Raw genomic sequence first — 57,346 nt, 5'->3', positions numbered from 1 at the left:
TGACCGCCGGGGCCGGAGTGAACTGGGACGATCTGGTCGCCGAGAGCATCGAGCGGGGCTTCGGTGGTCTCGAATGCCTGTCCGGGATCCCGGGCGCCGCAGGCGCGACCCCCGTGCAGAACGTCGGGGCGTACGGCGTGGAGGTCGGGGCCCTGTTGAGGTCGGTGCAGATCTTCGATCGCCGTTCGGGGGGCCTGAACTGGGTGGACGTCGGCGACTTGGAACTCGGCTACCGCACGAGCCGGCTCAAGCGCCGCAACGACGAACTGGTGGTCCAGGTGTCGTTTCGACTGCATGAGGATGGTCTGAGCGAACCGATCAGGTACCGAGAGCTCGCGGGAGCGTTGAACGTGGCCGAGGGGGAGCGGGCGCCGGCGGCGGATGTGCGGGCGGCGGTACTGGCGCTACGTGCAGGTAAAGGCATGGTGCTCGACCCCGAGGACCATGACACCTGGAGCGTCGGCTCGTTCTTCACCAATCCGATCGTTCCCCAGGAGCACCTCCCGACCGTGCTGACCAGGATCGTCGAGGAGCTCGGAGCAGAGGCGACAGTTCCCCAGTTCCCTGCCGATCTGGGTGTCAAACTGTCGGCCGGCTGGCTGATCGAGCGTGCTGGTTTCGCCAGGGGATTCCCGGATCCGGATGCGCCGGCGCGGCTGTCGACCAAACACTCACTGGCCATCACCAACAGGGGCGACGCTCGCGCGGAGGACATCGTGGAGTTGGCCAAGCGGGTTCGTGACGGAGTTCACGAACGGTTCGGGCTGTGGCTCGAACCCGAGCCTGTGCTGGTCGGATGCACCCTGTGACGCTGCGGCGCTGGTAGCGGCCCCGGCGTCAACCTTCGGCGGCGGCTTGAGATCGTACCTACAGGTAATGTTTCGTGCATGAGTGATTTCCGTGACCGCCTCATGCTGTCCAGGCGCTCGGCCCTCACGGTTCTTGCCGTGGGCGCGGCCGGAGTGACCGCAGCAGCATGTAGCAGCGACAACAAGTCCGGTGACTCGGCCCAGGGCAGCAAGGCGCCGTCGGATCCCGATGCCACCGTGTCCTACAGCCCGCCGCTCGACACCCCTGATGCCTCCCCGATCGTCGAGGTGTCGGTCAAGGTTGCCGACGGCGTGCTCAACCCCGATGTGCAGCTGACCAACGCCAACGGCCGCGTCGTGACCGGCGTGATGTCGGAGGACCGCACGAGCTTCACCGTCACCGAGCCCCTCGGCTACGGCGGCCAGTACACCTGGTCGGGTTCGGCGACAGGCAATGACCGTCGCCCGGTACCGGTCGCGGGCACCTTCAGCACGGTGACCCCGGAGAACCAGATCGGACTCGTGGTCAACCTCGCCGACGGCCAGGAAGTCGGTGTCGCGACACCGCTCATCCTGACGTTCGACGAGGTCGTCACCGACAAGAAAGCTGTCGAGCAGGCTCTGAAGGTCACCACCACGCCCGAGACCGAGGGCAGCTGGGCCTGGCTCGGCGAGGACGGCGGGTCACGCGTGCACTGGCGGACCAAGGACTATTACCAACCGGGCACCAAGGTCTCGATGGTCGCGAAGCTCTACGGCCTCGACCACGGCGACGGCTACTACGGCGAAGCCGACGTCACCAGCGACTTCGTCATCGGCCGCAACCAGGTGGTCATCGCGGACGCCGATTCCCATCAGATCGTGGTCCAGAACGACGGCAACACGCTGATGACCCTGCCGTGCAGCTACGGCGAGGGCGATCTCGACCGCAACGTCACGCGGTCGGGCATCCACGTCGTCAGCGAGAAGCACGAAGACTTCTACATGAGCAACCCCGCTGCCGGGTATTTCAACGTCCGCGAGCGCTTCGCCGTGCGTATCTCCAACAACGGTGAGTTCATCCATGCGAACCCGGATACCGTTGGCGTGCAGGGCTCGTCGAACGTCACCAACGGCTGCATCAACCTGTCCCTGGAGAACGCCGAGCAGTACTTCGCCACCGCCATGTACGGAGATCCGGTAGAGGTCACCAACACCCGGATCCCGTTGTCGGAGGAAGACGGCGACATCTACGACTGGATCTACGACTGGGAGACCTGGAAGTCGATGTCTGCGCTTGCGGGCGAGCCGGACGTGAAGTCTGCGCCGGCGACGCCGAAGGACGCACCGGATGTCTCCGGCATCCCGACGACGCCGCAGAACTCCGGATCGCGACAGACCCCGGTCGGCTGACCGACACTCTTCACCACATTCGGCCCCATATCGAGTGATCGAGGGACATCTGCCCTCGCACACCCGATATGGGGCCGAATTCGGTGCTGCCTCGCCGCGATCGGCGCCGGCCTCAGACGATCAAGGAACCGCAGGCGCCGACGTGTCGGACGTGGGAGCAGTTGTCTCCGTTGTCGTCTCAGGGGCTGTTGTCGCGGTCTCGGCCGGCGCCGTCTCTGTGGCAGGAGCCGGGGCGGGAGCGGGCGCTTGCACCGTCGGCGTCGGGATGAGGGTCCACACCGCGGACAGCACGCTCACCTTGTCGACGCCGGTGCTGCTGGTCAGCGGAACAGCCCAGACACCCACCGCATCGGTCTCGGAGGTGACCGACGATGTCTGCAGGTAACTGCTCGACACCGTGCGGGCGATACCGTCGGTGCAGATGAGATCGGCCGTCGGCGCGGTCATGTCGGACACCGAACAACTCACCTGCGTTCCATCCACGGTGAACGTCAGAGTCGAGACGATGTCTCCGGTGCCAGTGAACACGGTCGGTGTCGGTGCGGCGCTGGTCGGAGCTGCAGGAGCAGCCGGGGCCGGCGGTGCCTGCGCAGCGCTGCTTCCTCCCGGCGCAGCGGGGACGCTCGGGTCGACCGGGGCTTGAGCGCTCGCGTCGACACTCGGCGAACCCTCCTGCGGGGCAGCGGATTCAGCTGCCGCCACGGACGACGATTCGGAGTCCGTCGCTTCAGCGGCCTGGCGCAGGACATTCTCGGCAGGCTGCCCGTCGGCCTGGACACCGTTCGCGGTCTGCACCTCGGGGTCCGGACTGACGAAGGGGGTGTTCAGCGACGCGGGTGTCGGCAAGGGGCCCTGCAGTGGCGGTAGCCCGGCCAGGTTCAGGATCCCGCCGACAGTGCGGAGCAGGGGTTGCAGCGTGTTCAGGTCGAGAAGGGTCAGCGAGGCGGGCGCTGGAGCCGGATTCGGCGCGGCCACAACGGTTGTCGTGTTGTTGATGATCGTCGTGTGCTCATTGTGGTAGTTCACGTAGACGACCTGGCGAGGTGCGTAGTAGTCCCACGGGGATCCCACGGTGCGGTAACCGGACAACGGGGTGCCCGCGGGTGGTGACAGCGGGTTTCCGCAGGCGCACCGCACCCGTGGGATGCCGTAGCTGTCGACGAGTACGGCGGATCCGGCCTGTAGCACCGACTGGAACGGCGTCGCGACGCCGTTCTCGTAGCTGTAGTTGGTGACCCAGGTGTCATGGGTGAGCACGACGGGTGTCAGCGTGTCGAGGTAGTAGGGAATCTGGTCGACGCCGATTCCGAACACGCTCGCCCACGCCGCGGCCTTGCCCGGGTTGTTCGCCAGGAAGTTGGCCAACGCGGCGGTGTCGCAACTGGCTTCGCCGGTGCCGCCGTAGAGGCCGGCGGTCGTGCCTTCGACCGCCTGGACGCCGCGTGGGGTGACCGGGCCCTGTGGCGCCAGGTTGCGGGCGTTGGCGTCGAGGGGGCGATTGCTGACCGCAACCGAGGGCGCGAACGGGTCGAGACCGTTGCTGTCGACGGCTTCGAGGAGGAGTTCGGGCGCCGGCGATGCCTTCACCTTGGCCGAGCCGGAATACAGATACACCGCACCGATGCCGAGGAAGGTCAGCAGCAGGGCCGCGACCACCGCAAGCACGATGACGATCTGCTTACGATCGTTGGGTGGGCTTGCGACGGGACCAGTGGGCGCGCCATAGGGGTGATTCACTCGACATCTCCAAGTCCGGTGCGGGCGCTGGCCCGCATGCTGGCGAACCGGACTTCCCGATGTTGGATTATGTCTGATACTCGGATCGAGTGGGTGAGTCGTTACAGCTGGTCGTGAGGTTCATCTGATCGTACGAGCGGGTTGTACGAGGGGGAGTTGATCGATGCCCGGGGCCGGGCCGTCGCGGATCGGTCAGCCGGTTTTGATGTTCCGGCGGGCCGAGGCCTGGTCGCGGGGCATCAGCAAGATGGTGTCGAGGTTGACGTGCGGAGGCCTGCTCGCGACGAACCCGATGACCTCGGCGACGTCGTCGGCGGACAGCGGGGTCAGCCCCTCGTAGACCTTGTCGGCCTTCTCGGCGTCGCCCTCGAACCGTACGAGCGAGAACTCGGTCTCGACCATCCCGGGCTGGATCTCCGTCAGTCGCACGGGCTTGCCGAGCAGTTCGGGGCGCAGTGTCCGGTGCAGGACGGCTTGGGCGTGCTTGGCGGTCGTGTACCCGGCGCCGTTGTCGTAGGCCTCGATCGCGGCGATCGAACTGATGGTGACGATGAGTCCGTCGCCGGAGTCGATGAGCTTCGGTAGCAGCGCCTTGGTGATGCGTAAGGTGCCGAGAACGTTGGTCTCCCACATCCAGCGCCAGTCGTCGAGGTCGGCTTCGGCGACGGTCGCCAACCCTTTCGCACCGCCCGCGTTGTTCACCAGCACGTCGACCGCGGGGATCTGCTCGACGAATGCGGCCACCGATTGCTCGTCGGTGACGTCGAGGACGATGGCCGTACCGTCGATCTCGGCGGCCAGCTCGTCGATCCGGTCGACCCGGCGTGCGCCGATGACGACGTGATATCCCTGCGCTGCAAGCACCTTCGCGGTGGCGGCGCCGATCCCGGAGCTCGCGCCCGTTACTACGGCGACCTTGCGATCACCAGAGTTGGACGCGTCGGTGGTTGCAACTGTCATGGGGTCCATCCTAGAGCCGCCCCGAACGGTAGGTTTTGACCCCATGGGGACGCGTGCGGTGGCCGGACGGACAGGGCAGACCCCACCCGCGGTCTCTGCGCAGCCGGTCAGGACCGTCTCTTTCGAGCGTGGTGACGGCGCGGCTGCTGCCGTCCTGCGCGCGGTTCGGACCCAGGGGCCGGTGACGCGCGATCTGTTGCCGCAGGCCACAGGGCTGTCGGCGGCGACGGTGAATCGTCAGCTCCAGGCGCTCGATCGGCTGGGTCTGGTGCGTGAACGTCCCGACCTCATCGCTCCCGGGGCCATCGGTCGACCCAAGGTCCCGCTGATGCTGGATCGGGATCGATTCTGTGTGATCGCAATTCACATCGGCGCCAGGTCCACGCTGCTGATGGTCGCCGATCTCGGCGGCAGGCCGCTGCAGACCGCGGCCATGTCCACCCCGTCCGGACCCGCCGGACCCGCCCTCGCGCTCATCGCCCGCCGCGCGGCTGTGGTCGCCGATTCGTTCACCCAGCGCACTGCGCTGTGGGCGGGGGCCGCGGTGGGCGGTCAGGTGCACTCGGACGGCAGCGTCGACCACGTGCAGCTCGGCTGGTGTCGCGCACCGGTCGGCCAGGCACTCGAGGATGAGCTCGGGTTGCCGGTGTCGGTGAGTCCGCACGTGCAGGCGATGGCGGCGGCGGAGTTGCTGCTCGCGGGCGAAGGCAACACCTCCGGCGTCGACGTGTTGTTCTACGTGCGCGAGACGGTCGGTTTGGCGACCACCATCGATGGCCGGGTGCGCGACCGCCCCGGGAACATCGGTCATCTGCCCGTCTCGGCGCCGTTGCTGACGGGCGCACCGCAGTCGACGCTGCAGGATGTCGTCGGCAGGAAGGTGTTCGACGACGCGGTGGCCGCGGGGGCGGACGCCGGGAAGCTGCTCGACGAGAGGGCGCGGGTGCTCGGTGAGATGGTGGCGATGGTGCGCGACCTGATCAACCCCGATCGGGTGGTTCTCGCGGGTCAGGTGTTCGCCGAACATCCCCATGGTCTGGCACCGGTGCAGTCGGCGTTCGACGGTGCGACCTCGTTGCCGACCATCGAACTGTCGCCGCCGCGATTCGGTGCCCGCGTGCAGGAGGGCGCTGCGGTGGTGGTATCACTCGGTGCGCTCTACGCTGATCCCATCGGTGCTCTGCAGAACCACACCGCCTGACTCACCCAGCTCATCTCGGAAAGGTTCGGTCGCCCAACAATGTCGGTGGAGTTCGCTCAGAGTGCCCAGCGTGATGTGTCGGTCTATCTCGATGTGGCGGTCAACGCGGCCACGGAGATCGAACTGCAGATCGCGGTGGCCAAGCTCCCTGGCATCGATATGTACGAAGATTTGTCGATCACGTTGAACGGCAACACGATTGTCCCCGAGGAGATCGTCACCGCCAGCGGTAGCCGCATCCACTGGCTGCACGCCGAGCCCGGAAACCTGTACGTCACGTACAACGCCAACGTGTACACCCCGGCCGACCCGGTCGAGGTGGTGCAGTTCGATCGCTCGCTCTACCTGCGGCCGAGCCGTTACGCCGAGGCCGACAAATTCTTTGGGTTCGCAGCGGGCGAGTTCGACACGAACGCGAGCCCCGGCGATCAGCTCATTGCGGTCACCGACTTTGTGCGTCAACGACTTTCCTACATCTTCGGCGCCAGCGACCCGATCGACGGGGCGGCTGACACCCTGTTGTCGGGGGCCGGGGTGTGCCGGGACTTCGCCCACCTTGTCGTCGCGCTGCTGCGGGGACTGGGGATCCCGGCCCGGCTGGTGGCCGTATACGCGCCGGGGCTGTTCCCGATGGACTTCCACGCCGTTGCCGAGGCGATGATCGACGATCGCTGGGTGGTCGTCGATGCCACCGGACTCGCACCCCGCCAGTCCTTGTTGCGCATCGCCACCGGTCGCGACGCCGCCGACACCGCATTTCTCGACAATCACGGCGGCGACGTCATCCTGAACAGCTACCAGGTCAGTGCTGTGGTTGCGGGATACCTGCCCATCGACGACCCGAGTCAGCAGGTCCAGCTCCGATGACGGCTCAGAGCGTGCCGAACGCCACCCCGCGGTAGGTCCGACCTGCGACGGCTTGCGCTCATCAGGAGCGGCGCGGTGAGGCGATCGATCGCAAGGATGGATTCATACACCTCACCGGGAGACCTGGTGGAGGTGTTTTGCGGGGGGCGTCCGGTGCCGGTGAAGACGTCGAACATCCTGATGGGTATCTCCGTGCGTGGCGGGGTGGGTGACTCATGAGATCACTCTGCCGCGCGGTGCTTGGAGGCCGCTTGGAGAGTGCTTGGCCCGCGCACAAACCCAGCCGCATCAGGAAAAACCAGGTGTTGCGGCGGCTGGTTTTACCTGGAGCGACTGGGTTTGTAGGGTCAGCTGTTCAGCAGCCGCGCACAGCGGAGCAGTCCGATGTGGCTGTAGGCCTGCGGGTGGTTCCCCAGGGCACGCTCGGCGACCGGATCGTATTCCTCTGACAGCAACCCCGTCGGTCCGGTGGCCTTCACCATCTGGTCGAACAGGGCCTCGGCGTCGCCGCGACGATCGATCAGCAGGTACGACTCGATGAGCCACGCCGCGCAGAGATGGAAGCCGCCCTCGCCGCCCGGCAGGCCGTCGTCGTGGTGATAGCGGTACACCGTTGAGCCACTCCGCAATTCGGCCTCGGTGGCGTTGACCGTGGCAGTGAACCGTGGATCGGACGGATCGATGAGTCCGGCGAGACCGATGTGCAGGGTCGCGGCGTCGAGATCGACGCCCTCATACGCTGCGGTGTACGAGTTGGCCTTGTCGTTCCAGCCCTGCTTGAGCACCTGCCGAGCGATCGTGTCGCGCAGCACCGACCAACCCAGCTCGGTCTCGCGGTCGAACTCGGCACCGAGCTTGAGTGCGCGGTCGACCGTCATCCAGCACATCACCTTCGAATACACGTGGTGTCGCGGATTGCCGCGGATCTCCCAGATGCCGTGATCCGGTTCGGTCCAACGACGTTCGACGGCGTAGACCATGTCGCGCACCAGGTCCCAGTCCGCGTCCGACAGTGGCGTCGGATCGCCTGCCGCCTTGCGGGCGTGCGAGAGCGTGGAGATGAGATCGACGATCGGCCCGAACACGTCGAGCTGGACCTGTTGATTGGCGGCGTTACCGACGCGCACCGGACGGGACCCCGCGTATCCGGGCAGTGAGTCGATCACCGCTTCGGGTGGCAGGCCGGTACCGGCGAGAGTGTAGAGCGGGTGGAGCCATTCGGGGCCGCTGAGGGTGCCCAGCACCTGATGGAGCCAGTTGAGATAGCCCTCTGCCTCGCTGTAGGAGCCGACGGAGACGAGTGCCGAGGCGGTCAACGCCGCATCGCGCAACCAGCAGTAGCGGTAGTCCCAGTTGCGGACGCCGCCGATCTCTTCGGGCAGCGACGTCGTCGCGGCGGCCATGATCGACCCGGTGTCGGCGTGCACGAGTCCCCGCAGGGTCAGCGCCGATCGCTTCATCAGGTCACGTTTGATGCCGGGCAGGTCCAGGGTCTTGGCCCAGTCGCTCCAGTAGGCCTCGGCCTCGGCGCGACGGTCGTGCTCGGGCGGCTGATGGATGTCGAGATCCTCGGTGCCGCAACGTAGCTCGAGGATCACCTCGCCGGCTGACGGGTCGACGATCGCGGTGGCGGTCTGATGGTGCCGGTCGCTCTCGATCTCCCACGTGATGCCGGGGGCACGCAACACCAGCGGCTCGTTGGAGCCGTAGATCCGCAGTCCCTCGTCGAAGGTCTCGATGCGGACGGCGGCCTGCCCGAACTCCGGGCGGGGCGCGAACCGGATCTTCGCCGCGACCTCGCCGCGGATGACGCGGGTCAGATCGGTGCGTCCCACCGGCACATCGTGCGGAAGGTAGTCGGTGACCTCGAGCCCGGCCCAGCGGGTGCGGACGGTCATCGTGCTGTCGATGTATCGCTGGCTCAGCGGCAGCGGCGTGGCCTTGCCCTCCTCGACCAGCGGGCCGATCGCGAACTCGCCGGCTTCGTCGGTGCCGAGGAGGCTGCCGAACAGTGCGGCGGAGTCGGGTTCGGGATGGCACATCCAGCAGATCTTGGCGTCGGGGGTGACCAACGCGACGGTGCGCGGGGAGGCCAGCATCGTCAGGCGCTCGATGGGGACAGCAGCGCCGCCTCGTAGCCAGTTGCGTCGTTCCTCGACCAGGAACGCCAGTGCGGTGGCGACCTGCTCGGTGTCGTCGACCCGGTAGGTCGCCAGGGTGTCGCCCTCGCCGACCTTGACGCCGAAATCGGGCCCGTGCAGACGGCGGAACGCCTTCTCGTCGGTGACGTCGTCACCGAAGAAGATCGCCGCGCTCGCGCCGGCCTCGTGACGCAGGATGTCGAGTGCCTGCCCCTTGTCGGTGATGATGACGGCCAGTTCGATCACCGACTTGCCTTCGGTGACCTGCACACCTTCCCAGGTGGCCGGGCCGATCCTGACACGGTGCAGCGCGGCGTCGCCGTCGGTGGTCGAGGCATTCCGGAAATGGAGCACGGTGCTCGCGGGCTTCGTCTCCACGGTCACGTTCTCGTAGTCGGCGGCGATCGCCCGCAGCTCGACGATCAGCGTCTCGAGGAGCTCGGTCGCCGCCGGAGTGATTTCGTGGACGAACCCGACGTCGAACTCACTGCCGTGGCTGCCCACCAGATGCACTTCGGCGGGCAGCCGGGACAAGGTGGCGAGGTCGCGTAACGCACGGCCGGAGATGACGGCCGCGGTGGTGGAGTCGAGTTCGGCGAGAGCGCGCATCGCCCGCACAGAATCGACGTTGGGCCGGGCGTCTTCTGGGCGGGACACGATGGGCGCCATGCAGCCGTCGTAGTCCGAGGCGACCAACAGCCTGGGCATACGTGCGATTGCTTTGAGGGCGCGCCGCAGTTCCGGGACGAGGTCTTGTGCACTCACTACGCGAGTCTAAGACCGTCCACCCCAGCGGCGTCCAATCCGTGGTGCCGGAGGCGCCGAATTGATGTGTTCGTCACAGTTGTCCGCCGTCGAACGGCTTGCGCCGGGTTGCCCGATCAGACGACGTCGAGGCTGCGGTTGCCGCCGGGCATCGTGTCGGTGTCGGCCCCGAGCGCCCCGAGGAAGCTCTTCGCCCACCGCTGCACGTCGTGGGTCAGCACCTGACGCCGCAACGCGCGCATCCGCCGCTTGCCCTCTTCCGGGTCTTGTTCGAGGGCGGCGAGGATGGCTTCCTTCACCCCGTCGGTGTCATAGGGGTTGGCTTGGAACGCCTGACGCAATTCGGCTGCAGCCCCGGTGAACTCGCTCAAGACCAGGGCCCCGCCCAGATCGCTGCGGCACGCGACGTACTCCTTGGCGACCAGGTTCATCCCGTCGCGTAGCGGCGTGACCAACATGACGTCGGCCGCTACGTAGAACGAGACGAGTTCGTCGCGGGGCACACCGTGGTGCAGGTACTGGACCACCGGATGGCCGACGCGGCCGAAGTTGCCGTTGATGTTGCCCACGAGTTGCTCGATGTCGCCCCGCATCTTGATGTAGCTGTCGACGCGCTCACGGCTGGGGGTCGCGAGCTGGATCATCGTGATCTCGTCAGGGTTGACCCGACCCTCTTCGAGCAATTCGGACAGCGCATTGAGGCGGACGTCGATGCCCTTGGTGTAGTCCAGGCGGTCGACGCCGAGCAGGATCTTCTTCGGGTTGCCGAGTTCCGCTCGCATGTCCGTCGCACGTTTCCGGATCTCCCGGGACTTGGCGCGGTTGTCGAGTTCGCCGGAGTCGATGGAGATGGGGAATGCGCCGACGCGGACGGTGCGGAACCCGACCTGGACGACACCGAACTTCGCTCGCACCCCGACCTGGCCCTTGGACGTCGCCTGACCGGCGAGGCGTCGCGCGAGGTAGAGGAAGTTCTGTGCGCCACCCGGGAGATGGAATCCGATGAGATCAGCCCCGAGAAGGCCTTCGATGATCTCCGTGCGCCAGGGCATCTGCATGAACAGCTCGACCGGCGGGAACGGTATGTGCAGGAAGAAGCCGATCTTCAGATCTGGCCGCAGCATCCGGAGCATCTTGGGGACGAGTTGGAGCTGGTAGTCCTGAATCCACACCACGGCGCCTTCTGCGGCGGCCTCCGATGCGGCTTCGGCGAAGCGGCGGTTGATCGCAACGTAACTGTTCCACCAGGACCGGTTGTATTCGGGTTTGACGATGACGTCGTGGTAGAGCGGCCACAGCGTCGCGTTGGAGAAGCCCTCGTAGTAGTCCGCGATCTCCTGGGTGGACAGCGACACCGCAAAGAGCTTGATGCCGTCGACCTCTGGATGCTCGGCAGCGTCCGGGACACCCGACCAACCGACCCAGGCTCCCGTCTGCGAGCGCAAGACCGGCTCGAGAGCGGTGACCAGACCGCCGGGACTCTGCTTCCAGCGAACGGTGCCGTCGGCGAGGGTTTCCTTGTCGACGGGAAGTCGATTGGCGACGACGACGAAGTCGGCGCGCGTGTCGGGCTTGTCCTTCGTTCGCGAGGGAGCCACGTATCAGGCTTCGTCCGGCGCGATACCCAGCATCGAGAACAACATGCGGCATTCGTCGGCGTCGACGGCGTACGCGGCGACCACACGACGAGCCGAGTTGGCGGTCTCGTCAGCCACGGGTTCCAGGTCTTCTTCGTCGGTGATTTCAGTTTTGTCGCTGGTCTTGGCAGGCATGGCGAACATGATACCTGCCGGAAATCACCCCTCCGAAAGGCCGGGGCGCAGGTCCATTTCACGGAACGGCTCGGTGATCGCGTCCGGATCGGCGTCGGTATCGGTGGTCATCCGGCCGGGCCTGATGGCTGAGCGGGCGGTGAACAATGCCCTGGTCGGACGGGTGGAGATGCGGGGCCGCCGCAAGGTTCGGGCGATGAACTCGCCGAGGGTGACACCGGCGGCGAGCGAGCAGCCGACACCGATCGCCGAGCCGATCGCGGTGAGGCCTTCGATGGTCTGATTGCTCAGCAGCCCGTAGAGGCCGCGGTAGATGGCCAGGCCGGGCAGCAGGGGTGTGATCCCAGCGACCGCGACGACGAGCGGTGGGGTGAGCGCGCGGCGGGCGAGTAGACCGCCGACCAAGCCGACCATCGCAGCGGCGATGCCCGCCGAGATGACGGACCCGATGCCGAAATGGTTCGCCGCCGCCACGATCGCCGCGCCCATCGCACCGCCGAAGAACGCGGTGGGGAGCGCGCGGGTCTCGGCGTAACTCGCCAGTGCGAATGCGGCCGCGGCCAGACCGCCGGCGAGCACACGGGCCGGCGTGGCCGCGAGGTCGAACGACGTCGTCGAGGTGATGGTGGGTAGATAGATGCCGGTGGACTCCATCAACGTGATGGCGATACCGACGCCACTGATGATGCCGCCGGTCATGATCAGGAGCTCGAAGAAGCGCGCGCACCCGGTGATGGGAGCCCCGGTGATGGCGTCCTGCACCGAGCCGACCAGGGAGAGTCCGGACAGCAGCACCACGACTCCCGCCGCGATGACCTGGGACGGCATCAGATTGAGCCCGAGGGCTTCCTGATTCTGATACACCACTGCGGCCGGGATGACGGCGATGAACCCGCCCGTCATCTGCTGGAAGAACAGCGGGGTGCCGATCTTGTTGAGCAGACGGTTCGTGCGGTCGATCACCGCGGTCGTGAAAAAGGCGACGACAGCGACGAGCCAGCCACCTCCCAGCAGCACGGACAGGGCGGCGGCCATCGATGACCACGCCAGCGTCGCGACCCAGCGACGGTACGGGTGCGGTGCGGCGATGATGGCGTCGATCACCTGGTGACCCTCACCGGGGTCGATCGCCAGGTTGCGGATCTTGCGGACCAGGCGATCCACGGCGGCGAGCCGGGTGAAGTCGAGTGAGCGGTAGTGGACGGACTTCATCGCTGTGACGGGCGGCATCGCGGCGCCTCGGGTGGCACTGACCCAGATGGTGTTGTAGGTGACATCCACCTCACAGTTCTCGACGCCGTAGACGCTCGCCACGAAGCGGACCTGCGTCTGCGTGTCGATGGCGCCGGTTCCGGAGTCGAGCAAAACCGCCCCGACCTTGATCGCGAGGTCCAAGACCTCGGTGACTGCCGCGTCGTTGGTGAGGTCGACGGGCTGCCTCGGCGATACCGCCGGCTCGAACGGTTCGATCGTGTCGATCGTCGCTCGACGACTGCCGGCGAGGCGCCTACCGAGACTCGCGATATACTCGCGCACGCAGTTCGCCTCCTTAGCTCAGTGGTAGAGCACTCGCCTTGTAAGCGAGCGGTCGTCAGTTCAATCCTGACAGGGGGCTCCACGATTCCGGACCGTCCGGCGGTGCACCCACGTGCAGCGTAGGAGTCATCGTTGGGGGTTTCAACGTGCCTCCCGACACCGTTGTAGTTCACCACCGATTGCTAGGTTTACGGGTGCGGTGACCAGTCGGCACCACAGCCCGCTTCTCGGAGGTCTTCGCGGTGAAATCGCCGGTTCCTGATTACCTGCAGGAGGTCCTCGACGGCCTCGTCGACGACCGCAGCGGAGCAGTCGCCGACTACATACCGGACCTCGCGAACGCGAACCCGGACGTCTTCGGTGTCGCGGTGACGACCGTGGACGGACGTACCCACTCGGCGGGCGACGACGAGGTGGAGTTCTCCATCCAGTCCATCTCCAAACCGTTCGCCTACGCCGCAGCACTCACCGACCGGGGTTTCGACGCCGTGCTCGGCACCGTCGGCGTCGAGCCGTCGGGAGAGGCGTTCAACGAGTTGTCGCTCGAGGGTGACTCCCGTCGACCGAAGAATCCGATGATCAACGCGGGCGCCATCGCAACGCACTATTTGCTGTCGAGGTCCGGCGCGAGTGTGACGGAGCGGGTCGATCGCGCCTTGGAGTTCTTCTCGGAGTTGGCCGATCGCACGCTGTCGATCGACGAGTCGGTGTGCCGTTCCGAACTGGAGACGGCCGACCGCAACCTGTCGATCGCGCACATGCTCCGCAACTACGGGGTCATCGATTCCCCGGCCCATGACGTGGTCGAGGGCTACACCAGGCAGTGCTCCATCAAGGTGACCGTCCGCGACCTCGCGGTGATGGGCGCCACCCTGGCCAACGCCGGTGTCCACCCGGTGACCGGGCGTCGGGTGGTGGCCACCGAGGTGGCCCGGCAGACGCTGGCGGTGATGACGGGCTGCGGGATGTACGACGCCGCCGGCCACTGGCTCACCACGGTGGGCATCCCCGCGAAAAGTGGTGTCGCGGGCGGTCTCCTCGGGTCGCTGCCCGGCCAGTTGGGAATCGGGGTGGTCTCGCCGCGGCTCGACGTCCACGGCAACAGCGTGCGGGGCGTACGGATGTTCCAGCGGATGTCCGCGGACATGGGAATGCACCTGATGGATGCCGAACCCTATGGTTCCACCGTCCTGCGCAGTGTCCGCGCGGACGGTGGTGAACTGATCCTCGAATTGCAGGGCGTCGTCCAGTTCACCGGCGCCGAGTCGGTACTCGACTCGTTGGAGTTCGACGAATCAGGTTCGGGAACGGTGGTTTTCGACCTGAATCGGGTGGACCGCCTCAGCGATGTGGGTCGGCGGATGGTGCTCGAAGGTATGCGCCGAGTGCGCCTCGACGGACGCGAGGTGGTGCTCGTCGACCGCGACGGTGTACTGCCCGACCCCGATCTGGGTGACGGGACGTATCCCAAGGCCCGGTGAGCGCGGCGAACTTCGTCCCCCACGGTGACCTCCGAGGGGAATGCGCCCTCGGACTCCCCTGGCGGGGACGCAAATGACCGATGAGTCGTTCAGGACGCGGTCGGAAACACCCGCTGCGACATGACCGGGGCGAACCAGAGTCGCGCCATGTCCATCGCGTCGGTCCGTCTGGAGTCTGTCGGCAGGAGCCCGTGGTCGACACTGCCGGGCGACCAGTGGTCGTGCAGGTCTTCTGCGGCGAAAATGAACGGCAGCCAGTCGGTCATCTCCTCTGCCCGGCTGAATCCGCCTGCGATCGCCCACTCGACGTCGTCTGTGCTGTAGGTGAAGAAGTGGTCGCCGTAGCTGGGGCTGACACCGTCACCGATCAACGCGGTCAGCACGAACCATTCGGTTGCCTCGAGCACTTCGGGGGTGGCCAGGTGCTGGGCCAGGGCGTAGTGGCTGTCGATGGAGGCGACGGCGAGGTTTTCGTCGTAGTAGACCTCGGAGTGGCTGATCTCGGGGCCTGTTCCCACGCGGGCGTGGTCGGGCATGCCGAGAACGAAGTACGCGCTGCGGGGTGTCACTGCGGATCCCATGGACGCATTGTGCACCCGAAGCGGCCTGCGCGTCGGTGGGCCGCGCGGGTCGTCGGGAAGGGACCGCCGAAACGATACGATGACGCCATGTCATCTGTGCAGATCAATGGAGATCAGGGCGGCCACACGCGGAGCGCGACGGTGCCGCCGGGAACGCTCGTCTTCACCGCCGGAGCCGCCCCGATCGACGCCGACGGGCAGACCGTGCACCCGGGTGACGTCAGCAAACAGGCCGCGCAGTGCATGGTCAACCTGTCCGCGGCCGTCGAGGAGGCCGGAGCATCGCTCGACGATGTCGTGAAGGTGACGGTGTTCGTCGCAGAGAACCTCCAGGCGGATCTGAGTGTCGCGTGGGATGTGGTGACCGAGGCGTTCGGTGACCACAAACCGGCAGGCTCGCTGCTCGGTGTGACGGTGCTGGCCTACGACGATCAGCTCGTGGAAATCGAGGCCGTGGCGGTCGTTCCGGCCTGATGAGCCGCCCGGCGATCAGTAACGAACAGCGCCGAGCGAGACTGCTGCGGCGCCATGGCCTGGTCCCCGAGGCCCACGCCGAGACGGTCGAGGGTGTCGCCGATGCGGTCGTCGGTTTGCACGCCACCACCGCGTCGACGGTGTACCTGTCGACCTGGGCGCGGATGGCGTCGTTCGACGTCCCCGATCTCGATCGCGCCCTCTACGTCGACCGCACACTGGTTAAACAACTCGCGATGCGGCGCACGCTCTTCGTCTTCGGCAGGCCGGCCCTGGCCGACGCCGTCAGCGCGGTGGGCACCCGGGTGGCCGCGAGCGAACGGACCAACATGCTGCGTGATCTGCGGCGCAGTGACGACTTCGCCGACCCGGAGGGCTGGATCGAAACTGCGCGCGAGGCGGTCGCAGGGGCGCTGACCGGAGGCAGGACCGCATCGTCGACCGAGCTGCGCAAACAGTTACCCGCGCTCGAGGGCGCGATCCGGCACGGTGAGGGCAAGTCCTGGTCGGGCATCTCGCACATGGGTCCACGCGTCCTCAGCCACATGTGTGCGGGCGGGACGATCGTGCGCGGACCCAACGACGGGAATTGGCTCCGGTCCCGGCCCCGGTGGTCGTCGATGACCGATTGGCTCGGTGAGCCGCTACGGATCGACGATCCCGAAACCGGTCACCGGAACCTGATACGGCGGTATCTGCAGCGGTTCGGCCCCGCCACCGAGACAGACGTGGTGTGGTGGCTCGGTTCTACGAAAACCGCTGTGCGCAAGGCTCTCTCGCAGCTCGACGCGGTCGAGGTGGATCTCGAGGGCGGTCTCGTCGGATACGTGCTGCCCGATGATCTCGATCCGGTCGACGCGGTGGAACCTGCGCCCTTGGTGCTACCGGAGCTCGATCCGACGCTGATGGGCTGGAAGCAGCGCGACTGGTATCTGGGTCCACACGCGGCGCATCTGTTCGATTCGAACGGCAACGGTGGGCAGACGGTGTGGTGGGACGGCCGCATCGTCGGTGGCTGGTATCAGCGGGCCGACGGTTCCATCGGGACGCACCTGTTGGAGAAGATGAACCGGGCGGCCGCCAAGGCCGTGCAGGGCAGGTCGGATCAGTTGGCGCAGTGGTTGGGGGATCATCGGCCGAAGCCGGGGTACCCGGCGCCGTTCCTCAAGGAATACCCCTGAGCAAGCAGTTCACAGGAACTTCGCAGCTTGTCGGCAGGATGTGGGTATGAAGGTCGGGCAAGGTGGGTGTCATGAGTGATCAGGGTGCCCGCGTGCTGGTTGTCGACGATGAACCGAACATCCGTGAGTTGCTGTCGGTGTCGCTGAAGTTCCAGGGCTTCGAGATCCAAACCGCTGCTGACGGGCCCGCAGCGATCGATCGCGCGCGAACCTTCCGGCCCGACGCCCTCATTCTCGACGTGATGATGCCCGGTATGGACGGCTTCGGGCTGCTGCGCAGGTTGCGAGCGGACGGGGTCGAGGCGCCGGCGCTGTTCCTCACCGCCCGAGACTCGCTGGAAGACAAGGTGACCGGCCTGACCATCGGCGGCGATGATTACGTCACCAAGCCGTTCAGTCTGGAAGAGGTGGTCGCACGATTGCGGGTGTTGTTGCGGCGCGGCGGTTTCGGTGACAGGCCGGAGCAGAACCCGCGGATCACGTTCGCCGACATCGAGCTCGACGACGACACACACGAGGTCTGGAAGGACGGTGAACTGGTGTCGCTGTCTCCGACCGAGTTCACTCTGCTGCGCTACTTCATGATCAACGCAGGCACGGTGCTGTCCAAGCCCCGAATCCTCGACCACGTCTGGAACTACGACTTCGGCGGCGAGGTCAACGTGGTCGAGTCATATGTTTCCTACCTGCGACGCAAGGTCGACACCGGCGACAAACGCCTCATCCACACCCTGCGCGGTGTCGGATACGTGATGCGCGAGCCCCGGTGACCCAGCCCGCGGCACCGGCCCCCGAATCGCCGCGTCGTGGCGTGCCGCTACGGGTGTCGCTGGTGGCGCTGACGCTGGTGCTGGTGATGCTGGGGCTGCTGGTCTCCGGCGTCGCGGTCACCTCGGCGATGAAGAACAATCTCATGGACCGCACCGACAGGTCGCTGCGGGAGGCGTCGCAGAGCTTTGCCAGGCCCAAAGAGCTGCCCCAGGGCGACATGGGCCCGCCCGGGGCCTCGAACGGCAGGCCACCGTCGCCATTCTTCGTGCAGATCCAACGCGCGGACGGAACGGTCATGACGATCAACGACGTGAGTGGCGCGCCCGACCTCGAAGGCATCAGCGGATCGGGGAGTGACCCGGTGACCGTCGACTCGGTCGGTGGTGGCGATCCCCGATGGCGGGTCATCACGAGCACCTCGTCGTTCGGCACGTCGGTGGTCGCCATCAAACTCACCGACGTCGATGACACGGTCACCCGCCTGATCTGGCTGCAGGTCGGGATCGGCGCCGGGGTGATCCTGTTGATCGGAGCTCTGGGATATCTGTTGGTGCGCACCAGTTTGCGGCCACTACAGCGGGTCGAGAACACCGCTCGAAAGATCGCGGAAGGAGATCTCGACCAGAGAGTCCCACCCGCGGCCGCCAATACCGAGGTCGGCCATCTCGCGGCGTCACTCAACACGATGCTGCACCAGATCCAAGGGGCGTTCGCCGCCAACGCCGCGTCGGAAGAGCAGGCCCGGCGCTCCGAGGACAACATGCGTCGCTTCGTCGCCGACGCCAGTCACGAACTCCGGACGCCTCTGACGTCGATCAAGGGGTTCTCGGAGCTCTACCGCCAAGGAGCGATGACCGACGCGAACCAGGTGATGTCGCGAATCGAAACCGAAGCCGGACGGATGGGACTCCTCGTCGAGGACCTCTTGATGCTCGCCCGCCTCGACGCCCATCGGCCCCTTGAACGTGCACCCGTCGATCTGCTCGTGCTCGCGTCAGAAGTGGTGCACGGGGCCACGGCAGCAGAGCCCGACCGGACCATGACGATCGACGTCGTCGACGGCCCGGGAATCCCCGAAGTGATGGGCGACGCCGGCCGGCTCACGCAGGTGCTGAGCAACCTGATCGGCAACGCCATCCGGCACACCCCCGACGACGCCACCATCACGGTCCGGATCGGTACAGACGACACGGACGCGCTGATGTCGGTGACCGACACCGGCCCGGGGCTCAGTGAACAGGACAAGGCCCGGGTGTTCGAACGGTTCTACCGCGCAGACGCCTCGCGGCAGCGCACCGAGAGTTCGGCGGGGAGTGGACTCGGCTTGTCGATCGTCGCGGCACTCGTCGCGGCCCACGGCGGAACGGTCGGTGTCGACTCGGAACCGGGTCAGGGTGCGACCTTCTGGGTGCGGCTACCGCGGGACCCCGGACCGCAGGACGCAATCAGTCGCTGACGTGCTGCCCGTGACCCTGCTCGCGTAGCCTCGCGCGAATCTTGTCGGCGACAGCGTCGAGAGCAGCCGGATCGGGATCCTTGTCCGCGGTCGCGAGGTCGAAGGTCTCGATCTGCCACGCCGGGAACACATGGACATGCAGGTGGGGAACTTCCAGCCCGGCGATCAGCAAACCGATCCGCGGGGCGTCGAACGCACTTCTCACAGCCTGGCCGACCGTCTGCGCGACCGTGTTGATCTTCCCGAACAACGCCGGTTCGATGCTCTCCCAATGATCGACCTCCTGACGCGGCACCACGAGCAGGTGCCCATCGGTGACGGGGTTGATCGTCAGGAACGAGACGACATCGTCGTCTTTCCACACAAACCGGCCGGGGATGTCTCCGTTGATGATCATTGAGAAAACAGATGCCATGGAGGTCACTGTATCGGTGATGACTGGCTCGCCTCGGCGGTCAGGGTTGGGTTTTGAGGTGGCTGGGTCAGATGCTCGGGTGACAGCCCTGTGGCCGGGTTTTGCAGTTCGGGTCACCAGCTGTGTCTTTGGCTCGCTTCGCTCGCGGGCCGGGGGCCCCCAGCGCGTGCTCTTCCTACGTCGACTCAGTCGCTGCGCTCCCTCGCTCCTCCGTCCAGAGCACGCGGGGCCGCCGGCGGGCGGGTCGAGTTCGCCCTGCTCACCAACCACGCTGAGCTGGCCGGTCACAGGTAACTGACAGCCGAGGCCGAGTTCTGTGGCAGGTTCCGGTCCGAAGGTGAGTGCCATGACAGCAGACACTCTCGATGACGCCCCGGCCATCATCATCGACGACACCCCCACCGCGCCGGTGCTCGACATCGTCGTCCCGGTATTCAACGAAGAAGTCGACCTCGCGCGGTGCGTGCGTCAACTCGCCGATTTCCTCGACACCTCGATGCCCTATTCGGCGCGGGTCACCATCGCCGACAACGCCAGTACCGACTCCACGCTGCAGCTCGCCTGCAATCTCGCGGCGTCCATCGGGGAGGGTGCCCGGGTCCGGGTTGCGCACCTCGATGCCAAAGGACGGGGCCGGGCACTCAAGGCCACCTGGCAGCACAGCGACGCCCAGGTGGTCGCCTATATGGATGTCGACCTGTCGACCGACCTGAACGCTTTGCTGCCGCTCGTGGCGCCACTGGTGTCCGGACACTCCGATCTCGCCATCGGGACCCGACTGACGCGATCATCGCGGGTGGTGCGCGGCCCCAAGCGCGAATTCATCTCCCGCAGTTACAACTTGATGCTGCGCACCGCGATGGGAGCGAGTTTTTCCGACGCCCAATGCGGTTTCAAGGCGATACGCGCCGACGTCGCACGAGGTTTGTTGCCGATGGTGGGCGACACCGGCTGGTTCTTCGACACCGAGATGCTCGTCATCGCGCAGCGGGCCGGCCTACGGATCGCGGAGATCCCCGTGGACTGGACCGATGATCCGGCCAGCAAGGTCGACATCGTCAAGACCGCCACCGAAGACATCAAGGGGTGCTGGCGGGTCGGCCGGGCTCTGGCAAGCGGGCGACTGCCCGTGGCAGATCTGCGAAACAGTCTTGGCCGCGGTGACACCGGGCCGCAGGTCACCGGTGTTCCGCGGGGCCTGGCGGGGCAGCTCGTCCGTTTCTGCATTGTCGGGGTCGCCTCGACGATCGCTTACGCGGTTCTGTACCTGGCGTTGCACTCCGTTGCCGGGGCGCAGGCCGCCAATTTTCTGGCCCTGTTGATCACCGCCGTGTTCAACACCGCGGCCAACCGGGCGTTCACGTTCCGGGTCCGCGGTCGCGACGATGTCGCGAAACACCAGTTGCAGGGCTTTGTGATCTTCGTCTTCGGATGGGCACTGACCGCAGGGCTGCTGTTGTTGTTGCACATGTGGGCCCCCGACGCCTCCAAGCACATCGAACTCCTGGTGCTGGTGGTGGCGAACTTGGTGGCCACGGTGTTGCGCTTCGTTGGCTTCCGCTGGGTGTTCCGCACCGCGCGACGCAACCCTACGGAGATGGTCGCATGAGTCTCCTCGTCGAGGGCGCCCCGGCGAATCCGGCACCCGGACAACCGGTCACCGCTCCACAGCCCGACGTTCGGCCGCGATGGGAGCTGCCGTCCTTTGCCGCGCTCATTCTGGCCACCGGCGTGTTGTATCTGTGGAACCTGAGTGCGAACGGCTGGGCGAACTCGTTCTATTCCGCAGCGATCCAGGCGGGTTCTCAGTCGTGGGAGGCGTGGTTCTTCGGATCCTCCGACGCCGCGAACTCCATCACCGTGGACAAACCGCCGATGTCGCTGTGGATACCGGGTATCGCGGTCCGCATCTTCGGCCTGAACTCGTGGTCGATCATCGTGCCGCAGGCGCTGATGGGTATCGCGTCGGTGGCGCTGCTCTACTGGATCGTCCGCAAGCGTTTCGGGCCGGCGGCCGGCCTCATCTCCGGTGCTGCCCTTGCGCTGACCCCGGTGGCGGCGCTGATGTTCCGCTTCAACAACCCTGACGCACTACTGGTCCTGCTGATGATCGCGTCGGTCTGGGCAACTCTGAAGGCCGTCGACGACGGCCGTATCCGGTGGATGATCCTGACCGGCGTGTTCGTCGGATTCGGTTTCCTCACCAAACAAATGCAGGTGTTTCTCGTCATCCCGCCGCTGGCGCTGACCTACCTCGCGTTCGGGCAGAGGACCCCGATGAGGCGGCTCGGACACCTGTTCGCCGCCCTCGGCGCGATGATCGTCTCGGCCGGTTGGTGGGTACTGGCAGTCGAGTTGTGGCCGAAGGATTCGCGCCCGTACATCGGTGGTTCGCAGAACAACTCGATTCTCGAATTGACGCTCGGATACAACGGGTTCGGACGGCTGAGCGGCAACGAGACGGGCAGCGTGACGCCCGGTGGTGGCGGCAATGCGATTGTCGAGCAACTCGGTGCCACGGGAGGCGTGGCCGGCGGATTCGCGGGCGGGCCCGGCGTGGCGGGAGGTGGACCTGGCGGTGGCGGCGGTATGTGGGGACAGACCGGCTGGACTCGGATGTTCGAGTCCGCACAAGGTGGTCAGATCGCCTGGTTGATCCCGGCTGCATTCATTCTCGGGATCGCGGCAATCGTGTTGTGTGGCAAAGCAGCGCGGACCGACAGTCGGCGGGCACTGCTCGTGGTGTGGGGTCTGTGGCTGGTCACGACGATGGCCGTGTTCAGCTTCATGGCGGGTATCTTCCACGCGTACTACACCGTCGCACTCGCCCCCGCGATCGCCGGTCTCGTGGGGGCAGGGGCGGTGATGTGTTGGCGGCACCGGGCCCTGGTGTGGGTGCGGATCGTACTGGCGGCAGCAGCGCCGGCCACAGGGGTCATGTCCTACGTCCTGCTCGAGCGTTCCGCGGACTTCCTCCCGTTGCTGCGGTATGTGGTGCTGATCGGCTCGGTCATCGTCGGTGTCGCACTGGTGTTCTCGAACGTGAACAAGGCTTCTGTACAGCGGGGAGCGCTGATCGCCGCACTTGTGGCTCTGGCACTCGGACTCGCAGGGCCGGCGGCGTACGCCATCGACACCGCGACGTCGAGTTCGTCCGGGTCCATCCCCAGCGCGGGTCCTGCCGGCGCCGGCGGATTCGGACCCGGAGGCGGCATGAGGATGGATGGCCGGGGAACGACACCTCCCGGGATGACCGGCCGGCAGGGAACTCCAGCCGGTATGACCGGGCAGCAGGGTGTGCCGAATCAGGCCGGTCCGCAGGCTAATCCAATGCAGAGGGAAACCGGCCGCGGCATGGGTGGCGGGGGACTGCTGGAGGGGTCGAAGCCCACCGATGAACTGGTGGCGATCCTGGACCAGAACGCCGATGACTTCACCTGGGTGGCCGCAGCCATCGGCTCCAACACCGCGTCGGGGTACCAGTTGGCCACCGAGCACTCGGTGATGCCGATCGGCGGCTTCAACGGCAGTGACCCCTCGCCGACCCTGGCGCAGTTTCAGCAGTACGTCGCCGACGGCGAGATCCACTACTTCATCGCCGGTGGCGGTGGGATGATGGGCGGCGGCACCGGCACGGCGTCGGAGATCACCGCGTGGGTCGAGGCGAACTTCACCAGCACCACGGTCGGTTCGGTGACGCTCTACGACCTCACAGACCCGGACTGAGTGTGCGGTCGGGTCCGTTCAGGATCGCATCTCGGACCGCGGAAGCCGTGTGCGGCAACCATAGTGCCTGAACCGGGGCGAGTGGTGGAGCGTCGAAATCCACGACCGCCACTCGCCCTGACAGTCCTGGGCCCGCCGGATCGGTGACGAATGCGCACCGCAGTGAACCGATCACCGCGGTCATCGGCGGAGTGCCCTGAATGGGGTTCACCACGAGCCTGGGCTCGAATCCTGATCTCCGGCAGAGGGATACGAGGAAGTCCGTGTAGTAGGAATGGTGCGGCGGGGACCACACGACGATTTCGAAATCAGCAAGGTCGGCGATGGACACCTCACTGCGGTCGGCCAGGGGATGATCGGCAGCCACTGCGATTCTGACCCGGTGATAGTCGATCACTGCGGCGGCCAGATCGGACGGCGTCTGGACCCCGCGTCGAACCCCGAGGTCGATGGTTCCGTCGAACAACTGGGTCCGCATGTCACCGGGGAACATCTGCCGGGCCGTGATGGACGCGCCCGGGTGTTCACTGTGGGTACGCGTGATGAGGTCGAACACCTCCTCCCCGGAGATCGCCGGTGAATGGCCGACGACGAAGGCGTGCTCTGAGCCGATGGCGGTGGCGCGGACCTGCTCGGCAAGCTGCTCGGCACCGGCGAGGAGCGGCCGCGCCCCTTGGTAGAGCTCGTCGCCGGCCGCGGTCAGGCGCATACGGCGCCCGGAACGATCGAACAAAGCAACGTCGAGATCGGTCTCCAGCTGCCTCATCGCCGTGGACAGGGCCTGTTGGGACACAAAAAGGGTTGCTGCCGCAGAAGCGAGACTCGAGGCCTCGGTGACGGCGACAAATTGCCGGAGGCGGCGCAGATCAAGTGGGGTCTCGGGAGGCACGCGGCCAGTGTTTCACAATTGTTGGTTGTGCATTGACCCGTTTTATCTGCTTTTCAGTTGTGCAAACCGCGCCTACCGTCGGGTCGTGACATCAACGAACACCAAGGAGCGGAACGTGAGCATTCTCGAAGGCAAGACAGCGGTCGTGGCGGCGGGTGCAAAAAATCTGGGTGGCCTGATCAGCGTGCAGTTGGCGGAACTGGGCGCCGACGTGGCCGTGCACTACAACAGTGACAGCTCCGAGTCGGATGCCGATCGCACCGTCGCCGCCGTCGAGGCGGCCGGCTCGAAAGCGTTCAAGATCCAGGGCGATCTGACCGTTCCGGCCAATGTGAAGACGCTGTTCGATGAGACTGTACGAGCATTCGGTGGGGTCGACATCGCGATCAACACGGTCGGGAAGGTGTTGCGCAAACCGATCGTGGACACCTCTGAGTCCGAGTACGACTCGATGTTCGACATCAATTCGAAGGCAGCATTCTTCTTCATCCGCGAGGCGGGCAAACAGCTGAACGACGGCGGCAAGATCGTCAGTATCGTCACATCGCTGCTGGCCGCCTACACCGACGGTTATGCGACCTACGCCGGCGGGAAGAGTCCTGTCGAGCACTTCACCAGGGCGGCGTCGAAGGAGTTTGCCGATCGCACGATATCTGTGAACAATATCGGACCGGGGCCGATGGACACTCCCTTCTTCTATCCTCAGGAGACGCCGGAGCGAGTGGAGTTCCACAAGTCGCAGGCGATGGGGGACCGCTTGACGAAGATCGAGGACATCGCTCCGATCGTCAAGTTCCTGGTGACCGACGGGAGTTGGATCACCGGCCAAACCATCTTCGCGAACGGCGGCTACACCACTCGGTGACCGATACCCCGGTTCGTCGAGCAACCACACCCGAAAGGCAGCAGCAAATGTCTGACGTCGTCCCCTCACCCGTACAGCGCCTGATCGACGCAACGAATGCCGGCGACACAGCCGCGTTTCTCGCCGTCTTCACCGAGGACGGCGCAGTCGACGACTGGGGCCGGACCTTCCGTGGCGTCGACGCGATCACAGGCTGGTCAGACGCCGAGTTCATCGGCAAACAGGTCACCCTCGACATCACCACCGCTGACGTGTCGGGACAGGTGACGACGATCGTCGCGCAGGTCGGCGGCAACGGGTTCAACGGCCCGAGCACGTTCGGCTTCACCACCGCGGGTGATCGCGTCTCGCTGATGACCATCACAGGATGAGCCAAACGGAAGTCAGCGGGGGGCGTATGGGTGGCGGCCTCGGTGTCAAACACCGGCTGACGCGCATGACCGGTCGCGATCCGCACGAGGACGGGCGCGCGGCGACGAATCTGGAACTCTTCTTCGACCTCACCTTCGTCGTCGCGTTCTCTTTCGCCGGAGTCGAGGTCGCGCACTTCATCGCCGAAGGGCATTTCAAGACCGCGGTCTTCGGATTCATCTTCTGCACATTCGCCGCGATCTGGGCGTGGATCAACTTTTCGTGGTTCGCCTCCGCCTTCGACACCGACGACTGGGTCTATCGCCTGACGACGATGGTGCAGATGGTGGGCGTACTGATCTTGGCCCTGGGTATCGCGCCACTGTTCGAATCGCTCGACCACCAGGGTGGTGTCGTCGACAACCGGGTGCTGGTCCTCGGGTATGTGGTGATGCGGCTGGCGATGGTCGTCCAGTGGGTCCGCGCCGCGTTGAGTGGAACCGACTATCGGCGCACCTGCCTGATCTACGCCGGCGGTATCACCATCGTGCAGATCGCCTGGGTCGCAGTCATTTTCCTCGACACCACGCTGTATCAAACGTTGATTGTCATCGGACTGCTCGTGCTGGCGGAGATGGCGGTTCCCCCGATTGCCGAGACGTTGGGCAGGGAGGGGACGACGCCCTGGCATGCGCACCACATCGCCGAACGCTACGGGCTCCTCGCCATCATCACCCTCGGCGAGGGCATCGTCGGCACGGCCGCGGCGCTGCAGGCGGTGGTGCACTCGCAGGGATGGACGGTGGAGACCGCAGTCCTCGGTCTGGCCGGCGTGGGCATCACCTTCGGAATGTGGTGGATCTACTTCATCGTGCCCTCCGGACAGGCATTGCACCTTCGCCGGGGCCGCGCGTTCACCTTCGGCTATTTCCACATCATCATCTTCATGGCGATCGCGATGATGGGTGCCGGACTACACGTCGCCGCCTTGTACCTCGAACACGAGGCGACGATCGGCGCGACCGCCGCGGTCGCGGCCGTGGTCATTCCGGTCGGTATCTATCTGGCCTGCATCTTCTTGTTGTACGGATTCCTGCTGGGCTTTCATCGGGTGCATGTGGCCGAGGTGATCGGGATGGCCGCGATCCTGGCGATCGCGATGGTGTGTGCCTCGGCCGGTGTCTCGGTGGTGATCTGCCTGCTCGTGGTGGCGCTGGCACCTGCTCTCGGTGTTGTCGTCGACGAGCTCGCCGGCGCTTCCCGTCGCGCGCAGGCGCTCGACGCGCTGGAGGCATCGGTTCGCGGCGGTGCAGCCGGGCGGTAGGGTCAGGCACGTGCGAGTACTCGTCATCGGATCGGGCGGCCGCGAACACGCCCTAGTTCTGGGCCTGCAGCGCGACCCGTCGGTCACCGACCTACATGTGGCGCCCGGTAATCCGGGCACCGCCGCGTTGGCCACCAACCACGACGTCGACATCGTCTCGTCCGACGCGGTGGTCGCTCTCGCGACGTCCGTCGCCGCCGATCTGGTGGTCATCGGACCCGAGGTGCCGCTGGTACTCGGTGTCGCCGATGCCCTGCGAGCCGCCGGATTCGCCACGTTCGGCCCCGGCGCCGAAGCGGCAAAGATCGAGGGATCCAAAGCTTTTGCCAAGGACGTGATGGCCGCTGCCGGTGTTCGCACCGCGCACAGCGAGATCGTCGACAATCCGGCCCGCCTCGACGCCGCGCTCGATCGCTTCGGGCCGACCTGGGTGGTCAAGGACGACGGCCTGGCCGCAGGCAAGGGAGTGGTGGTCACCGCAGACCGCGACGCCGCGCGCATCCACGCCGCCGACCTGCTCGAAAGTGGTCATCCGGTACTGCTCGAGTCGTTCCTCGACGGCCCGGAGGTCTCGCTGTTCTGTCTCGTCGACGGTGCGACAGTTGTTCCGCTCCTGCCGGCACAGGACCACAAACGCGTCGGAGACGGTGACGCCGGGCCGAACACCGGAGGCATGGGCGCCTACACCCCCCTGCCCTGGCTGCCCGAGGAGATGTCGCAGCGGATCGTCGACGAGGTCGTCGCCCCGGTCGCGGCAGAACTCGTGGCCCGCGGGACCCCGTTCTCGGGTCTGCTGTACGCGGGTCTGGCCATCGGTGCCGATGGTCCGGCTGTGGTCGAATTCAACTGCCGCTTCGGTGATCCCGAGACCCAAGCCGTACTCGCATTGCTGAAGTCGCCGCTCGGTGTGGCGCTCAACGCAACCGCGTCGGGTGCGCTCGACCAGCTGCCTCCCCTGGAATGGGAAGAGGGCGCAGCCGTGACCGTGGTGATCGCCGCGGAGAACTACCCCGGCAGGCCGCGCACCGGTGATGCCATCACCGGCTCCGACGCCGAAGGCGTGCTGCACGCAGGGACCGCCGTTGTCGACGGCGCTGTGGTCTCCAGCGGCGGTCGAGTGCTCAGCGTCGTCGGGATGGGAGCTGACCTCGCTGCCGCGCGGGCGCAGGCCTACGAACGTCTGTCCGGGGTTAAACTGCCCGGTTCGCATTTCCGCAGCGACATCGGGCTCGCGGCCCAAGAAGGCCGTATCAGCATCTGATCTGAGTCACTTCTCCACGCGCTCGGGCTGCCGCTGAAACCGGAGGAGATGACACCTCCTCCGATTGTGGCTACCTCCTCCGGTTGGAGTCGGAGGGTCTCGCGAGAATCGGAGGAAGTCTGCGTTCCTTCGACTTCAGCCCGCGAGGTTGCGTCCGAGGAAGGTGATCTGACCGGGGAGCACCCCGCGCCAGTACCGGTTGGTGTGTCCGCCCGGGGATGTCCCGAACGCCGGCGGTGGCCGCAGCCCCGCCATCCACTGGCGGGTGTAGGTGAAGAACTGGTCGCTCGAACCGCATTCGATCAGCAGCGGAATCTTGGAGAACGAATCCTGTTGTCCGAAAAGCGAGTTCGCCTGGTAGTCGGCCGCGTTGTCGAATGCCCTCGCCGGAAAGGTGGCGGGATCGGCCCACAGGGCGGGGGAGCTGACGGCGATCGCAGCGACCCGAGGGGCTCCCAGCATCGCTCCGAGGCGTAACGCGCCGTAACCACCCATCGACCATCCGAAGAATCCGACTCGGTCGGTGCGCAGTCCGAGTTCTGGGGTGCCCTCGAGTAGCGGCAGGAATTCCTCGAGAACCATCGCTCCACCATCGGTGCCGTCTGTGCGGGGGTGGTAGTAACTGCGGGCGGCGTCCACCGATGCCAGCGCGAACGGGGCGTTGCCCTCGGTGGCCCACTGCTGCATGAGGTTCTGCATCTCCAAACCGCCCTGAAAAGCCGCGCGCTGGTCGGTGTTGAGTGCATGGAGCACCACGACGACAGGCAGGTCACCGGTCACGCCTGCGGGCCTGGCGACGGTCCAGTTGGTCTGCCGACCAAGCATTCTCGCCGACACAAAACTCCCGGTGAACATCTCCGCGGCACCGGCGGCGGCGGGCGCGGCAGGTGCGGTCGGCGTCGAAGGGTCGTTGGCGCGTGCCGGCTGTGGCGCGACCCGCTCCGGTTCGTCCTTGCCGCAGGCCGCCAGCACACCGAGCGCTCCCAGGCCCAACCCTGCGCCCAGCACGGCACGGCGGCCGATGACGCCGCACGGTGTCGGAGATTCGCCGCTGCTTCCGAGGCCGCGGGCGCGGCTGCCTGAAGTACTCATTGCGGAATACACGGTACCTGCGGGCCACCCGGCGACAGTAGATGCGTGCCGGTGACACCCCTGACGTCCTCCGATCGAGGCGGCTAACTTCTACAGTCATGCGGTCGCAATCGAGAAGATCCGAAGTACAGATGTTCCACGTGATGGATGTGTTGGCCGCCATTGCGCAACGCAGGGCGCGGGGTCTGGACGTCATCTCGCTGGCCGCGGGGCAGCCCTCGACCTCCGCTCCCGCTCCTGTCCTGGCCGCCACGAAGCTGGCGCTCGACGCCTCCCCGCTGGGGTACACCGAATCACTCGGCATCATGCCGTTGCGTGAGGTCATCGCGCAGCACTACACCGACACCTACGGAGTCCCCACCGAGGCCGCGGACGTGGTCATCACCACCGGTTCGTCAGGAGCATTCACACTCATCTTCCTCGCGGCCTTCGATGCCGGCGACACCGTCGCCATGGCCCGGCCCGGTTATCCCGCCTACCGCAACAGCCTGGCCGCCCTCGGATGCGAGGTGGTGGAACTCGACTGTGGCCCCGAGACCCGGTTTCAACCGACCACCGCCATGCTCGATGAGCTCGATCGTCCGCCGGCGGGACTGATCGTCGCGAGTCCCGCGAACCCGACGGGGACCATCCTGGACCCGGCCGAGCTGGCGGATCTCGCTCGCTGGTGCGATGCCCACGGCACCCTGCTGATCTCCGATGAGATCTACCACGGGATCAGCTACGGCAGGTCGACGTCCTGCGCCTGGGAGACCTCGCGCCAATCGGTGGTGATGGGGTCGGTGTCGAAGTACTACTGCATGACCGGCTGGCGGCTGGGATGGATGCTGGTGCCGGAGCCGCTGCGCCGTCCCGTGGAGCGGCTGACGGCCAATCTCACGATCTGCCCACCCACGATCAGCCAGCACGCTGCCGTCGCGGCGTTCAGCCGCGAATCGGCCGTCGAGCTCGACGGCCACGTCCGCAGGTACGCCCGCAACCGGGAACTACTCGTCGACGGGCTGGCCGCGCTGGGGGTCACCGATGTCGCGCCTCCCGACGGGGCGTTCTACGTGTACGCGGACCTTGCCGCGATCACCGACGACTCGCTCGGATGGTGCGAGGGTGTTCTGGAACAGACCGGTGTCGCGATGGCGCCGGGACTCGATTTCGACACCCGCCGCGGCAACCAGACCGTCCGCATGAGTTTCGCCGGCGCAACCGACGACATCAGCGAGGCGCTGCGCCGACTCGAACCGGTCCTGCGCTGACGAGTCGACCGCGCTGTCGCCTTTAGCTGAAATCGATTCCCAGGGTCAGATCTTCGCGGAAATGGACCCACCACTGCGCGGCTTTGGCACCATGGCGGGGTGAGAGCAGCAGCAACCCCCAAGGGCACGCGTCGGCGCGCGCGACTGATCGCCGCCGCAGGGGAGCTGCTGCTCGAGGGCGGCTTCGATGCCGTCCGTCACCGCGCGGTCGCCGACCGGGCACAGCTGCCCCTCGCCTCGACAACGTATTACTTTGCCTCCCTTGAAGATCTGGTTGTCGAAGCCGTCGCATACAACTGTCGCGGCGATCAAGACGCCATCGCAGAAAGGGCGCATGCCCTGCCAAGGCGCCGCCGGGGCTGTGAGACCACCGCCGAGGCGCTGGCCGAGGTCTTCGTGGGCGAGCGGACCACCAGAGACCGGCTGACCTGTCGGTACGAGGCGATCGTCCTCTGTGCGCGAGTACCGCGCCTGCATCAGGTACTGGTCGATCACCGTAACTCGCTACGTAACATACATTTTGAGGTACTCGAGAAGTCCGGACGCAACACCGACCCCACCGGGATCGAACAGCTGATGGCGGTGGAGGACGGCGTCGTCATCGGAGCGCTCGCCGACTCCGTCGACGATCTGGTCAAGGTCACCCGTGTCGCGCTGTGCGAGGTCATCGACCAGCTGGCCCCGGTCACCTCGGCCTGAGGTCGCGACCGACGAATTTCTCGCCCCTGTCGGCGTATCGCATAATGGGCCGGTGCCTGAATCAGAAATGCCAGTGACCAAACCGCGGGTGGCCAACGTTCTGGCCGGACGTTACGCCTCTGCCGACCTGGTGCGACTGTGGTCCGCCGACCACAAGATCGTGCTGGAGCGCCAGCTGTGGATCGCTGTGCTCAAGGCGCAACGTGACCTCGGCGTCGACGTCCCGGACGGCGCCATCGCCGACTACGAGCGGGTACTCGACCACATCGACCTCGAGTCGATCGCCGACCGCGAGCGCGTCACCCGCCACGACGTGAAAGCCAGGATCGAGGAGTTCAACGCACTCGCCGGTCATGAGCAGATCCACAAGGGCATGACCAGCCGCGACCTGACCGAGAACGTCGAACAGCTGCAGATACTGCGCTCCCTCGAGCACGTCCACGCGCACGGCGTCGCGACGGCAGCCCGCCTCGCCGAGCGTGCCGCGCAGTATTCCTCGGTGGTGATGGCGGGCCGCAGCCACAACGTCGCGGCACAGGCGACCACCCTCGGCAAAAGGTTCGCATCGGCTGCCGACGAATTGCTCATCTCGCTGACCCGGCTCCGCGAACTCATCGCCCGCTACCCGCTGCGGGGCATCAAGGGCCCGATGGGTACCAGCCAGGACATGCTCGACCTGCTCGACGGCGATGTCGAGAAACTCTCCGAGTTGGAATCGAAAGTGGCTGAGCACCTCGGCTTTTCGAAGTCCCTCACCTCGGTCGGCCAGGTCTACCCGCGGTCGCTCGACCACGACGTCGTCTCCGCGCTCGTCCAGGTCGCGGCGGGACCGTCGTCGCTGGCGCACACCATCCGATTGATGGCCGGCCACGAACTGGTGACCGAAGGCTTCCAGCCGGGCCAGGTCGGCAGCTCGGCGATGCCGCACAAGATGAACACCCGCAGCTGCGAACGCGTGAACGGCCTACAGGTGATCCTCCGGGGCTACGGATCGATGGCCGCCGAACTCGCAGGCGCCCAGTGGAACGAAGGCGACGTCTTCTGCTCCGTGATCCGGCGAGTAGCCCTGCCCGACGCGTTCTTCGCGATCGACGGCTTGATGGAGACATTCCTGACCGTGCTCGCCGAGTTCGGCGCCTACCCGGCGGTCATCGCAAAAGAACTCGACCGGTATCTGCCCTTCCTCGCAACCACAAAAGTACTCATCGCCGCGGTCCGCGCCGGGGTCGGACGCGAGGTGGCCCACGAGGCCATCAAGGAAAACGCGGTGTCCGTGGCACTGGCCATGCGCGAAGACGGCCGCGAGCCGGACCTGCTCGACAGATTGGCCGCCGACGAACGACTGCCGCTGGACCGGGCCGCCCTCGACGCCGCACTGGCCGACAAATCAGCCTTCATCGGTGCCGCAGAACACCAGGTAGCCGACGTCGTCGCCCAAGTCGGCAAGCTCATCGAGGCCTACCCCGATGCAGCTGGATATGGTCCGGCCCCGATTTTGTAGCTGTGTTGAATTTGCTCGCTCGCTGTGTTGAATTTGCTCGCTCGCTCGCTGGGTCGTCGCGGCCCTGAGCGCACGTTCTTCCCTCGTCGGTCGCATCGCTGCGCTCGCTCCTCCTCAGTCCAGAACGTGCGGGGCCGCGAGACCGTTGTGGTCGCCTAGCTTCGCTCGCTCCTCGTCTGTCCAGACAACGCGGGGCCGCGAGACCGTTGGGGTCCCGTCGAGCGGGCCGATCTGACCGTCGAGCGGGCCGATCTGACCGTTGACCGTGCCGATCTGACCGTTGACCGTGCCGATCTGACCGTCGAGCGGGCCGATACGAGCGACTAAACGTCTGCTTCAGGGGTTGACACCCCCCGCGGCACGGCTACTATTCAACTAACCGGTTGATAACTGATCGGTTGAATATGAAAGGGGCCATAAAGTGGCCGACGACCAGCTCAGCGCGGTGTTCGGGGCGCTTGCCGATCCTACTCGGCGAGCTCTGCTGGCACGCCTGTCGGAGGGGGAGGCGACGGTGTCGGCTCTGGCGAAGCCTTTCGACATGAGCCTGGCCGCGATTTCGAAACACCTCAAAGTTCTCGAGCGGGCAGGTCTCATCTCACGGGGACGCGACGCGCAGTGGCGGCCCTGCTCGCTCGAGGCGGGTCCACTCGCCGAGGCGAGCGCGTGGCTCGGCGACTACCGCCGATTCTGGGAAGGCAGCTTCGACCGGCTCGAACAGCACATCAACCGGATCACAGGGTCCGACAAAGAAGAGGAAGAACCATGACAGACACGGCAACTCGCGAGTTCACCATCGTGCGAGAGTTCACGGCCGGCCCGGAAGTGGTGTTCGACGCCTGGGTCGACAGCGATCAGGCGTCGCAATGGATGGGTCCCGAAGGATTCACGATGCCGAGGGACCGGATGTACGGCGACGCTCGGCCCGGTGGCGAATACGGCGGCGTGATGGTGGGTCCGAATGGTGAGGAGTTCGCGTCACGAGGCGTGTACGAGGAAGTGTCGCGGCCGGACCGGTTGGTGTTCTCCTGGGGTGATCCCACCGACGCGGATTCGGTCTCGGTGTGCACGGTGACCTTTGTCGAGTCCTCGCCGGGTACGACCACGATGACCTTCCATCTTCTCGCGCCGGGGCCGCTGAGCTCCGAAGACGGCGCCAAGGGCGGTTGGGGAAGCTCGTTCGACAAACTGCGCACATTCGTCGAGGCGGCGTCATGACCACCGGCGTACTACCGCAGGGTGATGTCGCCCTTCTGCAGTCGGACATTGCACAGGAGCTGCTGCACAAAGACATTCCCGCGCGCATGGCCTACACGGCGTCCGACGGGACGCCGCGGGTGCTGCCCATCAACCATTGGTGGACCGGTACCGAACTGGTGATGGCAACGTTCACCGGCGCTGCGAAGGTGCGGGCGCTGCGGCGCAGCCCTGCAGTGGCCATCACGATCGACACCGACGATGCACCGCCACATGTCTTGCTGCTGCGGGGCGACGCGGTCGTCACCGACGTCGACGGCATCGCGGATGAGTACGAGCTGACGATGCGCCGCGGGATGCCCGCCGCCGACGCCGACGCGTACTTCGACCGGTTGCGTGCCGACGGAGCGACGATGCACCGCATAGCGGTGCGGCCCACCTGGGTGGGCGTACTCGACTTCGAAACCAGGTTTCCTGGCGCTGCGCCGTCGACGATCACCGGCAGCGACTAGATCTACTCGGATTCGGCCTTGTCTGCGTGCCCGAGATCCCACTCCGGTGCCGCGACATTGCGCACCAGCTTCTTCAACGTGACGATGTCAGGGAAACCGTTGTCACGCTTGCGCTCCCAGATCAGCTTCCCGTCCACCTCTATCGAGAAGACACCACCCGTTCCCGGCACGAGGGTGACCGAGCCCAGTTCGGTGCCGAAGGTGTTGAGCAACTCGGTGGCCATCCACGACGCCCGCAGGACCCAGTTGCACTGCGTGCAGTAGGTGATGGTCACGGCTGCGTTGGATTCAGTCACCGGGTCATTGTTGCAGCCGGGTGCCGGGATCTCGTCCGTCGCATTAGGCTCGACCGGTGACTGCCCTAGGACTGATCTTCGCCGGCCTCGCCGCGCTCATCCATGTGTACATCTTCTTCCTCGAATCGGTGCAGTGGACTGCGCCGGCAACCAGGAAGACGTTCGGCACCACGGCCGAGGAGGCCGATGCCACCAAGGAGATGGCCTACAACCAGGGCTTCTACAACCTCTTCCTCGCAATCGTCACGGTGATCGGGATCGTGCTGGTCGCGGTCGACCAGACCGGCGCCGGTGCAGCGCTCGTGTTCGCCGGTGCCGGATCGATGGTTGCCGCAGGCCTCGTCCTGATCACGTCGTCGCCGAGCAAAGCCCGACCCGCGCTGATCCAGCTGGCCCCTCCGGCGATCGGTGTCGTCGCACTGATCATCGGGTTGTCGCTGTAGGGCAGATCATCGCACCGAACGCGGCCCGACTAGCCTGAAATACATGCGTCCGAGCCTGGAATCCTACGAACACCTCGCTGCCGGCAAGGTTCGTGATCTCTATTCGATCGACGAAACCACGATGCTGATGGTGGCCTCGGACCGGATCTCCGCCTTCGACCACATCCTGTCCACACCGATCCCTGACAAGGGTCGCGTGCTGACGGCGATGAGCGTCTATTACTTCGGAGCGCTCGGGGTGCCGCACCATCTGGCGGGGGACGAGAACGATCCCCGCATCCCCGCCGAACTCGTGGGGCGCGCGCTGGTGGTGAAGAAGCTCGACATGTTGCCCGTCGAGTGTGTGGCACGCGGCTACCTCACCGGTTCGGGGCTACTCGACTACGTGGCGACCGGGTCTGTGTGTGGCATCGAACTGCCGACCGGACTCGAGGAGTCGAGCAAGCTGCCGGAGCCGATCTTCACCCCGGCGACCAAGGCCGATCTCGGCGCGCACGACGAGAACGTCAGCTTCGAGGCTGTGGTGGCGACCGTCGGGGAGACGCTGGCGACCAAGCTGCGCGAGCTGACCCTCGACATCTACTCCCGCGGGTCCGATCTCGCAGCAGCCCGAGGGATCATCCTCGCCGACACCAAGTTCGAGTTCGGATTGGACGAGGCCGGCACCGTGGTGCTGGCAGACGAGGTCCTCACCCCGGACAGCTCGAGGTACTGGGACGCCGACACCTACCGGCCGGGGCTGGTGCAGCCGAGTTTCGACAAGCAGATCGTCCGCAATTGGTTGACCAGTCCGGAGTCGGGCTGGGATCGCGCCGCCGATGGCCCTCCACCGGCGCTGCCCGAAGATGTTGCACGGCGTACTCGTGACCGATATATCGAGGCATATGAACGTATTTCAGGCCTGTCATTCGATGACTGGCCGAAGGGAGAACAGTGACAGACACCTCGCAGGCCGCCGGCGCCACTCCGCCCGCCGCGAAGAAGATCCCGTTCGAGCGCACCCATCACGGGGAGACGGTGATCGATCACTACGAGTGGCTGCGAGACAAGGAAGACCCAGAGGTCATCGCGTTCCTCGAACAGCAGAACGACTACACCGCGGCGCACACCGCGGACCTCGCAGGCTTGCGCGACGACATCTTCGGCGAGATCAAAAGCCGTACACAGGAAACCGACATGTCGGTGCCCACCCGGCGCGGGCAGTTCTGGTACTACGCCCGTACCGAGGAAGGCAAGCAGTACCCGCTGCACGCCCGCTGCCCGATCGCCGGGCCGGACGACTGGACCCCGCCGAAGGTGGAGCCCGGTCAAGAGGTGCCCGGCGAGGAAATCCTGCTGGACTCCAACGTCGAGGCCGAGGGCACCGACTTCTTCAGTCTCGGAGCCTTGTCGGTCAGCGAGGACGGCACGCTGCTGGCCTACAGCGTCGACGCGACCGGCAACGAGCGGTACACCATGCGGTTCAAGAACCTCGGGACCGGGGAGCTGCTGGCCGACGAGATCGCCGACACCGCACCGGGCGCCCTCTGGTCGCTCGACGGCAAACACGTGTTCTACCAAACCGTCGACGAGGCGTGGCGCCCCGACACCGTCTGGCGCCATGACCTCGGCGCGGGTACCCCCGACGTCAAGGTCTTCCACGAACCCGACGAGCAGTACTGGGTGGGTATCGGTGGCACCCGCAGCGACAAGTACCTGATGATCTCCCTGGGGTCGAAGATCACCTCCGAGGTCCGGGTGCTCGACGCCGCGGACCCGACCGGTGAGTTCGAGGTCGTCTGGCCCCGCGAGGAGGGTGTCGAGTACGGCGTCGAACACGCGGTGATCGACGGTCAGGACCGGTTCCTGATCTTGCACAACAAGAACGCCGAGAACTTCGAACTTCTCGACGCGCCCGTCACCGATCCCACCGATACCCGCGTGCTGGTCGCCCACGACAGCGCCGTGCGGATAGAGGACGTCGACGCTTTCGCCGGACAGCTCGTCTTGAGCTACCGTCGCGAGGCGCTGCCGAGGCTGTCGATAGCCCAACTCGGCAGGGGCGACGTCGACTTCGTCGAGGTCACGTTCGATGAGGAGCTCTATTCTGCCGGGCTGGGCGCCAATCCGGAATGGGCGGCGCCGCGTCTCCGAATCGGCTACACGAGCTTCATCAACCCGACCGAGGTGTTCGACCTCGATGTGGCGACGGACGAGCGGATCCTGCTCAAGCGGCAGAATGTGCTGGGCGACTACGACCCCGCCGACTATGAGCAGCATCGTGATTGGGCCACCGCAGACGACGGGACGAAGATACCCCTGTCGGTGATCCGCCGTCGTGGTGCCGCCGATGGACCGGCGCCGACCCTGCTCTACGGCTACGGATCCTACGAGTCGAGCAATGACCCTGGCTTCTCCATCTCCCGGCTGTCCCTGCTCGATCGGGGTGTGGTGTTCGTCATCGCCCACATCCGTGGTGGCGGTGAGATGGGCAGGCACTGGTACGACACCGGCAAGACGCTGACGAAGAAGAACACCTTCACCGACTTCGTCTCGGCGGCGCGGCATCTGATCGATACCGGCGTCACCGATCCTGAGCACCTGGTGGGGGAGGGTGGCAGCGCCGGCGGATTGCTGATCGGCGCGGTCGCGAACCTGGCACCCGAGTTGTTCAACGGAATTCTCGCCGTCGTGCCGTTCGTGGATCCGCTGACCTCCATCCTCGATCCCTCGTTGCCGCTGACGGTGATCGAATGGGACGAGTGGGGCAACCCGTTGGCCAACAAAGAGGTCTACGACTACATGCGGTCGTACTCGCCGTACGAGAACGTCGAAGCGAAGCCGTACCCGGAGATCCTGGCGATCACCTCGCTCAACGACACTCGTGTGATGTACACCGAGGCCGCCAAGTGGGTTGCCCGCCTGCAGGACAGCACCACCGGCGACGCGCCGATCCTGCTCAAGACGGAGATGAAGGCCGGGCACGGTGGTGTCAGCGGTCGGTACAAGCAGTGGGAAGAAGTCGCGTTCGAATATGCCTGGGTGCTGCGGCAGACCGGCGCGATCTGAGGGGATACACGAACGAACAACGCCCGTCCGGATGATCCGGACGGGCGTTGCCCCTGTGTCGGCGTTGCCACTGTGTCTTCTCAGTGCGACTAGTGCATCATCACCGGTGCGACGGGTTTGCCGTCGGCGTCGGTGGTGCTGCGCGCGATTGCCTTACGCGGCAGGAAGAACGCCGGGATGATGCAGAGCGCGATCAGCACGGTGGTGACGATGAAGGTCTTGCCGAAGCCGTCGGCCATCGCTCCGAGGTCCTCTGCTCCTCGCAGGTTGTTCACGAGGATCACCGAGATGATGGCGGTACCGACAGAGCCGGCGGCCTGCTGGACGACGTTCATCAGGGTCGAGCCGTCGGGAACCTGCTTGTCCGACAGAGTGGCGAGTGCAGCCGACATGATCGGCATCATGGTCATACCCATGCCGAGACCTTGGACGAACAGCGCGGCGCTGAGCAACCAGAACGAGGTGTCCGGCCCGAGGAAGATGAACGCACTGAGACCGATTGTGATGAGCACAATTCCGGCCATCACGATCTTTCCGGGGCCCTGACGGTCGGTGAGCTTGCCCGACATCGGCATCGTCAGCATGGCGCCGATGCCCTGGGGGGCCAGCAGCAGGCCGGTCATGAGGGTCGTCTCACCGCGGACGCCGATGTAGTACTGCGGGAACAGTAGTGCCGCACCGAGGAAGGCGATCATGAACAGCCCCATGGTGATGACTGCCATGGAGAGCTTGCTGTTGCGGAACAGCCGCAGGTCGAGCAGCGGGTTCGTGGTCCGCAGGGCGTGGAACACGAAGCCGATCATCAGCAGGAGTCCGATTCCGGCCGTGATCAGGACGGACGGATCGGTGAAGCTTCCGTGCTCGGTGCTCAGCGTGATTCCGTAGAGGAACAGCGCGAGACCTGGCGACAGCAACAGGAGTCCGATGAAGTCGAACTTCGGTCGGGCGGATTCGTCTGCACCGGGCAAGATGATCATCGCGTAGATGAATGCCGCGACACCGATCGGGACGTTGATCAGGAAGATCCAGTGCCAGCTGACGTATTCGATGAGCGCGCCACCGATGATCGGTCCCATGATCGGGCCGAGCAGCATGGGGATACCGAGCACCGCCATGACCGAACCGATCTTGGCCGGGCCGGCCGCCTTGGTCAGGATCATCATGCCGACGGGCATCAGCATGCCGCCGCCGAGTCCCTGCAGTACGCGGAAGACGGTCAACGAGGTGATATCCCAGGCAAGGGCGCACAGGACGGAGCCGAGAACAAACAGCACCAGGGACGTCAGGTACACGTTCTTGGTGCCGAAGCGGGCTGCAGCCCAACTGGACAGCGGGATGACGGCGGCAAGCGCCAGGGTGTACCCGGTGATCGTCCAGGCGGCCCCGGCCTGGTCGGTGTCGAAGTCGGCCTGAAAGGTGTTCTGTGCAACGGACACCACGGTGGTGTCGAGGATCGCCATGATCGCGCCGAGCACGACGACAATGGCGATCTTGATCACGGCGGGATCGAGCTTGTCGCTCGCCTCCGTGGTCTTTTCGGTCGAGGTCATGGGTTCGCTTTCTTGACAGTGGTTCGAGCGCCGAGGATTTCGGCCAGAGGATGGTGTTCTGGGATCGGCCGACCGTCATCCGGGCCGCACGCCGATGTGTTCAGGTAGTCGCCCTCGAGAATGGGCGTCAATGCGTTGATCAGATCCGAACGGATCTCGCCGGGGAGCCTGGTGATGACTTCACGGATGGAGTCTTGCCGCCGCTGGATGTTCAGTGCAACCGCTTTTTCGCCCCCGGCGGCAAGCGACACCCGTTTGATGCGGCGGTCGCGGGAATCTTCCCGCCGGGTGGCCAATTCCAGGCCGACGAGCTTGTCGACTGCGCGCCCGGTTGCGGCCAGCGACAGCCGGAGTTCGTCGGACAATTCGTTGACCGACAGTGGCCGCCCTGCGCGACTGAGGATGAGCAGCGCCTTGAAGTGGGTGAAGCCCAGTTCGGTGTCGATGATGTCGTCCATCGCGTCCACGTCCACCGCACACGACAAGCGAAGCAGGAATTCGTGGACGGTTTGGAAGGTTTCTTCCACGCTGCCGATGCGGTAGGCCGGATCGACCTCGGAACTCAATGACACCGGACAACGGTAACGTCCACGCAACTATTGCCGCCAGCGCAACCAATGTGTTTTCCAGCACAATCGCCGTCGGCGACATCGATGCCCGGTGACGGCGGGACCGGGTCAGTAGCCTGTGGAAATGACCGATATCAAGAACATTCCACTCCACACCCTCGCCGGAGAACCGACCAGCCTCGCAGCCTTCGCCGGCCCCGTACTCGTCGTGAACGTCGCCAGCAAGTGTGGTCTGACGCCCCAGTACGCCGGCTTGGAAAAACTCGCCGAGGACTATCGCGATCGTGGGCTGACCGTGGTGGGCGTGCCCTGTAACCAGTTCATGGGCCAAGAACCCGGCACCGCCGAGGAGATCGCGACGTTCTGCTCCACCACCTACGGCGTCACCTTCCCGCTGTTGGAGAAGACCGATGTCAACGGCGACGACCGCCACCCGCTGTACGCCGAACTGACCCGGGCCGAGGACGCCGAGGGGACAGCTGGAGACATCCAGTGGAACTTCGAGAAGTTCCTGCTCGACGCCGACGGTGCGGTCGTCGGCCGCTTCCGGCCGCGGACCGAGCCAGATTCAGACGAGGTGGTCGGTGCCATCGAGAAGGTGCTGGGCTGATCGAGAAGGTGCTGGGCTGATCCGGATCTGAGCAAGAAGGCGCTGGGCGGTTGCGTCTCGCGGTGTTCGACCGGGTGATTTCGGGTGTTGTCCACTTGCGGGCAACCCTCTGACCACCTGACTCCGTGATACTGGCGCCATGGCAGGACAGCTCATCGTCTCGGTGTCGGGGATCCGTGCAGAAACGTTGCCACAGGTACAGGGCTTCGCCGCGCGCTTGTCGGAGCGCGCGGTACCGCTCTCGTACCTGGTTGCACCTCGCCTCAAGGGTGGCTACCGCCTCGCGGACGACGTCCCGACATGCGAGTGGTTGCGCCAGCGGCGAGCGGGTGACGACGCGATCGTGCTCCATGGGTACAACCAGGTACCGAGCCGCAAGAGGCGCGCCGAGTTCGCCGAACTGAGTGCCCACGAAGCCGGTCTTCGACTGCTCGCGGCCGACCGGGTCCTCGAGCACAGCGGCCTGCGGACCCGCATCTTCGCGGCGCCCCGGTGGAATGCATCACCCGGTGCGCGGTCGGCCATGCCGATCCGTGGGTTCCGGACCAACCTGGGATCGACGAGCATCGACAACGTGGTCACCGGAACGCAGCTCAGGGCTCGGGTGGTGGGCATCGGTGACGGACTTCCGACCGAGCCCTGGTGGTGCCGTCTGCTGGTCGCGAACACCGTGCGCATTGCCCGGCGTGGTGGGGTGGTGCGCCTGTCCGTGGCGGCGAAACATCTCGAGGAGCCTGTCGCAGGCAAAGCGATTCTCGACTGCATCGATCTGGCCCTGCTGCACGGATCAGAACCCCAGACCTATCGGAGTCTGACGCTCGCGTCGGTGCGCAAGGCTGCCTGAGGACTCCGCGCGGCGGCGCTGCCCCTGATTGCCGGTAGAGTGACGGCTGCAAACCGAAGCTGAATGAGGAGCGCCGAAGTGGCTCGAGTGGTAGTGCACGTCATGCCCAAAGCAGAGATCCTGGATCCGCAGGGGCAGGCGATCAGTGGTGCGCTGGGCCGACTGGGATTCGGCGGGGTCGCCGACGTACGTCAGGGCAAGCGCTTCGAGCTCGAGGTCGACGACTCGGTGAGCGACGAGGCCCTGGACCGTATTGCGGCCGAATTGCTGGCGAACACCGTCATCGAGGAGTACTCGGTGACCCGCGTCGAGAGTTCCGCATCGTGAGCGTGGCTCGTATCGGCGTCATCACCTTTCCCGGCACTCTCGACGACGTCGACGCATCCCGCGCCGTGCGGCTCGCGGGCGCCGAGGCAGTCGAACTCTGGCACGGTGACGGCGATCTCCAAGGCGTCGACGCTGTCGTGGTTCCCGGTGGTTTCTCCTACGGTGACTACCTCCGGGCCGGCGCAATCGCGCGATTCGCTCCGGTCATGGGCGCGCTCGTCGAGGCAGCGGGTAAGGGTATGCCGATCCTCGGAATCTGCAACGGCTTTCAGGTGCTGTGCGAAGCCGGTCTGCTCCCGGGTGCGCTCACCCGCAACGAGGGCCTGCACTTCCTCTGTCGCGACCAGTGGCTGCGGGTCGAGTCGACCACCTCGGCCTGGAGCAGTCGCTTCGAGTCCGGTGCGGAGATTCTCATCCCCCTCAAGTCCGGCGAAGGCCGGTTCGTGGCGTCGGAAGAAGTACTCGACGAGCTCGAAGGCGAGGGTCGGGTCGTGTTCCGGTACGCGGGCGACAACCCCAACGGATCAATGCGTTCGATCGCCGGAATCTCCAGCGCCAACGGCAAAGTCGTCGGGTTGATGCCACATCCCGAACACGCGACCGAGGCGTTGACCGGTCCGAGCGACGACGGTCTCGGCCTGTTCTACTCGGCTCTCGACGCGGTTCTGGCCTCGGCCTGAGCATTACATGCTGACCACCACGGCCACCGCATCCGGACTCTGCTCCTTCGTCGACGCCTCGCCGTCACCTTTCCATGTCTGTGAGACCGTCGCGAAGCTCTTGGAGGCAGCCGGTTTTCGTGAACTGAGTGAAGGCCACCAGTGGCCGTCGACCCCGGGCCGGCATTACGTCATCCGCGGCGGGTCCATCGTCGCCTGGGACAGTAGTGGGCACGGACGCAGTTTTCGCATCATCGGCGGGCACACCGACAGCCCGAACCTGCGCGTCAAACAGCACCCCGAACTGCGCTCGGCGGGTCTGTCGATGGTCGGGCTCGAAAAGTACGGCGGCGCGTGGCTCAATTCGTGGCTCGACCGCGATCTGGGCATCTCCGGACGCATCGCCATCCGAGAGCCCGATGGCCTGCGCCAAGAGCTCATTCGCATCGACGAACCGGTTCTGCGGGTGCCCCAGCTAGCGATCCACCTGTCCGACGATCGCAGTGGCGTCTCACTCGACCCCCAGCGCCACGTCAACGCCATCTGGGGTGTCGGCGACAACGGACCGCGTTTTCTGGAATGGATTGCCTCGCAAGCGGATGTCTCCGTCGAACAGGTACTCGGCTGGGAGTTGATGACCCACGATCTGGCACCCAGTCGCGTGGTCGGAGTCGAGGGTGACCTGATCAGCGCCCCGCGATTGGACAACCAGGGCACCTGTTACGCCGGTACCCGCGCGCTGCTCGACGCGGTCGAGGCCGGGCTCGGGCCTGCTATTCCTGTCCTTGCGCTGTTCGATCATGAAGAGGTGGGCAGCGGCTCGGATCGGGGCGCTGCCTCGGATCTGCTCGCGACGGTTCTCGAACGCATCGTCTTGGCAGCAGGCGGGTCCCGCGAGGATTACTTCCGCTCGATGTCGATGAGTGCCTGCGCATCCGGGGACATGGCCCACGCAACACATCCCAATTACCCGGAGCGACACGAACCCGCTCACCAGATCGCGATCAACGGCGGCCCGGTGCTGAAGGTGAACCAGAACCTGCGGTACGCCAGTGATGCGGTCGGAGAGGCGTTGTTCGCGGACGCGGCGGACAAGGCCGGAGTTCCGTTGCAGCGCTACGTTCATCGGGCGGATCTGCCGTGCGGTTCCACCATCGGACCCATCACCGCGACCCGAACGGGCTTGTCGACCGTCGACGTCGGCGCCCCGCAGCTGGCGATGCACAGTGCCCGAGAGCTCATGGGCAGCCATGACGTCGGCATGTACGCAGCAGCCCTCGCCGCATTCCTCGCTCCGTAATATCTGCTCGCTCCGCTCGCTTTGTCGGCGTGGCCATCAGGCGGCCGTTCTTCCTTTCTCCTCACATCGCTGCGCTCGTTTGTCGGCAGTCCAGAACGACCGCGGCCACAACTCCGAGGGACCCTCGGCGCGAACTTCGGAGTTCTAATACTCACCGAGGTAGAAGCGGGCACCCTGGTCGTCGAGGCATTCGGCGGAGATCGCGTAGGACTGCTGTTCGGGGCCGCTGATCACAATGCCACCGCCGTCTCGAACTCGCTGCACCGCTACCTCGATGTCGTCGACGACCCACATCGGTACCGCAGCAGAGTTCTTCTGGCCACCCGCGATACCGGTCATCGGATGGTTGTCCTCGACCTCCCAGCCGTCGTCCATCCCTCCTGCGCTGTAGGTCCAGCCGAGTACGCGCCCGTAGAAGTCGCGAAGCAGCTCACTGTTCGGGGTGTAGTGCGTCATGTAGGTGAGCTCGCCGTGACCGGTGGCGTTCAGACTCGGCCGGCGATCGTCGGCTCCCGGACGGTAGACGGCAAATGCCACACCCTGATTGTCCACGGCGTCGAGAACGTCGCCGAAGGGTAACTGGTGCAAGTCATTCGGTGTACCGCCGGCAGCGACGATGCTTGCTCGAGCCTGGTCCAGATCGTCGACCGCGTAGGCGCACATCATTGCCTGCCCACTCTGGGCCGAGTGGATCCCGATTTGTTGGGACAGATTGGTGACCTGCCCGGTGGCGGCGTCGACCTCCCAGCCCAGGACGGAGCCGTAGAACGCCGCGGCCCGGCCGACGTCGGTGGTCCACAAAGAGCAGTATCCGAGGTCGCCGTGTCGAATGTGTTCGGCGGAGATAACCGGCACCGATGAAGGACCGGTCAGCATCCACCGGTGACCGAATGGGTCGACGATGACCCCGGTGCGGGTGCCGTGGGCGTCGTACGGCTCGCGCTGGACCTCGGCGCCGCTGTCGCGCGCCTTGCGAAGCGCGGAGTCGGCGTCGGGAACGGAAACCATCAAGGACACCGAAACATGCTGTGGTGAAGGTGCTTTGAGGCCGAGCTCGGCGAATTCGCCTGCCAGGTAGATCGCTCCACCACCGATGAGCAGCTCGGCGTGCCCGATGCTGCCGTCGTCCATCAGGATCGGTTCGCCGCGCAGTTCGGCACCGAGGTGCATGACGTACCAGTCGATCGCGGCGACGGGATCGGCGACGGTGAGATAGGGCAGGGCGCCAGGGCGCTCGACCATTGGTCCTGCTGCAGAGACGGTTTCGGGTAGTGCATCGGTGGTCATGGTGACTCCTTCGGGTAGATTCAGTCCGCGTTCCAGGCGGGTGCGCAATCGGCGCGCGAAGTCGGCGTCGGGGGTTGCCGGGACGTCCCCGGTGGTCAGCGCTGTGAACGGATCGAAGTCGTCGGGTGCGTTCATCGCCGGCCTCCCTTCGCTGCGGACGTGGCTGGATCGGAGGGATATGACGCGCGGAAGGCCCGCTTCGCCCTGGTGAGCAGTGCTTCGGTCGCGGTGACGGTTCGGTCGAGCATTTCGGCGCACTGGGCGACGGTGCAGTCGTCCACGTAGCGCAATGTGAGGACTGCCCGGTGGGTGTCGGACAATCGGAACAGCGTGTACTCGGCGAGGATGCGATCGAGGTGCACATCCCATTGGTCGTCTCCGGGGTGGTCCGGTACCTCCTCGACCGGTATCGGGGTGCGCTGCATACGGCGCCAATGGTCGGCCAGTTTGTGCCGAGCGATTCCGATGAGCCACGGGATCGACGGGTCGACCGGGTCGTCGCCCCGGGCGCGGTCCATCGCCGCCAGGAATGTCTCGGACGTGAGGTCTTCGGCGATGCCTTTGTCCCTGGTGCGCCGGATGAGATAGCCGTACACCGCGGGCAGCGCTTCGTCGTAGACCGCCAGCAGCGCATGGCCGCCGGACGACAACATGCCGCCCGAGGAGTTCTCTGCTGTGCCGCTCACATACCTATCGTCGTCGGAGCCGGGTACTTTCCGACGCCCAAATCCGGAATAATTTCAGGATGGGGCCAGCACGGTGAGCGTCGTGCCTTCTTCGAGCACCAGATAACCGTCCACGACCTCGACCTGACCGCCGACAATCGAACGCTGCCAGGCAACAGAACCGTCGCGGACATCGAACGCCGTGAGTTCACCGCCGTTGCCGAAGACGGCGATATCGCCGCCTTGTCCGACGCACGAGAGGTAGTCGACGTTCGCGGCCGGATTCATCAGATCGGGGCGGGCGAACTTGCCGAGCTGTTCACCTGAACGCAGGTCGAAAGCTGTTCGGGTGGCGTCCTTGAGCGCGAACACCACCACTGAACCGCATGGTCGGGTGTTGACCTTGGACAGTTCAGGATCGGTGATCTGCCACAGTCGTTGCGCGTCGGCGGGGTCGAACACCGCGTACGTGCCCTGAGTCTGCATTACCTGAGCCGGCCCGGTTCCGGTGGTCACCGGCAGGACAGAGGTCCCGGAGACGAGTTGCTGTTTGTCGTTGACCGAGGTCCGGGTGCCGTCGGTTCGATAGAACTCGACGCGCTGCTCATCGGTACCGGTGAACTGCAGCGCAACGCCAGAAGGGTAGATCTCCATGTCGCACGAGTCGCAACCGATTCGGTCGATACCCGTCGCCGGATCGACGATGTGCTTGGAGCCGTCGGAGGCGCTGATCGCAATGACGTCGTCCCGAACCTCGACCTTCGCGGAAGCAGCGAACGTCCGAGCCCAGATCTGCCGGCCGTCCGGGGCGTTGCGGCTGACCTGATAGCCCGAATCGTTCACTCGCAAGAAGTCGGGCCCGAACCCCGTGACAGCTCTCGTGTGTCTGATGTCCGATCGCTGCCCGAGTTCCCCCGAGGTGAGATCTGCCAGATAGAAGCCGTCGGGCTGCTCGGCGAGGGTGAGAGCGCATCCCAGCTCGCCCTGTCCGTTGATCGAGCATGAGCCGAGTCCGGCGTCGATGGGTACATCCCACAGGCGTTCGCCATTGCGGCGATCGATGGCGAGATAGGTCGTCCCGAGGCCGGACGGATACGCGATCAGCCAGATGTCGCCGAGGGTCCCGGCGACGACAGGGGTCGCGCCTTCGCCGTACGTGCGCATGTCCGTGAGATCGAGGCTCCACTGTTCGGTGGGCTCGCTCTGATAGGAGCGGAGTTGCCCGTTTGCGAAATCGTCGGCTGTCGTCGTGGGTGTCCCCATCGAGAAAATCAGCCCGACGCAGACCACCATGGCAATCGAGAGGGTCAGTACTACGATCCCTATCCCAGGTGCGGACCGGCCTTTGAGCATGTCGTCTATCCAATCATGCGAGGGACGGATTGCTCACGACCGTTCTCACAATCCACGTTGGAAGTCGGATAGATCTGCGACTCGGGCTTGATTGGCGCAATATCTCGTAGGGCGTCTTTCCTCCCGCGGTCACGGTGGGCGGTTCGGAGTTCGTCAGTGGGCCATCGAATCCGATTGCCCCGGCGTGAGTGGCAAGACACTGCAGTGCATAGGTTCCATTGGTGGCTCGTCTCGCGGATCGCAACTACCCGTGAACAGGCGGGTTACAACCGTCCGGTCGGGAAGCGCTTCCTGTAGCGAAGCCGACGGCGGAACGTTTTGATCGAGCGCGTGAACGAAACGTTGTGCGCGAAATAGCACCGTTGACAACGTCCTTGAGTGAGTACTGACGAATGGCCGGCACGCCGGATTCTTCCACCAGCCGCAGCTGGACAGTGGGACGGTCAAGGGTGTCCATCGACGTCGTGGCGACTAGTGCTGATGGTTGTCACCGGGTCATGTCACAGCAGCCTGATAGTCTCCCGGTAGAAAGTTCTGTGCGGGTGCATATTTGCGTACCGTGTAGTCGTTTAGCGAAACGGCACAACGTTATTCGTGTGTTCGTACCACTTGCGAACATACGTTCGATCAGGTAGATTTGTGTTAGTTGTTCGAACTGGCCGGGGGGTCGCGATGCAGTTCCAAGAAGTTGTCAATGAAGTGATTGGCGCGGTGGTGCCTGATGATTCGGGTGAGTTGGCGTCGCTGACGGACCAGCTGATCACGCTGCCCAATGCCACCGAATTGAAGTTGGCGTTGTGCGTGGACCGAATTGACCGGCTCGGGTTGGCGAGAAGGGCCGGTACAACGACGTCGAAGTGGTTGCAGGGCAACGGTGCAGCCCCGGCCAGTGCGGCGCGCTGGTTGCGAATAGGCGCGGGGCTGTCGCTCCGAAGACCACTGCCGGCCTACAACAGGCGCACCATGACCGCCGCTGCTTGATCAATCGAACGCTGCACCACAACGCTTCTAGGCCGCCATACCCCGCGCACCCGATTGCGTCTCGGGATCGCGCTCGAAAATTGACAACTCCACAGTGTGAAATGCGAAGGGTGCTGCCGTCCGGAAGGGCCGGGCGGTAGCACTCCGAGCCGAAAATTGCCCGATCGCGAACAAGATGGTCGCTCGTCGAAATACGACGGGTCGGTGTTCCGCTACAGCAGTTGACAGGTTCGGCTGTGATGCCGTGAACCCGTCGTTCCGGGCCTCGGGCTGCCGGCCTCAGCTGGCCAATGAGCGGCGATAGTCACGCGGGCTGATGCCGCGGACCCGCTTGAAAGCTGTGCTGAGGGCGAAGGCGCTGCTGTAACCGACCTGTCGCGCAACTGAATCCAGAGTAGCTCCGTCTCCGGCGAGGAGGTCGGCGGCCATCGACAACCGCCAGTTCGTGAGATAGGCCATCGGGGGTTCGCCGACCAGGTCTGCGAACCGTCGGGCCAGCGCGGCGCGCGAGACCGAGCACTGGCCCGCCAGATCGGCGACCGTCCACGGTTGTTCGGGGTTGTGGTGGATCAGCGACAGAGCGCGACCGACGACCGGATCAGATTCCGCAGCAATCCATTTGGGACCGTCTGATTCAGGTCGCGAGAACCAGGAACGGAGCGTGTCGATGAGGACCAGGTCCAGGAGTCGGTCGAGGACCACCTCTTGGCCAGGCGCGTCACGCTCGATCTCGGCAGATAGCAGGGATATCAGAGGATTGTTGTTGTTCGACATCGTGATCAGACGTGGCAGGGCGGCGAGCAGTCGCGCCGGCACCTCACCAGCCACGCCATAGGAACCGACGAGAGACACCGACTCCCCGTCCTTGCTGTTGCCCCAACTGCGCACGCCGAGGCACATCTCGTCGACAAGGCTCGCGCCGTCGAAGCTGGTGCAGTGCTGGTGGCGGTCGATGATCGCCGTCGCGGCGCACACATCTCCGACGGCATATGGATCGGGCCCCCGGATGATCGCGACATCGCCGGGCCGCACAGTCGCTTCCTCGCCGTCGTCGAAACGGATGGTGGTAGTGCCGCTGACGGTCACCATCACCGTCAGAGGTGCCTCGTCCTCGATGCGCAGCGACCACGGCGACGTCATGACCAATCGCAGTAGAAACGCATCCTTCGCGCGGGGTCCGTTCAAAACGCTTCCCAACACATCCATGTAGACGATTGAACATGAAATCAAGCGCTGAGGCTATGGAGACGCTCATCCGGGGTCGCTGTACTGGTTCGCATGACAAACGCAACAGTTCATCACCGCCATCCCATCACCGTCATCGGCGCGACCGGCAAGACCGGTCGACGCGTCGTCGAACGTCTCGACCGGCTCGGATTGGGGGTTCGCGCAGCGAGTCGCTCCTCGGATGTCCGGTTCGACTGGACCGACCGCGACACCTGGCCCGCGGCCCTCGAGGGAGCCGGTGCGGTCTACGTGACGTACCAGCCGGACCTGATCGTGCCGCAATCGGCAGGCGATATGACGGCGTTCGTGGCGGCCGCTCGCGACGCCGGCGTCCGGCGGTTGGTCCTGCTGTCGGGGCGGGGCGAACCGGAGGCGCAGGAGTGCGAACGCATCGTGCTCCAATCGCGGATCTCTTCAACCGTGCTGCGGTGCAGCTGGTTCGCCCAGAACTTCAGCGAAGCGTTTCTCGTCGATGGCATCAACGGGGGCGTGATGGTGTTGCCGGTCGGAGCAGTGGGGGAGCCCTTCATCGACGCCGACGACATCGCCGATGCGGCGGTGGCCGCCTTGACCGAACGCGGACACGACGGCCGCGTCTACGAGCTGACCGGTCCGCGACTGCTGACCTTCGCCGAGGCGACAGCCGCGATCGGGCGCGAACTCGGTCGCGAGATCGCCTACGTCGAAGTCGGACTCGACGACTACCGCGCCGGTATGGCCGAGGCGGCCGTCCCCGATGAAGACGCCGAGATGGTCATCGCGCTGTTCGGTACGCTCTTCGACGGCCGCAACTCATCGATCACGGATGGGGTGCGGCAGATCCTCGGCCGGGGGGCCACGGACTTCGGCGAGACCGTCAAGCGTGCAGTCGGCGAAGGGTTCTGGTCATGACCGGGACACGCGACGCGGTGTTCGTCCTGGGTATCGTCTGCGTCGGACTGATGGCCGGGTTGTTCGCTGCCTTCGCCTACGCCGTCATGCCGGGGCTCGGTCAAACCGATGACCGCAGTTTCGTCTTGGCTATGCAGCGCATCAACGTCGTCATCGTCAATCCGCTGTTCATGCTGCTGTTCGTCGGCGGCGCGGGGTGCACGGTCGCAGCCGCGGTGCTCTACCGCGAGCGCCGCATGTTCTGGTGGATCGTGGCGGGTGCGGTGCTCTACGCAATCGGTCTGCTGATCACGATGGCACTCAACATCCCGTTGAACGATCGGCTCCAGGCGGCAGGCGACCCTGAACGGATCGCTGACATCCATGCGGTCCGTCGGGCTTTCGAGAGCTCGTGGGTGCGCTGGAACATCGCCCGCGCGGTGGTCCACACGGCGGCGTTCGCCGTCCTCGTCGTCGGCGCCGTGACTCGGTGATCGCCCCACCCGTTTTCGCGCGGTCCATCCACAACTGCCGGTGCGAGTTCAGGTGGCAGACGATGCTCGCGCCGAGATCTGCACCACCGCGTCGGCCACGGCGGCCGGATTGTCCAGGGACACAAACGTTCGAGCCTCTTGAACCTCGGTGACCGTGGCGTCAGGGAACTGGGCCGCGAGCCGCCTGCCGAGTTCCGGTTTGAAGCTCTTGTCGTCCATGCCCCACACCAGGGACACGGGTTTGCTGAACGACCCGACCCTGCGGGTGACGGCATCGAGCTCGGCCGGGTTTATGTTCGCGAACAGCCTGGTGATGTCGCGGCGGATCTCCGCCGACTCCTGTGCCGGTGCGACCCAGGATGCCGTGAGGTCAGGATCAGGACTGTTCGCCAGCAATCCGAAGCCGATGGGCGAGTGGCGCAGCGCCCGAAACGTCATCAGCTTCATCGACGGCTTCAAGACGCCGGGAACCTTCAGGGCCTTGAAGACCGCATTGAAGGGGAATGGCGGGAACGTGTCGAACGCGTCGCAGTTCGTCAGTACGAGGCGGCCGATGTGGTCGCCATGGGCGTCGATCGTGAACTGGCAGATCGCGCCGCCGGTGTCGTTGCCGACGAGCGTCACGTCGGTGAGGTCGAGGCCGACGACGAGTTCGCGGATCAGTCCGGCGACGCCCGTGGGGCTCAGGTCGGCGTTCGGTTTCATCGGGACCCGGTGCGAACCGAGCGGCAGGGTCGGTAGGTAGCACCGGTATCCGTGCGCCGCGAGCAGCTCGGCAGGTTTTCGCCACAGCTCGGCGTCGACGAGGGCGCCATGGATGAACAGGACGGGCGGCTGCTCAGAGTGCTCGGGTCCGACGGTCTGGTATTCGATCATCCCCAGTGTTGTCTCGATCGTGTCCATGACGGGTAACCTCCGTTAGTCACTTACGTACACCTAGCATGGAAGTTACATACAGCCTGCATGGAAGTCAATCGTCGAACCCAAGCCGACCGCACCGCTGCCACGCGGGCTGCGCTCATCACCGCTGCCCGAGTGCTCATCTCCGAACAAGGGTTCAGCGCCGTCGGGACACAGGCGATCGCTGCGGCGGCAGGGGTGACAAGAGGTGCGCTCTACCACCAGTTCGCCGACAAGGCCGAACTGTTCATGGCCGTCTTCGAGGAGATCGAAGAGGAACTGCTCGCGCAGATCGGCGACGCCATGACCGAGGCGGCGATCACCGACCCGATCGCGGCACTGGAACTCGGCGCCCGCCGATGGCTCGAACTCTGCGCGGACCCGCAGGTGCATCGGATCGTGTTGATCGAGGCCCCGGTCGTGCTCGGCTGGGATCAGTGGCGGGAGATCGGCCAACGGTATGCACTCGGAATGGTCGAGGCACTGATCGCTCAGGCCGTGTCCACGGGGGCGGTTCCCGCCCAGCCGGTACGACCTCTCGCGCACGTCATGATCGGCGCAATCGACGAGGCCGCGCTGTATGTGTCCCGGTCCGATGAACCGGAGAAGGCGCGGGCGGAAATGCTCGATGTCGTCCGCAGGCTCATTCAGGCCATGACGATCGAATTGTGAGCATGCGTTCGCTGACGGCGTATCCGGCGGCGAAACACCCTTTCGAGCTGCGGCGTTGACGGATCATGGCTCCCTTTCGGGGGTGCTGTGCTGCAGGCGCGATGACGCATCTGAGGTACCGGTGACCTGCGAGCATTACAGTGGGAGCCAAGGCTGTCGCGGTGGCGAATCGGTTCACCGTCGACAAAGGCCAACCCTGGGAAAGATCGCAGCCCGTCGACCAGTCAGACTGGTAGTCGAAGCCGAAGGCGAAGATCGACCCTAGAAACGTAAGGGAGAACAATGTTCGAACGGTTCACCGACCGCGCTCGTCGGGTTGTCGTCCTGGCCCAAGAAGAAGCGCGGATGCTCAATCACAACTACATCGGCACCGAGCACATCCTGCTCGGGTTGATCCACGAGGGCGAAGGCGTCGCCGCCAAGTCCCTCGAGTCGTTGGGAATCTCCCTCGAAGGTGTGCGCAGCCAGGTCGAAGAAATCATCGGCCAGGGCCAGCAGGCACCCTCGGGACACATCCCCTTCACCCCCCGGGCCAAGAAGGTTCTCGAGCTGTCGCTGCGCGAGGCCCTCCAGCTCGGTCACAACTACATCGGCACCGAGCACATCCTGCTCGGCCTCATCCGCGAGGGCGAGGGCGTTGCCGCCCAGGTGCTGGTCAAGCTCGGCGCCGACCTCAACCGGGTGCGCCAGCAGGTCATCCAGCTGCTGTCGGGCTACCAGGGCAAAGAGCCCCAGGAAGCCGGCACCGGCGGACGCAGCACGGAGGCCGGCACCCCGTCGACGTCGCTCGTGCTCGACCAGTTCGGCCGCAACCTCACCGCCGCGGCCGCCGACGGCAAACTCGACCCGGTCATCGGGCGCGAGAAGGAAATCGAGCGCGTGATGCAGGTGCTCAGCCGCCGCACCAAGAACAACCCGGTGCTGATCGGTGAGCCCGGCGTCGGTAAGACCGCCGTCGTGGAGGGCCTGGCCCAGGCGATCGTGAACGGCAACGTTCCCGAGACCCTCAAGGACAAGCAGCTCTACACCCTCGACCTCGGTTCGTTGGTCGCAGGCAGCCGCTACCGCGGTGACTTCGAGGAACGCCTCAAGAAGGTGCTCAAGGAGATCAACACCCGCGGCGACATCATCCTGTTCATCGACGAGCTGCACACACTCGTCGGCGCAGGTGCTGCCGAAGGTGCGATCGACGCCGCCAGCATCCTCAAGCCGAAGCTCGCCCGCGGTGAGTTGCAGACCATCGGTGCGACCACCCTCGACGAGTACCGCAAGTACATCGAGAAGGACGCCGCCCTCGAGCGCCGCTTCCAGCCGGTTCAGGTCGGCGAGCCCAGCGTCGAGCACACGATCCAGATCCTCAAGGGACTACGCGATCGCTACGAGTCGCATCACCGCGTCTCGATCACCGATGGCGCACTGACCGCGGCCGCCACCCTGGCCGACCGGTACATCAACGACCGGTTCCTGCCGGACAAGGCCATCGACCTGATCGATGAGGCCGGCGCCCGGATGCGTATCCGCCGGATGACCGCACCACCAGACCTGCGCGAGTTCGACGACAAGATCGCCGACGCCCGCAAGGAGAAGGAATCGGCGATCGACGCGCAGGACTTCGAGAAGGCCGCGAACCTGCGCGACAAGGAGAAGCAGCTCGTCACCGAGCGTGCCGAGCGCGAAAAGCAGTGGCGCAGTGGCGACATGGACATCGTCGCCGAGGTCGATGACAACGAGATCGCCGAGGTTCTGGGTAACTGGACCGGCATCCCCGTCTTCAAGCTCACCGAGGAGGAGACCACCCGTCTGCTCCGTATGGAGGAGGAGCTGCACAAGCGGATCATCGGCCAGACCGAGGCGGTCAAGGCCGTGTCGAAGGCGATCCGTCGTACCCGCGCCGGTCTGAAAGACCCCAAGCGCCCGTCCGGCTCGTTCATCTTCGCCGGCCCGTCCGGCGTCGGTAAGACCGAGCTGTCCAAGGCGTTGGCGAACTTCCTGTTCGGCGAGGACGACGCGCTCATCCAGATCGACATGGGCGAGTTCCACGACCGCTTCACCGCATCGCGGCTCTTCGGTGCCCCTCCCGGGTACGTCGGGTACGAAGAGGGCGGCCAGCTCACCGAGAAGGTGCGACGCAAGCCGTTCTCCGTCGTCCTGTTCGACGAGATCGAGAAGGCCCACCAGGAGATCTACAACACGCTCCTGCAGGTCCTCGAAGACGGCCGCCTCACCGACGGTCAGGGTCGTACGGTCGACTTCAAGAACACCGTGCTGATCTTCACCTCCAACCTCGGTACCGGCGACATCTCCAAGGCCGTGGGTCTGGGCTTCTCCCAGTCGAATGCGGAAGGCTCGAACTACGAGCGGATGAAGCAGAAGGTCAACGACGAGCTCAAGAAGCACTTCCGGCCCGAGTTCCTCAACCGTATCGACGACGTCATCGTGTTCCACCAGCTCACGAAGGACGAGATCATCAAGATGGTCGATCTCATGATCGCCCGCGTCGAGACGCAGCTGCGGAACAAGGACATGGCCCTCGAGCTGACGGACAAGGCCAAGAGTCTGCTCGCCAAGCGCGGCTTCGATCCGGTACTGGGTGCTCGGCCACTGCGTCGCACCATCCAGCGCGAGATCGAGGATCAGCTGTCCGAGAAGATCCTGTTCAACGAGATCGGTGCCGGCGAGATCATCCTCGTCGATGTCGAGAACTGGGACGGTGACGTCGCCTCCGACGACGACGAAGCCAAGTTCACCTTCAAGGGTTCGAAGAAGCCGATCGCGCTTCCCGACACCCCGGTGGAACTGGCCAAGACCGGTGACTCCGAGAAGTAAGCACTGAACCCAGAAGGGGCGCAACCGCGAAAGCGATTGCGCCCCTTCTGTCGTGAGGCCAAACAAAAGCACCCCGTTCAGTCAAACCCACCTGTTGCAACAGGTGCCTTTGACTGAACGGGGTGCTTTTGTAGAGCGGGTCAGTCTTTGACTTCGGGGTCCTGGTCCCGGCCGGCGAGCAGCAGGGTGATCGTGAGCTCGAGGCGGTTGGTCACATCGGTCGCCGAGGCGCGGCGGGTCAGCCACTGCACGAGGTTGGACATCCAGACGTCGGAGACCACGCGCGCGATCTTCAGGTCGAGTTCGGTCGGCTCGCCCTCCACCATCGCGTTGGCCAAGAGGCGGTCGATGATCAGTGCGACCTTGTCGACCTCGGCCGACGCGGACGCATCGGCGAACATGAAGGCCCGGGTCATGGCTTCGGTCAGCAGCGGATCACGTTGCATCGCAAGAGTGATCATGTCGAGGACGTGGCGGAGCCGCTCGAGGGCCGTGTTCCCGCGGAGCCTTGTCTTGTCCGCCCGACTCTCGACCGCCTCGAACTCGCGGGCGAGTGCGGTGACGAGGAGATGGACCTTGGACGGGAAGTACCGGTAGAGGGTGCCCACCGCGACATCGGCACGCTCGGCAACGGCACGCATCTGCACTGCGTCATAGCCGCCCTTGGAGGCGAGTTGCAGGGTGGCGTCGAGGATGCGGCGGCGGCGTTCGCGCTGGGCGCTGGACCCGAGGTCCACGTCGGACCCGACGGCCACGTCGCTGGCCGAGTTGCCGGCCGGTATCGGGCTAGCCATCGGGGCGTCCCCACTTTCTCATCTGTCGGTTGTCGATACTTCATCGAGCAGGTGGCGTTGTCGTCTCCACGTTAATCGCTGGCAGCGAAAACGTTACTTTCTGGACTCTGCGACACGGTCCCCTTCATTCTGCCCCGGCAGACGTGCAATATTAGAACAGGTTCTACTACGCACCGACAACCCCGAGCAGGCAAGGAAAGACTTCCGTGACCATTGCTACCACCCCAGAACATACCGCTGTCGCCGACGCAATTGGTCAATGGTCCAAAAAGGTGTCGGTCATCACGACGGTGCGGGCCGGCGAACCGGGGTCCGACCTGACTGCCGAACCCTGGCCTGCGCTGTTCCGGGAATTGGCCGAGCTCGGGATCTTCGCGGCGGCTGTGCCGGAGGGCAAGGGTGGGATGGACGCACTGTTCACGGACCTGGCGGTGATGCTCGAGCAGACCGGTTACGACCTGGTGCCCGGGCCGGTGGCGGGAACGGCCCTGAGTGCACTGCTGACCTCGCTGTCGGGCTCTCCGAACGAGAACGCGTTACTCGCGCAGCTGATCGCGGGGGACGTCGGCGCGGCAGTGGCGACCTCGGTGCTGGCCGGAGCGGTTGCACCCCGTGCTGTGGACCCCGAGCGTGGACGCGGCGAGGCGGATCCCGATCATCCGAAGGGCGTGCTCTCGGCGTCCGGTGACCTGGGACTGGTCGCGGGATACGCGCCCGATGTCGCATTGCTGGCACCGATCGACATCGCGGGCAGCCACCGGTGGGTGCTGCTCGAGCCGGGTACCTCGGGCATCGTGTCGGAACCGGTGGAGGCCCTCGACTTCTCGATGGCGCTGTCGCGGGTCCGCTTGGACGACGTGGTCATCCCGGCACACGACGTACTGCACGTCTCCGACGCCTTCGTCCGAGCCACGATCATCGCGGTCATCGCTGCGCAGGCGTCCGGAGTGGCGCGTTGGACCCTCGACACCGCCGTCGAATACGCCAAGGTCCGGGAGCAGTTCGGGGCGCCGATCGGCAGCTTCCAGGCTGTTAAGCACATCTGCGCAGAGATGCTGTGCCGCAGCGAGCAGGTCAGTGCCGCGGCCTGGGATCTCGCGTCCGCCGTCGATGAGCTGACCGACGCCGACGGCCCGGAGCGCGCCGGCGCCGCCGAACAGGTGGAGATCAGTGCTGCGGTCGCCGCGGCCGCCGTGTCGGAGATGGTGGTCGCGAATGCGAAGGACTGCATCCAGATCCTCGGCGGCATCGGGTTCACCTTCGAGCACGACGCCCATCTGTACCTCCGACGGGCCCTGGCCTGGCAGGCCCAACTGGGCTCGCCCGGGCACTGGCACGCCGCGATCGCCGAGCTGAATCGGCGGGGTGTGCGACGGAAGCTGCGCGTCGATCTCTCGGATGCCGAGGGGCAGCGCCGCGAGGTGC

54 protein-coding genes and 1 tRNA gene (2 of these 55 running past the window's edge) are annotated in these 57,346 nt (G+C 65.5%); 36 read left to right on the top strand and 19 right to left on the bottom strand.

Going from position 1 to position 57,346, the window contains the following annotated elements:
* Positions 1-809, top strand: the 3' portion of a protein-coding gene (locus DFR67_RS19160; RefSeq protein WP_110471090.1) for a UDP-N-acetylmuramate dehydrogenase. 271 nt of this gene lie to the left of the window's left edge; the window shows 809 of its 1,080 coding nt (coding positions 272-1,080); its start codon lies beyond the left edge, outside the window; its stop codon occupies positions 807-809.
* Between the two features lie 78 nt (positions 810-887).
* Positions 888-2,201, top strand: coding sequence for a L,D-transpeptidase (locus DFR67_RS19155; protein WP_425451306.1), 1,314 nt, complete (start codon positions 888-890; stop codon positions 2,199-2,201).
* 120 nt (positions 2,202-2,321) lie between these two features.
* Here the strand turns inward: DFR67_RS19155 and DFR67_RS19150 are convergent, their stop codons facing one another.
* Together DFR67_RS19150 and DFR67_RS19145 are read right to left on the bottom strand one after the other, a co-directional pair.
* Complete coding sequence (locus tag DFR67_RS19150; protein WP_110471089.1) at positions 2,322-3,938, bottom strand: DUF6777 domain-containing protein; 1,617 nt, start codon at positions 3,936-3,938, stop codon at positions 2,322-2,324.
* A gap of 192 nt (positions 3,939-4,130) precedes the next feature.
* Positions 4,131-4,898 carry an SDR family NAD(P)-dependent oxidoreductase gene (locus tag DFR67_RS19145; protein ID WP_110471186.1) on the bottom strand — a complete coding sequence of 256 codons (768 nt, stop codon included), beginning with the start codon at positions 4,896-4,898 and terminating at the stop codon, positions 4,131-4,133.
* Between the two features lie 43 nt (positions 4,899-4,941).
* On the opposite strand from DFR67_RS19145, the gene DFR67_RS19140 reads away from it, so the two are divergent.
* Together DFR67_RS19140 and DFR67_RS19135 are read left to right on the top strand one after the other, a co-directional pair.
* Entirely contained in the window at positions 4,942-6,099 is a 1,158-nt protein-coding gene (locus tag DFR67_RS19140; RefSeq protein WP_110471088.1) for an ROK family protein, read from the top strand.
* A 39-nt stretch (positions 6,100-6,138) separates the two neighbouring features.
* A complete protein-coding gene (locus DFR67_RS19135; protein WP_110471087.1) occupies positions 6,139-6,966 on the top strand; it encodes a transglutaminase-like domain-containing protein in 828 nt (275 codons plus the stop codon).
* Positions 6,967-7,313: 347 nt separating this feature from the next.
* Here the strand turns inward: DFR67_RS19135 and otsB are convergent, their stop codons facing one another.
* From otsB to DFR67_RS19115, 4 genes are all read right to left on the bottom strand, one after another.
* Positions 7,314-9,872, bottom strand: a complete 2,559-nt coding sequence (otsB, locus tag DFR67_RS19130) for a trehalose-phosphatase (RefSeq protein WP_110471086.1) — start codon at positions 9,870-9,872, stop codon at positions 7,314-7,316.
* 116 nt (positions 9,873-9,988) lie between these two features.
* Entirely contained in the window at positions 9,989-11,470 is a 1,482-nt protein-coding gene (locus DFR67_RS19125; protein WP_110471085.1) for an alpha,alpha-trehalose-phosphate synthase (UDP-forming), read from the bottom strand.
* Between the two features lie 3 nt (positions 11,471-11,473).
* Positions 11,474-11,644 (bottom strand): hypothetical protein, encoded by a 171-nt coding sequence (locus tag DFR67_RS30810; RefSeq protein ID WP_170135242.1) that lies wholly within the window; start codon positions 11,642-11,644, stop codon positions 11,474-11,476.
* Positions 11,645-11,668: 24 nt separating this feature from the next.
* The gene (locus DFR67_RS19115) at positions 11,669-13,180 is read right to left on the bottom strand and encodes a threonine/serine exporter family protein (RefSeq protein ID WP_110471083.1); all 1,512 of its coding nucleotides are present in this window, start codon (positions 13,178-13,180) and stop codon (positions 11,669-11,671) included.
* Between the two features lie 7 nt (positions 13,181-13,187).
* Between DFR67_RS19115 and DFR67_RS19110 the strand changes: the two genes are divergently transcribed.
* Positions 13,188-13,262: transfer RNA gene (locus tag DFR67_RS19110), tRNA-Thr, on the top strand.
* 160 nt (positions 13,263-13,422) lie between these two features.
* Complete coding sequence (locus DFR67_RS19105) at positions 13,423-14,661, top strand: glutaminase (protein WP_110471082.1); 1,239 nt, start codon at positions 13,423-13,425, stop codon at positions 14,659-14,661.
* Positions 14,662-14,750: 89 nt separating this feature from the next.
* Here DFR67_RS19105 and DFR67_RS19100 read toward each other — a convergent pair whose 3' ends face one another.
* Positions 14,751-15,242, bottom strand: a complete 492-nt coding sequence (locus DFR67_RS19100; RefSeq protein WP_146240481.1) for a hypothetical protein — start codon at positions 15,240-15,242, stop codon at positions 14,751-14,753.
* Between the two features lie 87 nt (positions 15,243-15,329).
* Between DFR67_RS19100 and DFR67_RS19095 the strand changes: the two genes are divergently transcribed.
* From DFR67_RS19095 to DFR67_RS19080, 4 genes are all read left to right on the top strand, one after another.
* Entirely contained in the window at positions 15,330-15,716 is a 387-nt protein-coding gene (locus tag DFR67_RS19095; protein WP_110471185.1) for a RidA family protein, read from the top strand.
* On the top strand, positions 15,716-16,897 hold the full coding sequence (locus tag DFR67_RS19090; RefSeq protein WP_110471080.1) for a winged helix DNA-binding domain-containing protein: 1,182 nt from the start codon (positions 15,716-15,718) through the stop codon (positions 16,895-16,897). The genes DFR67_RS19095 and DFR67_RS19090 overlap by 1 nt, the downstream gene beginning before the upstream one ends.
* 71 nt (positions 16,898-16,968) lie before the next feature.
* On the top strand, positions 16,969-17,667 hold the full coding sequence (locus DFR67_RS19085) for a response regulator transcription factor (protein WP_110471183.1): 699 nt from the start codon (positions 16,969-16,971) through the stop codon (positions 17,665-17,667).
* A complete protein-coding gene (locus tag DFR67_RS19080) occupies positions 17,664-19,124 on the top strand; it encodes a sensor histidine kinase (protein WP_425451305.1) in 1,461 nt (486 codons plus the stop codon). Before DFR67_RS19085 ends, DFR67_RS19080 begins: the two co-directional genes overlap by 4 nt.
* On the opposite strand, the gene DFR67_RS19075 is transcribed toward DFR67_RS19080, so the two are convergent.
* Positions 19,114-19,539: an HIT family protein gene (locus DFR67_RS19075; RefSeq protein ID WP_110471079.1), complete on the bottom strand. Its 426-nt coding sequence runs from the start codon at positions 19,537-19,539 to the stop codon at positions 19,114-19,116. The two genes, DFR67_RS19080 and DFR67_RS19075, sit on opposite strands and share 11 nt — an antisense overlap.
* Positions 19,540-19,885: 346 nt before the next feature.
* Here DFR67_RS19075 and DFR67_RS19070 point away from each other — a divergent pair, with 346 nt between their 5' ends.
* Together DFR67_RS19070 and DFR67_RS19065 are read left to right on the top strand one after the other, a co-directional pair.
* Complete coding sequence (locus DFR67_RS19070) at positions 19,886-21,148, top strand: bifunctional glycosyltransferase family 2/GtrA family protein (protein ID WP_110471182.1); 1,263 nt, start codon at positions 19,886-19,888, stop codon at positions 21,146-21,148.
* A complete protein-coding gene (locus DFR67_RS19065; RefSeq protein WP_110471078.1) occupies positions 21,145-23,265 on the top strand; it encodes an ArnT family glycosyltransferase in 2,121 nt (706 codons plus the stop codon). The genes DFR67_RS19070 and DFR67_RS19065 overlap by 4 nt, the downstream gene beginning before the upstream one ends.
* On the opposite strand, the gene DFR67_RS19060 is transcribed toward DFR67_RS19065, so the two are convergent.
* Positions 23,249-24,154 (bottom strand): LysR family transcriptional regulator, encoded by a 906-nt coding sequence (locus tag DFR67_RS19060; RefSeq protein ID WP_110471077.1) that lies wholly within the window; start codon positions 24,152-24,154, stop codon positions 23,249-23,251. The genes DFR67_RS19065 and DFR67_RS19060 overlap by 17 nt on opposite strands.
* 115 nt (positions 24,155-24,269) lie before the next feature.
* Here DFR67_RS19060 and DFR67_RS19055 point away from each other — a divergent pair, with 115 nt between their 5' ends.
* Genes DFR67_RS19055 through purD form a run of 4 tightly spaced genes read left to right on the top strand, consistent with a single transcriptional unit; the run spans position 24,270 to position 27,955 of the window.
* The gene (locus tag DFR67_RS19055; protein WP_110471076.1) at positions 24,270-25,019 is read left to right on the top strand and encodes an SDR family oxidoreductase; all 750 of its coding nucleotides are present in this window, start codon (positions 24,270-24,272) and stop codon (positions 25,017-25,019) included.
* Positions 25,020-25,066: 47 nt separating this feature from the next.
* Positions 25,067-25,390: a nuclear transport factor 2 family protein gene (locus DFR67_RS19050; protein WP_110471075.1), complete on the top strand. Its 324-nt coding sequence runs from the start codon at positions 25,067-25,069 to the stop codon at positions 25,388-25,390.
* Entirely contained in the window at positions 25,387-26,694 is a 1,308-nt protein-coding gene (locus DFR67_RS19045) for a low temperature requirement protein A (protein ID WP_245938042.1), read from the top strand. The genes DFR67_RS19050 and DFR67_RS19045 overlap by 4 nt, the downstream gene beginning before the upstream one ends.
* A 10-nt stretch (positions 26,695-26,704) precedes the next feature.
* Positions 26,705-27,955, top strand: a complete 1,251-nt coding sequence (gene purD / locus DFR67_RS19040) for a phosphoribosylamine--glycine ligase (RefSeq protein ID WP_110471180.1) — start codon at positions 26,705-26,707, stop codon at positions 27,953-27,955.
* A gap of 135 nt (positions 27,956-28,090) precedes the next feature.
* Here the strand turns inward: purD and DFR67_RS19035 are convergent, their stop codons facing one another.
* Entirely contained in the window at positions 28,091-29,047 is a 957-nt protein-coding gene (locus tag DFR67_RS19035; RefSeq protein ID WP_245938041.1) for an alpha/beta hydrolase, read from the bottom strand.
* A 98-nt stretch (positions 29,048-29,145) separates the two neighbouring features.
* Between DFR67_RS19035 and DFR67_RS19030 the strand changes: the two genes are divergently transcribed.
* From DFR67_RS19030 to DFR67_RS19005, 6 genes are all read left to right on the top strand, one after another.
* On the top strand, positions 29,146-30,297 hold the full coding sequence (locus DFR67_RS19030) for a pyridoxal phosphate-dependent aminotransferase (protein ID WP_110471074.1): 1,152 nt from the start codon (positions 29,146-29,148) through the stop codon (positions 30,295-30,297).
* Positions 30,298-30,396: 99 nt separating this feature from the next.
* Entirely contained in the window at positions 30,397-30,996 is a 600-nt protein-coding gene (locus DFR67_RS19025; protein ID WP_110471073.1) for a TetR/AcrR family transcriptional regulator, read from the top strand.
* Between the two features lie 67 nt (positions 30,997-31,063).
* Positions 31,064-32,497, top strand: a complete 1,434-nt coding sequence (gene purB, locus DFR67_RS19020) for an adenylosuccinate lyase (RefSeq protein WP_425451308.1) — start codon at positions 31,064-31,066, stop codon at positions 32,495-32,497.
* A 421-nt stretch (positions 32,498-32,918) separates the two neighbouring features.
* The gene (locus DFR67_RS19015) at positions 32,919-33,266 is read left to right on the top strand and encodes an ArsR/SmtB family transcription factor (protein ID WP_110471071.1); all 348 of its coding nucleotides are present in this window, start codon (positions 32,919-32,921) and stop codon (positions 33,264-33,266) included.
* Positions 33,263-33,715 carry an SRPBCC family protein gene (locus DFR67_RS19010; protein WP_110471070.1) on the top strand — a complete coding sequence of 151 codons (453 nt, stop codon included), beginning with the start codon at positions 33,263-33,265 and terminating at the stop codon, positions 33,713-33,715. The genes DFR67_RS19015 and DFR67_RS19010 overlap by 4 nt, the downstream gene beginning before the upstream one ends.
* Positions 33,712-34,206, top strand: a complete 495-nt coding sequence (locus DFR67_RS19005) for a pyridoxamine 5'-phosphate oxidase family protein (RefSeq protein ID WP_110471069.1) — start codon at positions 33,712-33,714, stop codon at positions 34,204-34,206. The genes DFR67_RS19010 and DFR67_RS19005 overlap by 4 nt, the downstream gene beginning before the upstream one ends.
* A gap of 2 nt (positions 34,207-34,208) precedes the next feature.
* Here DFR67_RS19005 and DFR67_RS19000 read toward each other — a convergent pair whose 3' ends face one another.
* Entirely contained in the window at positions 34,209-34,502 is a 294-nt protein-coding gene (locus DFR67_RS19000) for an Rdx family protein (RefSeq protein ID WP_110471068.1), read from the bottom strand.
* 56 nt (positions 34,503-34,558) lie between these two features.
* On the opposite strand from DFR67_RS19000, the gene DFR67_RS18995 reads away from it, so the two are divergent.
* The 3 genes from DFR67_RS18995 to DFR67_RS18985 are packed head-to-tail and all read left to right on the top strand — an operon-like array spanning position 34,559 to position 37,993.
* Entirely contained in the window at positions 34,559-34,945 is a 387-nt protein-coding gene (locus DFR67_RS18995; protein WP_110471067.1) for a DUF1304 domain-containing protein, read from the top strand.
* A 43-nt stretch (positions 34,946-34,988) separates the two neighbouring features.
* Complete coding sequence (locus DFR67_RS18990; RefSeq protein ID WP_110471066.1) at positions 34,989-35,882, top strand: phosphoribosylaminoimidazolesuccinocarboxamide synthase; 894 nt, start codon at positions 34,989-34,991, stop codon at positions 35,880-35,882.
* Positions 35,879-37,993, top strand: a complete 2,115-nt coding sequence (locus tag DFR67_RS18985) for a S9 family peptidase (protein ID WP_110471065.1) — start codon at positions 35,879-35,881, stop codon at positions 37,991-37,993. The genes DFR67_RS18990 and DFR67_RS18985 overlap by 4 nt, the downstream gene beginning before the upstream one ends.
* An 89-nt stretch (positions 37,994-38,082) precedes the next feature.
* Here the strand turns inward: DFR67_RS18985 and DFR67_RS18980 are convergent, their stop codons facing one another.
* Entirely contained in the window at positions 38,083-39,543 is a 1,461-nt protein-coding gene (locus DFR67_RS18980; protein ID WP_110471064.1) for a DHA2 family efflux MFS transporter permease subunit, read from the bottom strand.
* A complete protein-coding gene (locus DFR67_RS18975) occupies positions 39,540-40,115 on the bottom strand; it encodes a MarR family winged helix-turn-helix transcriptional regulator (protein ID WP_146240480.1) in 576 nt (191 codons plus the stop codon). Before DFR67_RS18975 ends, DFR67_RS18980 begins: the two co-directional genes overlap by 4 nt.
* 121 nt (positions 40,116-40,236) lie before the next feature.
* Between DFR67_RS18975 and DFR67_RS18970 the strand changes: the two genes are divergently transcribed.
* The 5 genes from DFR67_RS18970 to DFR67_RS18950 all read left to right on the top strand — a co-directional run bounded on the left by DFR67_RS18970 (position 40,237) and on the right by DFR67_RS18950 (position 43,852).
* Complete coding sequence (locus tag DFR67_RS18970) at positions 40,237-40,722, top strand: glutathione peroxidase (RefSeq protein WP_110471178.1); 486 nt, start codon at positions 40,237-40,239, stop codon at positions 40,720-40,722.
* 139 nt (positions 40,723-40,861) lie between these two features.
* Entirely contained in the window at positions 40,862-41,566 is a 705-nt protein-coding gene (locus DFR67_RS18965) for a DUF2334 domain-containing protein (RefSeq protein WP_110471062.1), read from the top strand.
* Between the two features lie 78 nt (positions 41,567-41,644).
* Positions 41,645-41,893 (top strand): phosphoribosylformylglycinamidine synthase subunit PurS, encoded by a 249-nt coding sequence (gene purS, locus DFR67_RS18960; protein ID WP_110471061.1) that lies wholly within the window; start codon positions 41,645-41,647, stop codon positions 41,891-41,893.
* Positions 41,890-42,573, top strand: coding sequence for a phosphoribosylformylglycinamidine synthase subunit PurQ (gene purQ / locus DFR67_RS18955; protein ID WP_110471060.1), 684 nt, complete (start codon positions 41,890-41,892; stop codon positions 42,571-42,573). The genes purS and purQ overlap by 4 nt, the downstream gene beginning before the upstream one ends.
* 7 nt (positions 42,574-42,580) lie before the next feature.
* Positions 42,581-43,852, top strand: coding sequence for a M18 family aminopeptidase (locus DFR67_RS18950; protein ID WP_110471059.1), 1,272 nt, complete (start codon positions 42,581-42,583; stop codon positions 43,850-43,852).
* Between the two features lie 144 nt (positions 43,853-43,996).
* Here DFR67_RS18950 and DFR67_RS18945 read toward each other — a convergent pair whose 3' ends face one another.
* From DFR67_RS18945 to DFR67_RS18935, 3 genes are all read right to left on the bottom strand, one after another.
* Complete coding sequence (locus DFR67_RS18945) at positions 43,997-45,274, bottom strand: VOC family protein (RefSeq protein ID WP_110471058.1); 1,278 nt, start codon at positions 45,272-45,274, stop codon at positions 43,997-43,999.
* Positions 45,271-45,792, bottom strand: coding sequence for an RNA polymerase sigma factor (locus tag DFR67_RS18940; protein ID WP_110471177.1), 522 nt, complete (start codon positions 45,790-45,792; stop codon positions 45,271-45,273). Before DFR67_RS18940 ends, DFR67_RS18945 begins: the two co-directional genes overlap by 4 nt.
* Before the next feature lie 87 nt (positions 45,793-45,879).
* Positions 45,880-47,067, bottom strand: coding sequence for an outer membrane protein assembly factor BamB family protein (locus DFR67_RS18935; protein WP_158539988.1), 1,188 nt, complete (start codon positions 47,065-47,067; stop codon positions 45,880-45,882).
* An 804-nt stretch (positions 47,068-47,871) separates the two neighbouring features.
* Between DFR67_RS18935 and DFR67_RS18930 the strand changes: the two genes are divergently transcribed.
* Positions 47,872-48,138: a hypothetical protein gene (locus DFR67_RS18930; protein WP_146240479.1), complete on the top strand. Its 267-nt coding sequence runs from the start codon at positions 47,872-47,874 to the stop codon at positions 48,136-48,138.
* A gap of 279 nt (positions 48,139-48,417) precedes the next feature.
* Here DFR67_RS18930 and DFR67_RS18925 read toward each other — a convergent pair whose 3' ends face one another.
* Entirely contained in the window at positions 48,418-49,344 is a 927-nt protein-coding gene (locus DFR67_RS18925; RefSeq protein ID WP_110471055.1) for an AraC family transcriptional regulator, read from the bottom strand.
* A 72-nt stretch (positions 49,345-49,416) separates the two neighbouring features.
* Between DFR67_RS18925 and DFR67_RS18920 the strand changes: the two genes are divergently transcribed.
* A complete protein-coding gene (locus DFR67_RS18920; RefSeq protein ID WP_110471054.1) occupies positions 49,417-50,256 on the top strand; it encodes an NmrA family NAD(P)-binding protein in 840 nt (279 codons plus the stop codon).
* A complete protein-coding gene (locus DFR67_RS18915; protein WP_110471053.1) occupies positions 50,253-50,729 on the top strand; it encodes an anthrone oxygenase family protein in 477 nt (158 codons plus the stop codon). The genes DFR67_RS18920 and DFR67_RS18915 overlap by 4 nt, the downstream gene beginning before the upstream one ends.
* A 48-nt stretch (positions 50,730-50,777) precedes the next feature.
* On the opposite strand, the gene DFR67_RS18910 is transcribed toward DFR67_RS18915, so the two are convergent.
* Positions 50,778-51,632, bottom strand: a complete 855-nt coding sequence (locus tag DFR67_RS18910) for an alpha/beta fold hydrolase (RefSeq protein WP_110471052.1) — start codon at positions 51,630-51,632, stop codon at positions 50,778-50,780.
* Between the two features lie 60 nt (positions 51,633-51,692).
* Here DFR67_RS18910 and DFR67_RS18905 point away from each other — a divergent pair, with 60 nt between their 5' ends.
* Both DFR67_RS18905 and DFR67_RS18900 read left to right on the top strand, forming a co-directional pair.
* Complete coding sequence (locus tag DFR67_RS18905) at positions 51,693-52,301, top strand: TetR/AcrR family transcriptional regulator (protein WP_110471051.1); 609 nt, start codon at positions 51,693-51,695, stop codon at positions 52,299-52,301.
* Positions 52,302-52,583: 282 nt separating this feature from the next.
* Positions 52,584-55,127 carry an ATP-dependent Clp protease ATP-binding subunit gene (locus tag DFR67_RS18900; protein WP_110471050.1) on the top strand — a complete coding sequence of 848 codons (2,544 nt, stop codon included), beginning with the start codon at positions 52,584-52,586 and terminating at the stop codon, positions 55,125-55,127.
* 140 nt (positions 55,128-55,267) lie between these two features.
* Here DFR67_RS18900 and kstR read toward each other — a convergent pair whose 3' ends face one another.
* A complete protein-coding gene (gene kstR, locus DFR67_RS18895; protein ID WP_110471049.1) occupies positions 55,268-55,921 on the bottom strand; it encodes a cholesterol catabolism transcriptional regulator KstR in 654 nt (217 codons plus the stop codon).
* Positions 55,922-56,127: 206 nt separating this feature from the next.
* Here kstR and DFR67_RS18890 point away from each other — a divergent pair, with 206 nt between their 5' ends.
* Positions 56,128-57,346: the 5' portion of an acyl-CoA dehydrogenase family protein gene (locus DFR67_RS18890; RefSeq protein ID WP_110471048.1), read on the top strand. 1,040 nt of this gene lie beyond the right edge of the window; 1,219 of the gene's 2,259 nt are visible here — the first part of the coding sequence; the start codon lies at positions 56,128-56,130; its stop codon lies off the right edge, out of view.

This window comes from Williamsia limnetica (assembly GCF_003217475.1).
GTDB lineage: Bacteria > Actinomycetota > Actinomycetes > Mycobacteriales > Mycobacteriaceae > Williamsia > Williamsia limnetica.
This window is presented reverse-complemented; position numbering and strand designations above follow the sequence as displayed.

Coding starts and splice junctions, on each gene's coding strand:
- DFR67_RS19155 (WP_425451306.1), top strand. CDS start 888: ATGAGTGATTTCCGTGACCGCCTCATGCTGTCCAGGCGCTCGGCCCTC.
- DFR67_RS19145 (WP_110471186.1), bottom strand. CDS start 4,898: ATGACAGTTGCAACCACCGACGCGTCCAACTCTGGTGATCGCAAGGTC.
- DFR67_RS19140 (WP_110471088.1), top strand. CDS start 4,942: ATGGGGACGCGTGCGGTGGCCGGACGGACAGGGCAGACCCCACCCGCG.
- DFR67_RS19135 (WP_110471087.1), top strand. CDS start 6,139: ATGTCGGTGGAGTTCGCTCAGAGTGCCCAGCGTGATGTGTCGGTCTAT.
- DFR67_RS30810 (WP_170135242.1), bottom strand. CDS start 11,644: ATGCCTGCCAAGACCAGCGACAAAACTGAAATCACCGACGAAGAAGAC.
- DFR67_RS19100 (WP_146240481.1), bottom strand. CDS start 15,242: ATGGGATCCGCAGTGACACCCCGCAGCGCGTACTTCGTTCTCGGCATG.
- DFR67_RS19095 (WP_110471185.1), top strand. CDS start 15,330: ATGTCATCTGTGCAGATCAATGGAGATCAGGGCGGCCACACGCGGAGC.
- DFR67_RS19090 (WP_110471080.1), top strand. CDS start 15,716: ATGAGCCGCCCGGCGATCAGTAACGAACAGCGCCGAGCGAGACTGCTG.
- DFR67_RS19085 (WP_110471183.1), top strand. CDS start 16,969: ATGAGTGATCAGGGTGCCCGCGTGCTGGTTGTCGACGATGAACCGAAC.
- DFR67_RS19075 (WP_110471079.1), bottom strand. CDS start 19,539: ATGGCATCTGTTTTCTCAATGATCATCAACGGAGACATCCCCGGCCGG.
- DFR67_RS19070 (WP_110471182.1), top strand. CDS start 19,886: ATGACAGCAGACACTCTCGATGACGCCCCGGCCATCATCATCGACGAC.
- DFR67_RS19065 (WP_110471078.1), top strand. CDS start 21,145: ATGAGTCTCCTCGTCGAGGGCGCCCCGGCGAATCCGGCACCCGGACAA.
- DFR67_RS19050 (WP_110471075.1), top strand. CDS start 25,067: ATGTCTGACGTCGTCCCCTCACCCGTACAGCGCCTGATCGACGCAACG.
- DFR67_RS19045 (WP_245938042.1), top strand. CDS start 25,387: ATGAGCCAAACGGAAGTCAGCGGGGGGCGTATGGGTGGCGGCCTCGGT.
- DFR67_RS19035 (WP_245938041.1), bottom strand. CDS start 29,047: ATGAGTACTTCAGGCAGCCGCGCCCGCGGCCTCGGAAGCAGCGGCGAA.
- DFR67_RS19030 (WP_110471074.1), top strand. CDS start 29,146: ATGCGGTCGCAATCGAGAAGATCCGAAGTACAGATGTTCCACGTGATG.
- purB (WP_425451308.1), top strand. CDS start 31,064: ATGCCAGTGACCAAACCGCGGGTGGCCAACGTTCTGGCCGGACGTTAC.
- DFR67_RS19010 (WP_110471070.1), top strand. CDS start 33,263: ATGACAGACACGGCAACTCGCGAGTTCACCATCGTGCGAGAGTTCACG.
- DFR67_RS19005 (WP_110471069.1), top strand. CDS start 33,712: ATGACCACCGGCGTACTACCGCAGGGTGATGTCGCCCTTCTGCAGTCG.
- DFR67_RS18990 (WP_110471066.1), top strand. CDS start 34,989: ATGCGTCCGAGCCTGGAATCCTACGAACACCTCGCTGCCGGCAAGGTT.
- DFR67_RS18980 (WP_110471064.1), bottom strand. CDS start 39,543: ATGACCTCGACCGAAAAGACCACGGAGGCGAGCGACAAGCTCGATCCC.
- DFR67_RS18970 (WP_110471178.1), top strand. CDS start 40,237: ATGACCGATATCAAGAACATTCCACTCCACACCCTCGCCGGAGAACCG.
- DFR67_RS18965 (WP_110471062.1), top strand. CDS start 40,862: ATGGCAGGACAGCTCATCGTCTCGGTGTCGGGGATCCGTGCAGAAACG.
- DFR67_RS18950 (WP_110471059.1), top strand. CDS start 42,581: ATGCTGACCACCACGGCCACCGCATCCGGACTCTGCTCCTTCGTCGAC.
- DFR67_RS18945 (WP_110471058.1), bottom strand. CDS start 45,274: ATGAACGCACCCGACGACTTCGATCCGTTCACAGCGCTGACCACCGGG.
- DFR67_RS18940 (WP_110471177.1), bottom strand. CDS start 45,792: ATGTTGTCGTCCGGCGGCCATGCGCTGCTGGCGGTCTACGACGAAGCG.
- DFR67_RS18935 (WP_158539988.1), bottom strand. CDS start 47,067: ATGGGGACACCCACGACGACAGCCGACGATTTCGCAAACGGGCAACTC.
- DFR67_RS18925 (WP_110471055.1), bottom strand. CDS start 49,344: ATGGATGTGTTGGGAAGCGTTTTGAACGGACCCCGCGCGAAGGATGCG.
- DFR67_RS18920 (WP_110471054.1), top strand. CDS start 49,417: ATGACAAACGCAACAGTTCATCACCGCCATCCCATCACCGTCATCGGC.
- DFR67_RS18915 (WP_110471053.1), top strand. CDS start 50,253: ATGACCGGGACACGCGACGCGGTGTTCGTCCTGGGTATCGTCTGCGTC.
- DFR67_RS18910 (WP_110471052.1), bottom strand. CDS start 51,632: ATGGACACGATCGAGACAACACTGGGGATGATCGAATACCAGACCGTC.
- DFR67_RS18905 (WP_110471051.1), top strand. CDS start 51,693: ATGGAAGTCAATCGTCGAACCCAAGCCGACCGCACCGCTGCCACGCGG.
- DFR67_RS18900 (WP_110471050.1), top strand. CDS start 52,584: ATGTTCGAACGGTTCACCGACCGCGCTCGTCGGGTTGTCGTCCTGGCC.
- kstR (WP_110471049.1), bottom strand. CDS start 55,921: ATGGCTAGCCCGATACCGGCCGGCAACTCGGCCAGCGACGTGGCCGTC.